Genomic DNA, 57671 nt, shown 5'->3' with positions numbered 1-57671 from the left:
CAGGTGGCTGGGGAAGTGCGCGGGCTGTTCCTGGGTGACGCGGATGGCCGGGAGGCCCGCCCCGCGTCCGGCGAGCAGGTCGCCGACCAACGTGGGAGCCCACGACCCCACGGCCGCCACCACGGACGAGCTGCGGTGGGTGGACCCGTCGGACAGCGTCACCGTCACGTCGTCGCCGTGGTCGTCGAGCCCGGTGACCCGGGTGTCGAAGCGCAGGTCGGCGAGCCCGGTCCGCTCGGCGAGGGTCAGGAAGGCCTCGATCGCGCGGTCGGACCGGATGCGACCGGCCGTGGCGTGCGCGAGCACGTGCCCCTCGAACGCGATCCCCGGCCAGCGCGCGGCGGCGTCGTCTGGGCTGAGGGTCTCGTGGGGGATGCCGGCGTCCGTCAGTGCGGCGGCGATGGCGTCGACGACCTCGGCGCGGCCGTGGTCGACGGCTCCGGTGCGGACGATGAGCTCCTCGCCCGCAGCGCCCTCGAGCGCTTCCCACAGCACCAGGGCGCGGGAGGTCAGGGCGACGTACTCGGGGTCGGCGTAGCCCTGCCGGAAGATCCGGGTGGCGCCGTGCGACGAGCCGTTGTGGTGTCCGCGCTCGTGCTGTTCGACGAGCAGGACGCGCTCGCCGCGTCGGGTGAGGGCGTACGCGGTGGCGGCGCCGACGACCCCGCCGCCGATCACGACGTGCGTCGGGGCCCGGTCGCTCAGCGCGTCGCTCACGACACTGCTCCTGCACGTCGGGCGTCGGCTTCGCGCCGCGCCGGCATCATCGCGACCACCTCGGCCTCGGTCGGGGCCGCCGCCGGGAACCGCGCCGGGGCGTAGCGGCTCGCATCGCCGAGGGTGGTGGTGCCCGTGACGCTCAGTTCCGCCGCGATCCGCCCGAGCCCCGGACCGTGCGTGACGCCGGACTCGTTGTCGCCGCCCGCCACCACCAGCCCGCGCAGCTCGGGGACCGCGCCGACGATGAAGTTCCGGTCGGCGGTCATCGAGACGACGCCCTGCGTGGGGGTCTCGTCGACCCCGAGCACGCTCGCGGCAGCAGGGAGCAGCCGGGCGACGATCGGGCGCAGGTACGTGCGCATGGCGTCGAGCAGGTCCGTGCGCACGGGGCGGCGGGCGGGCTCGTCGCGCCGGTCCGCGCCACCGACGTGCAGCGGCTCGTACCCGGGGCCCGCACCGTACGTCAGGCCGCCGCGGTGCTCGCGGATCCACAGGCCGTGCAGCTCTGGCAGCATCAGGGTCGGCAGGGACCCCGGCAGCCCGAACGGCGTCGTCACGAGGCGGCTGGCGACCACCCGGACCGTCGGCAGCTCGCGCCCGAAGGGTGCGAGCAGCGCGTTCGTCCAGCTGCCGGCGGCGAGCACGACCCGATCGGCGCTGATGACCTCGCCACCGGCGGTCCGGACGCCCGTGACGGAGCCGTCACGGGCCTCCAGTCCGGCCACCGGCGTGTGCTCGCGGATCTCGACACCGCGTGCGCGTGCCGATGCCGTCAGGGCACGCGCGGTGTCCGGCGCGCTGATCTGGATGCCGTCGGGGTGCAGGAAGCCGGCGGTGACCGCGGCCGGGTCGAGCCCGGGCACGAGGTCGGCCGCCTCGGCGGGGGTGAGGGTGCGCGCCCCGGCCGGTCGGAGCGGGTGCTGCTCGAACGGCGGCAGGTGGTCGGCCCGGCCCTGCTCGGTGACGGTCAGCCACACGTTGCCGTTCTGCCGGTACCCGGTCGGGCCGTGACCGGCGCCGGCGAGGTCGCGGTAGAAGTCGATGCCGTACTGCTCGACGTCGCGTTCGGACTCGTTCCAGTACCAGGCGTAGCCGGCTGCCCACTGGCCCACGAACCCGGCACCCGCGGTGGTGGTGCCGCCGGCGACCGTCCCACTGTCGAGGAGCAGGACGCGCTGCCCGAGCCCGGCGAGGTGCCATGCAGCACTCAGCCCGATGATGCCGGCACCGACGACGACCACGGGGGACTCGGGGGAGGACATGGAGCGAGCGTAGTGTCCCGAGGTCGCCGACAGGTGTCGTTCATGACGCCGTGTGACGCGGTGCAGAACGGCGGCCGTCGCCCCGGTCGATCAGCGGTCGAACGCGCCGAGCACCGCCGATGCCGACCGAGCCACCAGGGCGTCGTCGTAGGCGGCGTCGGGGTCGTTCCGCGTGGTCAACACGGAGAGCACGATCGGGTCGCCGTCGGGCGGGGTCACCCGTGCGACGTCGTTCCGGATCCCGCCCGCGCCGCCGGACTTGTCCACCACGACCCAGCCGTCGGGCGCACCGGCGCGGATCAGGGCGTCGCCGGTCGCGTTGCCGCCCATCCAGCCGACCAGCAGCGCGGTGTCGGCGCTGTTCAGGGTGCTGCCGTCGAGCACGGTCGCCAGGGCCGCGGTGAACGCCGCCGGGGTGGTGGTGTCCTCGGTGCTGCCCGGCTCGATGGTGTTGAGGTCCGGCTCGCCGTGGACTACCTCGGTCGTGGTGTCGCCGAGCTCGGCCAGCGCGGCGTCGAGACTGCTCGGACCGCCGATGCGCGTGAGCACGAGGTTCAGGGCCGTGTTGTCGCTCATCCGGACGGCCGCCTCGGCGAGCTGCGCGGACGTCAGCCCGTCGGCGACGTGCTGCTCGGTGACGGGCGAGTACCCCGCGGCCGCGACGTCCGCGGCCGTCCAGTGCACGACCTCGTCGCGGGCGTCCGTGGGGACCGAGCGCAGGAACTGTGCCGCGGCGAACACCTTGATCGTGGAGGCGTAGCCGAACCGACGGTCGCCGTTGTACGCGACGGTCGCACCCGTGACGGTGTCGGTCGCGACGACGCCGACCGTGGCGTCGTACTCCCGCTCGAGGGCCGCCAGTGCTCGGCGGACCGCGGCGGTGGTCGCGGCGTCCACCCGGGGCGCCGCCGTCCCCGTCGCCGGGGTGCTCGTCGGCGTGCTCGTGGCCCGTCCGGTCGACGTGGCCGAGGCGGTCGGTGCACCGGGGCCGCCACCGGAGCACCCGGCGAGGACGAGCACGGCGACGGTGCCGCCGACGACCAGGGGGAGAGCACGGCGCATGGGAGCACCCTGCCGCGCGACCCTGGTCAGCGGCCGGGAACCACCGTCCCGGCCCGCGCCACGGCGACCGGAGTGCCGACGCCCCGTTCGCGTGCGAGGTCGATCAGCCGGGCCGCGACGGCGAGGTCCTGCGCGCCGAGACCGACCGAGTCGAACACGGTGATCTCGTCGTCCGCGGTCCGGCCGGGTGCACGCCCGGCGACCACCTCGCCGAGTTCGGCGGGGTGGAGGTCCGGCGGGAGCGCCCCCTCGACGACGGCCTCGAGCAGGTCCCCGGACTTCGTCCAGGCGGTCGCCCGGCTGTCGACGACGACCGTGCCGCGTGCCATCGCCGCACCGTCGAGCTCCCGGTGGGTCGGGCGGGGACGGGCCCCGACCGCGTTCACGTGCTGGCCGGCGTGCAACCAGGCACCGCGGACGATCGGGTCGACCGAGGGCGTCAGGGTGCAGAGCACGTCGGCTTCCTCGACCACGCGCCGAGCCTCCGGCACGATCACGCACCGCCGGGCGACGTCCGGTCCGACGGCTTCGAGGAACCGCGTGACCGTGCCCGACGAGCGGGACCAGACGACGATCCGCTCGAACGGTCGCGTGGCCTCGAACGCACGGACGTGTTCGACGGCGAGGTTGCCCGCGCCGAGGATCCCGAGGGTCCGGCTACCCGGGCGGGCGAGGTGCTTCGTCGCGACGACGGTGGTCGCCGCGGTCCGTGCCCGGGTGATCGTCATGCCGTCGAGCACGGCGATGCACTCGCCGGTGACCGACGAGGAGACCAGGATCGTGGACCGCTGCGTCGGCAGTCCCCGCGCAGCGTTGTCGGGGACGTCGGCCATCAGCTTGACGGCGACGAGGCCGAGCCGGTCGGAGCGCACGGCCATCGGCAGGAAGAGCGCGTCGTCGGCGCCGGTCAGGGCGACCGGCGCCGGCTGCTGCACCGCGCCGGTCCCGAGGTCGGCGTGGATCGCTTCCACGGCCCCGACGACGTCGACGGCGTCGATGAGGCCGGCGACGTCGGCGGCGCCGAGGACGACGGTCACGACGCGCGGACGGCGGTCGGTGCGCCGAGCAGTTCCTCGAGCGACGGGGTGTGGGTCGTGAGGCCACCGTCGAACAGGATGCGCATCCAGCGGTCGGAGGCATCGCGGTCGACGACCGCGGAGTCCCAGACGCCCCCGGCAGCCATCTCGTCGGCGGCCCGTCGCAGCAGGGCGGCGTCCTTCTCCGGCCACCGGGCGGCGAGCACGGTCGCGATCTCGGCGTCGGCGTCGCCCGCGGTGATCTTGGCCATCGCGGCGGCGATGCCGTCCATGAACCGGTCGACCCGGTCGCCGAGTTCGTCGATGCGGTCCGTACGCGTGTAGTAGACGCTGTTCGGCATCACGCCACCGGCGTCGAGGTGCCGGAAGACGATCGTGCCCCCGCCGGCGGCGACGAGTTCCTGGGCGGAGACGAGGTCGAGGATGATCGCGTCACCGAGCCCGCCCTGGTACAGCTCGACGAGCATCGCGGTCGACAGGTCGCGGACGAAGCGGGTCGCCGCGACGTCGAACCCGGCCTCGCGGACGAGCCCGGCCGTGAACTCGTACGGGGCGCTGCCGCCGGCGCCGGGGGCCAGGACGACCTTGCCGGCGAGCCAGTCGAGCGTGATCGGGGCGGTCTCGTCGCGGGCGACGATGGTCATCGGGAACCCGTGGTTGAGCTGTCCCACGACCGACAGCTTCCGCGGGGTCCCGGCGTACATCGCGGGGACCCAGAGACCGCCGAGGGCGAGGTCGGCCTCGTGCGAGTCGATGTCGTCGAGGACGCCGGTCCACGGGTCGCAGGCCTTCGCAGTGACGGACAGGCCGCGCTCGGCGAACAGACCGCCGACGTCGGCGACGTACTCGGGCAGGTAGTTGAGGCCGTTCGCGGTCGCCGAGATCTTCAGGGTGTCCATGGTGTGCTCCGATCGTGGGGTGGTGGGCCGGGGTGTCCGGCCCACCGGGGTGGTGCGGTTGGTGCGGGTGGTCAGGTGGGTCAGGCGGCGGTGGTCGAGAGGGCGTTCTCGTTGACGTCCTCGAGCGACCGGCCACGGGTCTCCGGGGCGAAGCGTGACGCGACCACGAGGATCGCGTACATGACGGCGGCGAGTCCGAAGACGCCGGCGAAGGCCCACGAGCCGTACAGCGCGATCGCGGCGAACGGCATGACCGCTCCGGCGATGTTGCCGATGCCGTTGACGATCGAGGCGCCGGAGGCACGGATCGCGGTCGGGTAGACCTCGGCGGTCCACGCCGCGAGGGTGGTGTTCGTCAGCATCGTGAAGAACTGGAACAGGGCGCCGAGCACCAGGATCGCGGCGGTGTCGTTGCCGAAGGCCGCGAACGCCAGGGCGGTGAGGCAGCCGAGGATGCCCGCGACCGTGATGAGGGGCCGTCGTCCGACGCGGTTGGCGAGGAGCGCCGCTGCCGTGCACCCGAGGAGCGATCCGATGTTCATGATCATCGTGTAGAGCAGGCTCTGCGACACGGTGTACCCACGCTCGACGAGCAGGGTCGGCATCAGGAAGTTCAGCGTGACCTGCACACCGAAGGCCATCCACGAGGCGACGCCGATGGCGATCGTCCGGCGGAGCACCAGCTTGTGGAACACCGCTGCTGGTGACGAGTGCAGAGCGACCGGGGGCAGGTCGGCCGGCGTCAGGCGCACCGGGGGAGCGGCGTCGGCGGGCGGGGTGAGCGTGTTCGAGGCGAGGACCGCGAGCGAACGGTTCGCTTCGTCGACCCGGCCCTTCGACAGCAGCCAGCGAGGCGTCTCGGGCAGCTTGCGGCGGTACAGGACGACGAACAGGGCGGGGATCGCCAGGATCACGAACGTCCAGCGCCAGACGTGGTCGTCGCCGCCGAGCGGGACGGCAAGTGGCCCGAGCAGCAGCAGGAACAGGCCGTAGGAGATGAAGTTGCCGATGCCGCCGGCGCCGACGTTGATGGTGGCGATGAGGCCGCCGCGGTACTTGGTGGCCACCATCTCGGACAGCATCGCGATGCCGATCATGAACTCGCCGCCGACGCCGATCCCGACGATGAACCGGCTGACGAGCAGCATGTCGAAGTTGAAGGAGACGGCGCTGAGGAGGCCGCCGAGCGTGTAGACGAGCAGGTTGAGCCCGAGCGAGAACCGCCGACCGTACTTGTCGGCGAGCCAGCCGGCCAGGAACCGGCCGACCAGGCCACCCAGGACGGTGGCGGTGTTGATCGTGGAGAGCTGGACGTCGCCGATGGCGAGCGAGGCCTTGATGTTGGTGGCCATCGCGCCGATGGAGTTCTGTTCGAGCGTGTCGAAGAACTCCCCGGCGAGGATGAGCATGAGGACCCAGAACTGGGCCCGGGTGAAGCCGATCGAGTCGAGGGCGGATCCGACGCCGCCGGAGGACGGGGTGGCGGAAGCGGTTCGGGTTGGTGCGGTGGAGCGGGTTACAGCAGTCATTCGTAACTCCAGCGGGGGAAGAGTGAGGTGGGTGCACCGTGTGGTCACTCTTTTGTATACGAAAAGCTGTTTCGGGCTGGTTTCCGGCGGACTACGTTCTCGTTTTGTATACGTTCCTACGGGTTCAGGGCCCGGTAGATCGCCTCGTCGCGGCGCAGGTGCTCGTCCATCAGCAGTCCCGCTTGCACCGAGGCGCCGCGGAGGATCGCACCGGCGACGGCGGTGTGGTCGTCGCTGCTCGACGCGACCTCCTCCTGTGTGACGCGCTCGAAGGCCCAGGCCGTCTGGTGGATGAGGTGGTCGATCATCGTCTCGAGCCGGCCGTTCCCCGAGGCCCGCGCCACCAGCCCGTGGAACGCGAACCGCGGCGACTGCGCGGCCTCGACCTCTTGGTCGGACCGTTCCTCGTGGCCGACGGCGCGGAGCAGGTCGGCGCACTCGCCACCCTGGCGACGAGCGGCGAGCTCGGCAGCCAGTACCTCGAGCCCGCGGCGGATCTGCATGAGCTCGATGACCACCTCGGTCGAGGAGTCGGCGACCCGGACGCCCTTGAACTTCTCGGACTCGACGAAGCCCTCGGTCTCCAGCTGCCGGAGGGCCTCGCGCACCGGGACCCGCGAGACGCCGAAGCGCTCGGCGAGGACGTCTTCCTTCAACCGGGAGCCACGTGCGAGCGTGCCGGCGATGATCTCGGCCCTGATCGCCTTGAGGACAGATGCCGGCTTGGACTCCACAGCACGATGCTAGTTGGAGCGAGTGACGGGAATCGAACCCGCGCTACCAGCTTGGGAAGCTGGAGTTCTACCATTGAACTACACTCGCGCGCCCCGCAGAACGGGACTCGGCAAGCCTAGCGGATTCTCGCCTGGAAGCCAGCCGCCCGCGCACCGTACGCCTCCTGCCGGGCGTGTGTCGTGCCTCCCGAGTCTCCGCTGTGAGCACGCCAGCCTGACGGACAGGTGTCGTCCTCGTGTGTACCGTCCAGGGAGTTCCAGCGCCGAAGAACCCGAGGAGGACCGGATGGTCAGGCATCCCCTCATCGACGACGTGGTCGGTCCCGCCATCGTGGTCGAGTCCGCCTCGCCGGTCGTGTGGCTGACCGACGCGCTCGCCTCACTGCTCCGTCGGTCGGCGGACGCCGGCCGCACGGTCGTGCTGCGGACCGGACGGGAATCCGCGATCACCCCGGCCCTCCGGCACGCGCTCGGGGCGTACGGTGCCGCGTGGGCCGTCGCGGACTTCGACGGCACGCTCCGGGACGGCCGGACGGGCGTCGCCGCCTCGGGCATCGAGGACTTCGTGCACCGTGGTCCCGAACTCGTCGGCACACCGTCGCCCGAGCACCCCGTCTCGGCGGACTCCGTCCGCCAGATCAGCATCGACCTGACCCTCCGCCACCACGCCGAGCGCGCCGTGGACATGGGATCCGCGATCGAGGCCCTGTGCCACACCGTTGGGACCTGCCCCACCCGCTGGGGCACCGCCGAACCACTCACCGTGCCGTGGGACCGCTGGGTCGTCACGCAGTACGCCAAGCACGAGGCGCCCGGGGTGTCGACGTCGTACGCCGTGGGCGAGGGCTTCTCCGCCACCATGACCGCTCACCTGGTCGGTGGTGTCGTCGTCGAGACGATGTCCGCCGTGCTCACCGTGCCCGAGGAGAACACCGACCCGGAGCTCGCGAACCGCCTGTTCGACGCCGTCCAGCAGGTCGCTGACCAGGTGGTGCCGGTCTTCGGTGTGGTCATGCAGCGCCGCGGAGACGCCGACCACCTGGTCCGCGCGGTGTCGCACGGCGAGCCGTCGCCGCTCGCCGTCGTCGTCGGGCCCGAAGCATCCGAGTTCCTCGACCGTGACGGGGTCTGGCCACCGCCGCGCACCACGACGGCGACGTTCGGCACCCGGTCCGGGGCCGACGGCGACCGGAGCGAGGACGGCGACACGGACAGCGCCGACGGCGGCATGATCGTCCGCTTCGAGGACGGCTGGGAGGCCCTCGAGTCCTTCCTCGACCGCATCGACGAGGACCGCTTCCTGCAGCTCGTCGGCGGAGCACCGCTCGATCCCGCCCACGACGAGGGCACGCTCGACGGGCACGTGCGGGACGCCCGGGTGACGGGCGGTCACGGTGCCCCGTGACGTCACCATGCTCTGCCGTCGCCCGGTCGAGACGCGGGAGGTCGCCGAGGCGTTGCTCCTGCACGACGAGTCCTGGGGTGTCCGCGCCCTCGACGACGGCCCGATGCTGCAGGTCTGCCGCGACGCCACCCACCCGGTGATCACGGTGCTCGGGGTGCGGCGGGTGGACTCGTTCGACGAGGTCGAGCGGATCCTGCCGGACGCCCCCACGATCGCGACGCCGCTGTGGTGGGTGGACACCGTCACCCCCGCTGGCTCCGACGGCGAGTCGGGGATCTCGGCGGCGCTCGAGGCCGCACTGGACCTCGACGCGGTCTGCATAGTCCACGGCGACTGACGGAGCGGGTCGTCGCGGGGATCGGCCAGGCCGTGCCCCCAGTTGTGGTGAGAACTCAGGTTTCGAGACCCGCGAGTACCCAAGGCCGCTCTACGGTGTGAGGACCCGAGCCGACGAGCCGGGCGAGCACGCTCCTCGTCGGCACCCTTCTCACTGAACAGGGCTCCAGTGCGTACACACCACCAGGGGCGCGCCGTCGCGCGCGCTCGCAAGATCCTCACCGGCGTCGTCGTCGCCGGACTCGCGGGCATCGCGCTCGTCGGGGTCGGCGCGACCACCGCGTCCGCCGCGGCCCCCGCGCAGACCACCTTCGTGAACGAGGGGTTCACCGGCGCGAGCGCCGGCAACGCCTACATCCTGCCGTCGACGCAGTCCGGTGCCGCGAACGTCGCGTGCCTGACGGCGAAGCCGTCCGCCGGCTCCTCGAACACCGGCTCGGTCCCGACCTGCGCGGGTGCCACGGACGCCGACGGCAGCGGAGCGCTCCGCCTGACCGGTGCGGTGAACAACCAGGCCGGTGGCCTGGGCGCGAAGCAGTCCGTGCCGATCACCAAGGGCATCGACGCGGTCTTCGACAGCTACCAGTACAACGGCTCCTCGGCCGACGGCATCGTCTTCTACCTCGCCGCCACCGATCCGTACAACCCGACCGTGCCGGCGAAGATCGGCTACCTGGGCGGTTCGCTCGGGTACAGCGCGAGCACCACGAACACCGCGCAGGGCCTGTCCCACGCGTACCTCGGCATCGGCCTCGACCGCTACGGCAACTTCGGCAACCGCCAGTTCGGCGGCACGGGGTGCGCGTCCGACCAGGCGACGAACGGCACCCTCACGCCGAACGCCGTCACGGTCCGTGGCCCCGGCGACGGCGGCACCGGCTACTGCGTGCAGTCCCGCACCGTGGTCAACGGCTCGCTCAACAAGACCGGCGTCACGAACCGCGACCAGGCCAAGGTCCCCGTCGAGATCGTGATCAACCCGACGGCATCGACGCTCGCGGCGCAGGAGAACACCGCGGTGTCCGTCCCCGCCGGCCAGTACGCGGTCGTCTTCACGTCCATCGGCGGCACGCAGCAGATCGTCCGGGGCGCTCTGCCGAAGCTGACCGCCGGCAACGCCGCGAACGTCGATCCGTCGTGGGTCGACCCCGCCACCGGCTACCCCTACAAGCTCACCTACGGCTGGGTCGCGGGCACCGGCGGACAGAACGACATCCACGAGGTCAACTACCTCCGCACCACGACGGCCGCCGGTCCGGTGCCGGTGCTGACCGCCAGCACGGGAGGCACGGCCACCGTCGCGCACGCCGGTTCCGGCGCGTACACGGTCACCCCCACCGTCTCGGCCGACGGTGGCTCCGAGTCGCAGCTCGTGCGTACCACCACCACGTTCCCGGCGGGCGTCACGCCCGACGTCTCCGGCGTGACCGGTGCGGGCTGGACCTGCCAGCCGCCCGTCGGGCAGGTCGTCACGTGCGACCAGGCCGTCGACGCCGCGTCCCCCCTGGCCGCTGGCACCGAGCTGCCGACCCTCTCCATCCCGTACTCGGTCACCGGCGCAGCGCGCACCGCGACGATCTCCACCGTCCTGGCGTCGACCGACGCCGAGGCGGTCACCGTGACCCGCGCCCTGACCGTCGAGCAGCAGGGCACGACGCTCACGGTCGCCGACGCCACCGCGACCGTCGGTGACACCGCCACGCTGACCGCGAAGGTCGGCTCCTCCGTGGAGTCCGGCGCCACCGCACCCACGGGCTCCGTGGTCTTCACCGACACCGAGTCCGGCGCCGAGCTCTGCACGGCGAAGATCGTCGACGGCGCTGCCTCGTGCGACGTCCCGACCTCGAAGGTCGGTACGACCGGGGTCACCGCCTCGTACCGGGGAGACGCCGACCACACCGGTGCCACCGGCACCGCGGCGCTCACCGTGACCAAGGTCCCCACCGAGGTCACGGTCCAGTCGACCCCGACGTCCGCCGCCTACGGCGAACGGATCACGCTCGACGTGACCGGCCTGGGCTCCGGTTCGGAGACGGTCGCCGCGCCGACCGGCTCGGTCGAGTACCGCGAGGGCTCCACCGTCCTGTGCACGGCGACGCTCCCCGACACGAGCTGCGTGGCCGAGGGTCTCGGCGCCGGCGCGCACACGGTGACCGCCGTCTACTCCGGCGACGCGCTGCACGCCGACTCGACCTCGGTCGCAGTGGACCTGACCGTCCGCAAGGCCACGGCGACCATCGGTACCCAGCCCGGTACCGGCGGTGGCGACCCGAGCGAGGGCGGTGACCCGAGCGACGGCGGCGAGCCGACCGCACCCGACACCACGGTGACGGTCACGCACGGCGAGACCACCACGCTCGCCACCCCGAACGTGCCCGAGGACGCCACCGGCACCATCGAGTACGTCACCGACGACGGCACCGTCCTGTGCACCGCGACGCTGCCCGAGACCACGTGCGCGATCCCGTCCGACCTGCCGGGTGGCACGTACACCGTGCACCCCCGCTACAGCGGCGACGACAACTACGAGGCCGCCGACGGTGCGCCGTTCGAGCTGGTCGTCACCGCGCAGTCGACGGAGCTCGTGGCGAGCACCGACGCGACGGCTCCGGTCGTCGGCTCGAAGGTCCGCCTGACCGCGTCCGGCCTGCCCACCGGCGCCACCGGCACCGTGACCTTCACGGCCGCGGACGGGACCGTCCTGTGCTCCGTCACCCTGCCCGAGACGAGCTGCGAGACCGACGCCCTGCCGGTCGGCACGAACACGGTCACTGCCGCCTACAGCGGTGACGCGTCGTTCGCGGCGTCGAGCAGCGCGCTCGTGATCGTCGTCGCGGCGCTCCCCGTCGTCGAGCCGACGCCGGGGCCCACGGACGAGCCGACCGCGCCGTCGACCTCGGCGCCCGCTCCGGCACCGTCCGCCTCGGCTGATCCGTCGGCGACGGCGGCACCGGTCGTCCCGTCGGCATCGGCCACCGCGTCCGCCACGCCCGCACCGACCGCCACCGGTGCGCTTGCGTTCACGGGCTCGCCCGTCGCCGTCGGCACCGCCGTGGCACTGGCGGCGGCACTGCTCATCGCGGGCCTGGCACTTCTGATGGTCCGTCGCACCCGTACCGCTCGCGGCGCGATCGCCGACACCACCGCGGAGTAACGGACTGCACGACGCGGACGGCGCCCCGGGCAACTGCCCGGGGCGCCGTCCGCGTTCGAGGAAGGTGCGTCGCGCGACCGTCAGTCGCGGCGCGCGCTGTCCGACGCGTTGATCGCGGCCAGGCGTTCGTTGTACGCCTTCAGGTCGGCGTCACCGTCGCGTTCGGCCTTGCGGTCGAGCCGCTTCGCGTCACGCTTGTCCGTCCGGATCCAGTTCCGCACCACGAGCAACGCCACGAAGACCATGGGCAGCTCGGAGGCGCCCCAGGCGATGCCGCCGCCGGTGTGCTGGTCGTCGAGCAACGCCGCGTCGTTCGTCTGGCCGAGGGCGTGGAACCAGTCGATCGCGAACACCGACTGCGAGGTCATCACGGCGACCCCGAAGAACGCGTGGAAGGCCAGCGTCGCGAGCAGCGCGATGATCAGGATCGGGTACGGCGGACGCTTCGGCCCCGGGTCGACGCCGACGAACACCCAGAAGAACAGGTAGCCACTCAACACGAAGTGGACGACCATCGCCACGTGCCACTCGTGCGACTGCATCGCCGCCTGGTACGCCGGCGTGAAGTAGAACACCACGAGCGACCCGGCGAAGATGACACCGGCGACGGCGGGCTTGCCCATGAACTGCATGTACCGCGAGTGCACGAAGAGCATGAGCCACTCGCGGGCCCCGCGGGAGCCGTCGTTCCGGACCGGCAGGGTGCGCATGGCCAGGAGCACCGGACCACCGAGCACGAGCGGCAGCGGCACGAACATCATGAGCAGCATGTGCTGGACCATGTGCGACGAGAAGTGGATCATGCCGTACACGGCTGGGCCGGCCGAGGTGGTCCAGATGAACAGGGCGCAGCCGATGACCCACGCGATGGTGCGCCCGACGGGCCACTTGTCGCCGCGCTTCCGGAGCTTCCGCACGGCGAGCAGGTACCAGACGGCCCCGACGACGGCGAGCCCGAGCCACACCCAGTCGATGTGCCACTGGGTCAGGTACGTCTGCATCGTCTGCGCCGGCGGGAACGGGAACCCGATCAGGCCGGAGCGGGTGTCCTCCCCCGTCTCGGGCGTCTGCGGGATCGGCGGCTGGGAGCGTGACACGGCGACCGAGACGCCGATCGCGACGGCCATGAAGACGATCTCGGCCAGCGCGAACCGGGTGAACCGGCGACGGTCGAGCGGCGCGCGGAGCAGCCCGGGCACGAGCTTGCGGCGCTGCACGACGCCGGCGATCCCGAGCAGCACGAGGATGGTCGCCTTGACCGTGATGAGTGCCCCGTAGGGCGTCGTGACGAGGTCGAGCGGACCGGTCAGCCGCAGCGAGGCGTTGACGATGCCGGAGAACGCGACGGCACCGAACGACCAGCCGGCCAACGTCGAGTAGCGGGAGACCACCCGTCCGGTCGCGCCCTTCGTGCGGGTGCGCAGCAGCACCACGGCGACGAGCCCACCGGCCCAGACGCACACCCCGATCAGGTGGATCGCGAGCGAGTTCACCGCGTTGGCGTGCTCGAGCGAGCCGGCGGCGTGGCCGGACAGCGCCAGGGGGAGCAGCGCGAAGAGGCCGAACACCGTGGCGACGGCGAGCGTCGTGACCCGGGTGGCGAACGCGGCGATCACGGTCGCGATGAGGATCGCCGCCGCCGAGACCACGAGCGCCTGACCGATCTCGACCTGGAACGCGAACAGCATGAAGTTGCGGGCGAACACCGGACTGGTGAGCGGGACGCCGAGGGTGTTGGCGCCGGTCAGCACGACGGTGACGGCAGCCGCGAGGAACCAGACCGATCCCGTCGCCGCCGCCCAGCGCGTGGCGCGGTGCTGCACGCTCGAGAGTGCCCGGTGGTCCTTCTTCTGCGCCGGCAGCGCAAACGCGGCGACGATGAGCAGGCCGACCGTCAGGGCCGCCATGGTGTCGTGCACCACGCGGGCGATCGGCAGGCCGTACTCGACGACGTCACCGGCGGACACCAGCTGCTGGTTCGCGGTGAACGCTCCGGTGATCGTCAGCCCGAGGAGCGAGCACGCGACGGCGAGCGGGATCGCGACGACCAGCACGGTCGCGACGGTGGACGTGCGTGCGGTGACGGGCGCGGATTCCGGCGCCGGGCCTCCGGGCTGGGTTGCGGGGGACGTGACGGTCATCAACCTTGTTCCAGGGACGCGTGCGTCCGCGAGACCGCGGACCCTCCATGGTAGGCGGGTCGGTCTGGAGGAGCGGTGTCAGTCCGCAGCGCGCGCTGCGGCCCGCCTCAGGCTCGCGCCGACGACCCCTGCAGGTCGCGGATCCGGCCCAGCTCGTCGAAGTCGACCGTGATGGTCCCGTCCGCCAACGTCAGCGTGCGCCCGTCCCAGGGGACACCGCGGAGCGACGCCCAGCTCCCCACGGCGCGGCGGTGGTCGCGCACCTCGGTCGTCTGCAGGCCCTCACTGAAGACCCGCACCATCCGGGGGACCGTCGGCGGCACGAACAGGACGTCCTCGAACAGGACCCACAGCCGGGAACCCCCACCGACGTGGCCGCCGAAGCCGAACCACGAACCGGTCGCCAGCCGTGCCGCGATCGACATGTCCCACGCGAACTCGTACCCGGCGTCTGCGGCGTCGGCCTGCCGGTGCTCGCCGAACGGGACCTCGCCCTGCACGAGTTCCGGGACACCGAGCCGTTCGCCCAGCGCGCGGGTGGCGTTCGCGGCGGCGAGCACCGACGCGGGGTACTGCGACGGGTTCGCCCAGCCCCAGAGCCAGCTGCGCGGCCCCGGTGCGGCCGAGCCCAGGAGCTGGATGCGGAACTCACCTGGGTGCGGCCCGACGAACTGCAGGGTGCCGGCGGCGAGGTCGACGTTCCAGCGTTCGTGGTCGTCGTACCGGTCGGCGAGCTGCAGCTGCGCCTCCCAGGCCAGGAAGACCCCGTCGCTGACCAGATCGTCCATCCCCCGTGAGCGCGCCATGGGGGAACCCTACGCCGGGCGGTGTTCCCAGATCCCCTCGCTGCCGACGCCCACGAACCCGACGGCCTCGTTCACGTCGAGCATCGGGCGGTTCTCCTCCGCGTTGAACGTGATGATCGACGGTCGGCCCGGGAAGCGCCGCTCCAGCTCCTCGATCCCGACCACCTTGAGCAGCCACCCGAGCCGGTGGCCGCGGTGCTCCCGCAGCACCAGGGTGTCCCACTGCATCGCGGCGCGCGCGGAGTCGTCCGGCACCGCCACCTGCGTGAAGCCGGCCAGGATCCCGCTCGGGACGTGCTCGACCGCGACGGTGAGCATGGTGCGCGGTGCCCGGGCGAGCTCGTCCTCGTGGGCGCGCAGTCGTTCGGGGGTCCAGACGTCCTCGGGTTCGTCCATGTCGCCGGACGGCGCATCGGTGCTCATCCGGGTCTCGAGCAGCGCGATGCCCTCGAGCCACTCATCGGGGGTCCGGCCCGTCCAGGCGTGCACCGCGTAGTCCGGTCCGGCAGCGGCCGACGCCCGGTCGTGCAGCTCGCGCACGACGGAGTGGTCGGCGGGCAGTGGCAGCCGGCTGATCCGGTTCACCTGCCCGAACCGCCAGCCGCGGCGGGTCAGGAACCGGACCCCCGCTTCGTCCTCGGGCACGGCACCGAATCCCGTCGGCGCCTGCACGTACCCGGGTCCGGACGCCGGACCCACCTGGCGGGACACGGCGTACGTCTTGCACTGCGTGCGTCCCTCGGCTCGGGCGATGCCCTCGAGGTGGTCGGCGAGCAGTGTCCCGACCCCGCGACGCACGTGCTCGGGCGCGACACCGACGGCCAGCCAGCAGTTGCTCGTGCCCGGTTCCTGCTTGGTGTCGTACGACCCGGCGGCGACCGTCGCGCCGGTCTCGTCGCGCACCGCGAACAGGCGGCTCGGAGCTCCTGGCTCGTGGCACATCGGCAGGTACTCGTCCGGTACCCACACGAGTTCACGGAGTCCGTGCACCGCGACCTCGGCGGCGTCGGACACAGCGAGCCATTCGCGGAACGCCTGCACGGTCCCCGGGTCGTCGTCCATCGTGGCGGGGACCACGAGTTCGTGGACGGTGTACGCGGTCATGTCGGTTCCTCCCGGCGGTGCGACGCCGCCCGGCCTCGGACAGCCTCGCAGCATATCGGCGGGGGTCCGCTGCCGCTAGGCTGCACGGCGTGCTGCTCTCCGATCGCGACATCACCGCCCAGCTCGCCGAGGGCCGGATCGGTCTCGACCCCCACGACGCCTCGCTCGTCCAGCCGTCGAGCATCGACGTCCGGCTCGACAAGTTCTTCCGGCTGTTCGACAACCACAAGTACCCGCACATCGACCCGGCGGTCGACCAGCCCGACCTGACCCGGCTGGTCGAGACCGACCCGGACGAAGCGTTCGTGCTGCACCCCGGCGAGTTCGTGCTCGGCTCGACGTACGAGGTCGTCACGCTGCCCGACGACATCGCCGCGCGGCTCGAGGGCAAGAGCTCGCTCGGCCGCCTCGGGCTGCTGACCCACTCGACCGCCGGGTTCATCGACCCCGGGTTCTCCGGGCACGTCACGCTCGAGCTCTCGAACGTCGCGACGCTGCCGATCAAGCTCTGGCCCGGCATGAAGATCGGGCAGCTCTGCTTCTTCCAGCTGTCCAGTCCCGCCGACAAGCCGTACGGCTCGGCCGAGTACCAGTCGCGGTACCAGGGCCAGCGCGGCCCGACGCCGTCGCGCTCGGCGCAGAACTTCCACCGCGCGGACGTCTCAGCGCGCCCCTGACCGCGGTTCGCCCGACCCGGAACGACTCCACCGACGTCGCACGACATCGATGTCGTCGTAACGGGTCAAGGACTCGCGTCATCCAGCGGACGAAATGTCGCATTCTGTGTATCGTTGCAGCATGTCCGCAGTCCCTCCACGTTCGGCGCCGACGGTGTCGGCGGCCGCGCTCATCCGCGATGCCCGAGAACGCGCCGAACTCACGCAGGTGCAGCTCGCCCGGCGGGCCGGTGTCACGCAGAGCGTCATCAGCACGTACGAGAACGGCCGGCGCGAACCCTCGCTCGCCGCGCTCCAGCGCATGCTCCGGGCCGCGGGCTTCACCACGTCGATCGACCTGCTGCCGGTCGAGGACCCGCCACCCCTGCGCGAACGCGTCGCCGCCGCACGGCAGGACCTGATCACCGTCGTCGAACGGTTCGGCGGTCGGAACCCGCGCTTGTTCGGCAGCGTCGCCCGCGGTGAGGACGGCCCGGGCAGCGACGTCGACCTGATGATCGACGTCGACGCGGGGCTCGGCATCTTCGCGCTGATGCGGATCCAGGACGCCGCCGAACGGCTGCTCGGCGTGCGCGTCGACGTCGTGGACGCCGCCGGCATGAGCCCCGAGGTCGTCCGCCGCGCGGTGCCGCTGTGAGCCAGGACCCGACGACGCACCGCCTGGTCCGGGACCGACTCGACGACGTCATCGGTGCGTGCGAGGCGATCCGGCGCTACGTGGGGGACGCGCGCCTGCCGGAGGACCTGGTGCACGACGCGGTCCGGATGCGCCTGGTCGAGATCGGCGAGGCGGTCCGCGTCCTGCCGAGCACCGTCACCGCGAGCGAGCCGGACATCCCGTGGTCGCGGGTGTCCGACCTCGGCGAACGCCTGACCCGGCGCTACTTCGACACCACCCGCGCGGTGGTGTTCGGCACCGCCCACACCGACGTGCCGCACCTGGCGGAGGCGGCGCGTCGGTTGCGCGCGACCCGGTCCTGACCCGGCGGGTCGCGCGGGCACCGGACGTGCGTGCACGGCGGACGGGAGGCACGGATCACGACGTGCCCCGGGCCTCCCGTCCGACCGTGGCCGGCCCCAGGACGACGCAGGACGGCCCCGTCTCGCCGAAGCGAGACGGGGCCGTCCGTGGTGCTGGGGAGATCAGCCCTTCTTGGCGAGCTCCTCGAGGGTGTCGTTGCCCTTGTAGGCCTCGACGGCGTTGTCCTTGGTGACCAGGACCGGCGTGAGCTCGATCGCGGGGACCGTCTTCTTGCCGTTGTAGTTGTTCGTCTTGTCCATCTTCGTGTCGGGCTTGTCGCCCTTCGACAGCGTGGAGACGAGGTCGACGGCCGCCTGGGCCTCCTTCGACGTGTCCTTGAAGATCGTCGAGTACTGCGTGCCCTTCATGATGAGCGGGATGGACGCGGTCTCCGAGTCCTGGCCCGTCACGACGGGGTTGTCCTTGCCGGCGGCCTTGGTCGCGGTGAGGATCGCACGGGCAAGGGTGTCGTTCGGCGACAGGACGCCGTCGAGCTCGGTGTCACCCGTGTAGTACTGCGAGAGCAGGTCGGTCATGCGCGACTGGGCCTTCTGCGCGAGCCAGCCCTGCGTGACGACCTTCTGGAACGTCGTCTGGCCGGAGACGACCTTGATCGTGCCGTCGTCGATCTTCGGCTGCAGGACGTCCATCGCACCGTTGAAGAACACGGTCGCGTTGGCGTCGTCCGGCGAACCGGCGAAGAGCTCGACGTTGTACGGCTTGTCGCCCTTCTTCTCCTCGAGGCCCTTGAGCAGCGCCTCGGCCTGGAGCTGGCCGACCTTGAAGTTGTTGAACGCCACGTAGTAGTCGACGTTCTTCGTGTTCAGGATGTTGCGGTCCCAGGCGATGACGACGGCGCCACGGTCCTTGGCGGACTTGACCTGCGCGGTCAGCTGCGAACCGTCGGCGGCACCGATGATGACGGCCTTGGCGCCCTTGGTGATCATGCCCGAGATCTGCGACTGCTGGTCCGGAACGGGGTTGCCGGCGTTGGCGTACTGGATGTCGGCCTTGAAGCCGGCGTCCTCGATGGACTTCTTGAAGGCTGCACCCGCGAGGACCCAGTTCTGCGAGGTCTTGGCCGGCAGGGCGACGCCGATGAGGTCGCCCTTCTTGATGCTGCTGGTGCTGCCGGCGTCGTCGGACGAGCCGCGTGCCGAGCAGCCGCTGAGGGCCAGGCCCGCGACGAGTGCCAGACCGATGCCAGCGATGAGCTTCTTGCGCATGAGATTGCTTTCTCTTCGTTGAGGTGGTGGTGCTGTGAGGGGAAGGGTTGGACTAGGGGAGGGTGATCTTGTCCGGCTGGTCCTCGATGGACCGCGGCTGCTGGGCGGCCACCGTGTTCTGCTCGGTGTCCTTCCGCTGGAACTGCCGCAGCATGCCGCCGATCAGGGACGGACGACCCTGCGACTTCGAGTAGACGTCGAAGGCGACGGCCACGAGGAGGACCAGACCGCGGATGATCTGCACCTGGTTGGACTCGAGGCCCATGAGCTGCAGACCGTTCGACAGCAGCGCCATCACGAGACCACCGATGATCGAGCCCGAGATCGTGCCGACGCCACCGGCGACCGCAGCACCACCGACGAACACGGCGGCGATCGCGTCGAGCTCCCAGCCGGTGCCGTCCGCGGGGCCCGAGGCGCCGGAGTAGGCGACGAACACCATGCCCGCGATCGCGGCGAGGATCGACATGTTCATCATGACGAAGAAGTTGACCCGTCGCGCCGAGACGCCGGACAGGACGGCGGCGTTGGCGTTGCCACCGACGGCGTAGACCTGGCGACCGAAGATCGTGTTCTTCGTGACGAAGCCGTAGATGATGGTCAGGACACCGAGGATGATCGCGACGATCGGGACCGAGGTGCCGACCGGGCCGGCGCCGAACAGGTACGTGGCGACGAGCGTGACGGCGACCAGGATGCCGGTGCGGACGATCGAGACCCACAGCGGCGGGACCTCGGCCTGCATCTTCCGACGGCGGGCACGGCCACGGGCCTCGATGATGATGAGCGCGAGGATCGTGACGAGGCCGATGAGGAGCGTGCCGTTGCTGAAGCCGAAGTCGGGGCCGAAGTCACCGAGGAAGCCGGCACCGATCGGGGTGAAGGCGTCCGGGACGGGGACCGACGTCGAGTTGCCGATGATCTGGTTCACACCACGGAAGATGAGCTGACCGGCCAGCGTCACGATGAAGGCCGGGACCTTCACGAACGCGACCCAGAAGCCCTGCCACGCACCGATCAGGGCACCGCACGCGAGACCCAGGATGATGGCGGCCCACACCGGGAAGTCCCACACGGCCATGGACTGCGCCACGACGATGCCGACGACCGCTGCGACGGACCCCACCGACAGGTCGATGTGCCCCGCGATGATGACCATGACCATGCCGAGCGCCAGGATCAGGATGTACGAGTACTGCAGGAACAGGTTGATGACGTTGGTCGGCTCGAGGATGAGCCCGTTCGTCGTGACCGAGAAGAAGACCAACAGCACGATGAGGGCGATGATCATGCCGTACTGGCCGATGCTGTTGCCCTTGCCGAAGAGCAGTTTCAGGTTGTTCATGAGGCGGTGGCGCCCTTCCGCGCGGAGGTCATGCTGCGCATGAGCGATTCGGGATCGGCCTGGTCGGCCGGGAGGTCAGCGGTGATCTGACCCTCGAAGATGGTGTAGATCCGGTCGGAGAGACCGAGGAGTTCGGGGAGCTCGGACGAGATGAGGATGATGCCCTTCCCCTCGGCCGCGAGCTGCTGGATGATGCCGTAGATCTCGAACTTCGCGCCCACGTCGATGCCGCGGGTGGGTTCGTCGAGGATCAGGATGTCCGGGTCGGTGAACATCCACTTGGACAGGACGACCTTCTGCTGGTTGCCACCGGACAGCTTGCCGACGTTGTCCTCGACGCTCGGCACCTTGGTGCGGAGCATCTTGCGGTACTTCTCGGCGACGGAGTACTCCTCGAGCGAGTCGACGACGCCGACCTTCGAGATCTTCTTCAGGTCGGCGGCGACCGTCGAACGCTTCACCGTGTCGAGCAGGTTCAGGCCGAGCGCCTTGCGGTCCTCGGAGACGTAGCCGAGGCCGTTCTCGATCGCCTGCTGGACGTTCGTGACCTTGATCTCGCGGCCGTCCTTGATGATCTGGCCGTCGAGCCAGGTGCCGTACGAGCGACCGAACAGGCTCATCGCGAGCTCGGTGCGTCCGGCGCCCATCAGGCCCGCGAAGCCGACGATCTCACCGCGGCGGACGTAGAAGTTCGAGCCCTTGCAGACCAGACGTGACGAGTCGAGCGGGTGCTGCACGGTCCAGTTGCGGACCTCGAAGAAGGTCTCGCCGATCTTCGGAGTGCGATCCGGGAACCGGCTCTCGAGCGAACGGCCGACCATGCCGCGGATGATGCGGTCCTCGTTGACGCCGTCCGCCTTGACGTTGAGCGTCTCGATGGCCTTGCCGTCGCGGATGATCGTGATCTCGTCGGCGATCTGCTCGATCTCGTTGAGCTTGTGGCTGATGATGATGCTCGCGATGCCCTTGGCCTTCAGCCCGACGATCAGGTCGAGCAGGTGCTGCGAGTCGTTCTCGTTGAGCGCGGCGGTCGGCTCGTCGAGGATGAGGAGCTTGACGTCCTTGTGCAGGGCCTTCGCGATCTCGACGAGCTGCTGCTTGCCGACACCGAGGTTCTTGATCTGCGTGTCCGGGTCGTCGGCCAGGCCCACGCGGGCGAGCAGGTCCTGCGCACGGAGCTGCGCGGCGGTCCAGTCGATGCGCCCGAAGCGGCCGGGCTCGTTGCCGAGGAACAGGTTCTCGGTGATCGAGAGCTCCGGGATGAGCGCCAGCTCCTGGTGGATGATGACGATGCCGGCCTGCTCGGACTGCTTGATGTTCGAGAAGCGGACTTCTTCGCCCTCGTAGACGATCTCGCCGCTGTAGGTGCCGTAGGGGTAGACGCCCGAGAGGACCTTCATCAGGGTCGACTTGCCGGCGCCGTTCTCGCCGCAGATCGCGTGGATCTCGCCGGCGCGGACGCTGAGGGAGACGTCGGAGAGCGCCTTCACACCAGGGAACTCCTTGGTGATCGAGCGCATCTCGAGGATGGTCTCGGGTGCGGTGATCGACCGGGTCTCGAGGCCGGTGTCGATCGGGGTTGACGCCACAGTGCATCTCCTTCTGCCGCTGCGATGCGGCAGTTCTTCGGGTGGTTCTGCTGCGGCAGCGAATGGGCGCAGGTGGCCTGCGTGGACTTCGTTGTCGCGTCCGGTGTCCTGCTCGTGTGACGCTCATGTGAACGGTCACATCGGCTGGACGGAGGTAATTTACGCACAGCCCCGGTGCGGCTGTCAATTCGGATTGGTCGCGTTTCCGTAACGGCCTGCGTGATCTGGCGGAAGCAGGCCGATCACGTCCCCCGCGTTGGGGTGATCGTGCGGAGTCCCGCACGTTCCACCGGTCGGGTCAGCGGCTGCGCGGGGCTCCCGTGGACGCACGCACGACGAGCTGCGGGACGATGTCGATCGGCCGCAGGAGCTCGTCCTCGCCTGGCAGGAGCAGGTCGACGCAGCGGCGTCCGAGTTCGGCGAAGTCGACCTGCACCGTGGTGAGCGGCGGCCAGTAGTGCTTCGCCTCGGGGATGTCGTCGTAGCCGACCACCGACAGGTCGCCCGGCACGTCGAGCCCGTAGGAGCGCGCTGCGTGCATGACGCCCAGGGCCATCTGGTCGTTCGAGCAGAACACCGCGGTGCAGTCCCGCCACCGCAGGAGTTCACGGCCGGCGTGGTAACCGAAGTCCGCCGTCCAGTCGCCCAGGATCGGCGGGACGACGGACATGTCGCGATCCGACATGGCGCGCAGGAAGCCCTGCATGCGGGCGTCGGCCTCGATCCAGTCCTGCGGGCCGGCGATGTGCCGGATGTACTCGTGGCCCAGGTCGAGCAGGTGCTCGGTCGCGAGTCTCGCGCCCTCCATCTGGTCGACCCACAGGGCCGTCGGGTCCTCGCCGACACTGGCCCGCATCGTGACGTACGGCGTGCGGATGCCGAGTTCCTCGATCAGGTCGAACACCCGCTGCTGGGGTGCGATGACGACGATGCCCTCGACGTCGAGGTCGAGCAGGTGCCCGAGCCCCTCGCGCACGGCGGTGTCGGTCGCCTCGGCGATGTTCGCCGTCGTCACCGAGTACCCGCGGAGCATGGCCGCGTCCTCGATCGCCTGCAGCGCGACCGCCGGGCCGTAGTGGGCGCGGCGAGCGGTGAGGACGCCGATCGTGTGGGTCCGGCTCGTCACCAGGGCCCGCGCCGCACGGTTCGGCCGGTACTGCAGCTGCTCCATCGCCGCCAGGACCTTGTCGCGCGTGGCGTCGCGGATGGCGTCGGAGTTGTTCAGCACCCGCGAGACGGTCTGGTGGGAGACGCCCGCGATCCGTGCGACGTCACGGATGCTGGGCGAACGCGGTTGCTGTGCCCGCGATGACGCCATTGCTGCTCGTTTCCGCCCGGGTCCGTGGCACATCGATGTGCACGTTCACATTCCGGGCCAGATCATTATGCACTGCCGTGCGCTGCACGCCAGCCCGACGCCGTCGGCCGTGGCCTCCGGTGCGTGCAAACAGCGCGCCGGGGGAGCGGCAGCAGTTGCCTCAGCCCCGAGCCGTGCGGCGCCGGACCACCAGGGCACCGCCGAGCAGGACCGCCAGGACGGCGAGGCCACCGAGCGGCAAGAGCGCCCCGGACGCCCCGGTGAAGGCGAGCGACCTGATCGGCCCGGCCGGGTCCGACGGGGCCGACCCCGGCGGGACGGCCGCACCGGCGGGCGGTGCGGGTTGCGCGGTCGGCGACGCCGTGGGAGACGCGCTCGGCACGGGAGTCGGTGTCGGTGCGGCTGCGGGCAGCGCCACCTCGGCCGCGGCCCGGACCGACGGTGCCTCGCCGAGCGCCGTGGTCGGCGTCGCGACGACCGACACGGGAACGGTCCCGGCGGCGTCCGGCAGGGGGACGTCGACGGTGACCTCCGCGTCGGCGCCCGGCTCGAGGTCGGGCGCGGCGACCGGCTGGGCGCCGGGGACCGTCACCGTGACGTCGGTCAAGGGCACGGTCCCGGGGTTGTCGACCTCGACGACGACGTGTGCGTCCGGGCCGTCGACGGTCGTGTCCGTGACCACGACGGCGACCTGCGGTCGGTCGACGCCGACCTCGGCGGTCGCAGTGCCGGAACGGACGGTCGTGCTCGTGCCGGTCACCACGGCATCGGCGGTCGCGGTGTTCGTGACGACCCCGGCGGTGACGTCGTCGTCCGTGAGGGGGGTCGTCGCGCCGCTCCGGCACGTGGTCCGCTCACCGGCGGCCAGGGCGGTGGCCGCACAGGTGACCGGGCCGAGGGTCGGGTCGTCGACGGACAGGTCGGAGAGCGGGACGCGGCCGGTGTTCTCCGCCGTGAGGATCCACGCGACCCGGTCGCCGGCGTCGACGAGGCGGTCGCCGTCCACGTCCGTGGCGGTGCCCTGCTTCGTCAGGGTGAGCCCCGTGGGCAGGGCCGTGTTCGTGATCGTGCAGGCCACCGCGTCGCCGACGCCGACCGCGACGGAGACGGATGCCCCGACCCCGGTGCCGGCCGGCAGGTCCGCCGCCGCCGCACCGTTCCGGGTGCAGGACCACGACGGGTCGCCGTAGCGGGCGACGTCGGTCGTGCCGAGCGGTGTCTCGGAGAAGGTCAGGGGCGTGCCGTCCGCGGGGACGAGCAGGGTGACCTCGCCCGTGGAGGCGCTGCTCGAGCCCGTCGTGTCGGCTGCGGCGACCGGCCGGCCGGCCGCGTCGACAACCGTTGCGCGGAAGGCGTCGCCGCCGAACCCGCCGACGATCTGCTTCGTCAGGGAGACCCGGGACACGAGCACGCCGAAGGCGACGCCCTCGCGGCCGCCGCGGCTCGCCATCGTCTGGCTGAAGGTCGACGGCTCGCGGGTCGCCACGATCGCCGTGCCGGTCGGGGTTCCGCCGTTCCCCGTGCAGGTCACGGTCGTGGTGCCGATGCCGGTGAAGCCGCCGCCGCACGCGGTCCCGCGCTCGTCGACGCCGTCCGGGCGCACCGTCAACGACGTGATCGGCGCATCCGACGTCCACGTGATCGACTCGCGTGCGGCCGTCTCCTCGGCGTCGGCGCCGACGAGCGACCACCCGGTGACCGGGGTGCCGGTGGCGTCGGTCACCCGGACGTCGGCCAGGGTCGCCGTGGTGGTGGTGGCGGCGGCCTGCTGGTACAGCGCCGGCCGGACGGCGGGGTCGATGCCCGTGTAGTGCCCGCGGTTGCCGAGCCACGACCCGACGTAGGTCGGCAGGCGGACCGGTGCGACCGCTCCGCCGGTCACCGTCACGGTCGCCGCCAGCCGGTACCCGCCGGGGAGCTGCAGGTCGAGTTCCTGGCCCTCGGGTGTGCCGGCGACGGCCTGGTCGAGCGAGCTCAGGTCGAGCCAGCAGAGGGTGTCCGCGTACGTCCCGGTGCCGGGGTCCGCGAAGTCGCAGCCGGGTGCGGCCGGAGCGGCGGCCGCCGTGCTGGTGGGCATCGCGGCCGCGACGAGTGCGGTCACGGTTGCGAGCACGGCAACGACGCCGCGGATCCGACTGGTCCTCATGGCGATGACGATAACCACGGGCCGGGCGGTGTGTCCGGATCGTCAGAGCCAGTTGCGCTTGCGGAAGATCGCCCAGAGCACGCCCATCAGCGCGAGCATGCCGAGGATCGCGACCGGGTAGCCGTACCGCCAGTGCAGCTCCGGCATGTGGTCGAAGTTCATCCCGTAGACGCCGGCGATCAACCCGGGCGCGAACAGGATCGCCGCCCACGAGGAGATCTTCTTGACCTCCTCGCCCTGCCGGTGTGCCGCGCGGGCGAGCTGCCGGCTCTCCTCGCCCTGGGCCAGGCTGGCGCTGGTCATCCGGCGCATGGCCTCGTTCTGCTCCTGCGACACCAGGGTCGCGTGCAGCGTCAGGGCGTTCTCGAGCAAGGACCGGAACGAGTCGACCCGCTCGGTCACGCGCAGGGCGTGGTCCAGCACGTTCCGCAGGCGGTGCTGCACCTCGTCGTCGACGCCGTACTTGTCGGCCCCGCGCAGCAGGCCCTTCACCATCGCCGGCACCGGCTTCGTGGCGCGCTGGAACGAGAGCACCTCGCTGAGCAGCTGGTAGATCCGCTTCGAGACACCCGGGTCCACCTGTCCGGCGAAGAGCTGGTCCTCGATGGCGTCGATCCCGTCCTGCAGGACCTCGACGACCGGCGCGTAGCCGTCCACGACCTCGTCGAGCACCGCGGCGGTCACGGCCTCCGACCCCAGCGCCAGGAACTCGGGGTCGGCCTCGACCTGCGCGCGGAGCGCCGCGAGGTCGGGGCGCTCGGCGTGCCGGACGCTCACCACGAACCGGTCGCCGACGAACAGGTGCACCTCGCCGAACTCGACGGTGCCCTCGGACTGGTCGAACCAGGCCGGCCGGAGCACCAGGAACAGGGTGTCGCCGTAGCGCTCGAGCTTCGCGCGCTGGTGTCCCTTGCGGGCGTCCTCGACGGCGTTCTCGTGCAGGTCGAACTCGGTCGCGACGGCGTCGAGTTCCTTCGGGTCGGGGCGGAGCAGCCCGATCCACGCCAGGTCGCAGCGGGGGACCTGGTGGCGGGCGCCGAGCGCCAGGGTCGACGGCGACTGGACGCGACGTCCTTCGACGTAGATCGCGTTGTCGATCATTGCCATGCGCGTGCTCCTCGTGGTCGGGGAGCAGGCAGACGCGATACCGCGGCGGACCGCGGCGGGCGGAGGAGATCTAGGACACGGGCGCGGCGGCGAGGGGGAGGGGCTGCCGGCCCGCGCGAGGATGGTCACCCGACATCGCGCCTCACCTGCCCTTCTCGTCTGCGTCGTTCGTTGGTCCTGCGGCGGCGCGCAGGGCGCTGCCGACGGTCGAGCGTACGCCCGCCGGCGCGCCCCGACAACCCGACGGTCGACGGGTGCGCGTGCGCCCGGGTCAGCGAGTGATGTGCAGACCCGCGGCTTCGAGTTCGGTCAGCTGCCAGCCCAGCCACGGGCTCCAGCCGAACGGTGCACCGGCGACGGCGGCCCGCAGGGAGTCCTCGGAAACCCACGCGTACTCGGCGACCTCGTCGTCCGCGGGGGCGGGCAGGTCGTCGGTGACGGCGCGGAACACCGGGCAGACCTCGTTCTCGACGATGCCCGAGGCGTCGACGGCGCGGTACCGGAAGTCGGGCAGCACGAGTTCGACGTCGCGCACGGTAATGCCGAGTTCGCGCGAGGCACGGCGGGCGATGGCGTCCTCGAAGGACTCGTCGGGGCCGGGGTGCCCGCAGAACGTGTTCGTCCAGACACCGGGCCACGTCTTCTTCGACAGGGCGCGACGGGTCACCAGCACGTCCCCGTCGGTGTTCCGGACGTGGCACGAGAAGGCCAGGTGGAGGGGCGTGTGGTCTGTGTGCACCGTGAACTTGTCCGCTGTGCCGATCGGGGTACGGTCGTCGGCCAGCAGGACCACGGTTTCCGGGAAAGCGCTCATCTGCACCGATAGGTTAGGCCAATGAGCGAGGAAGCGGCCACCGTGGCGCACATCGACCTCGCGCTCGTCGACGACTGTCTCGAGCGCTTCTTCGTCGTGTCCTCGGCTCGTGCCGCGCGCTACGGCCGTCCGTCCGAGGAACTCTGGCGGGTGCTCCGCAAGGCGAGCATGGGCGGCAAGCGCTTCCGGCCCCGCATGGTCCTGACCGCGTACCTCGGCCTCGGCGGGGACGACGTGCACGCCGCTGCACACGTCGCCGCCGCCTACGAGCTCCTGCACACCGCGCTCGTGGTGCACGACGACGTCATCGACCGTGACTGGGCCCGCCGCGGCCAGCCGAACGTCGCCGGGTCCTACCGCGACGCCGGCACGACCGGCGGTCTGCCGCTCCCCACCGCCGAGCACCGGGGCATGAGCGCCGCCGTGATCGCGGGTGACCTCGCGCTCTCCGGCGCACCGCGGTTCATCGAGTCCGCGGGGGTGACGGGGGAGCGCCGTGGTCGCCTGCTGGAGCTGCTGGACGAAGCCGTGTTCGCCAGTGCCGCCGGCGAGATGACCGACGTCGACCTGGCCCTCGGCGTGATGCCGACGGTGGACGAGGTCCTGGCGATGGAGCGTGCGAAGACCAGCGTGTACTCGTTCGAGGCGCCGCTGCAGTCCGGGGCCGTGCTCGCCGGCGCGCCCGAGACCGTCGTCACCGCGCTCGGCGCCTTCGGCCGCGAGATCGGCATCGCCTACCAGATCGTCGACGACCTGCTCGGGGTGTTCGGCGACGAGACCACCACCGGCAAGAGCGTGCTGGGGGACCTGCGCGAGGGCAAGCGGACCATGCTCATCGCGTACGCGGCGACGACGGACTGCTGGCCGGACATCGCTCCCTACCTGGGCGACCCGGACCTGACCGAGGAGCGCGCTGCCGAACTCCGTGCAACCCTGGTCACCTGCGGCGCCCGTGCCGCAGCCGAGTCCCGGATCGCCGACCACGTCGCACTCGCCCGTGCCGAGCTCTCCGGACTGCCGTACGACCTCGCCGACCGCCTGGAGGGCCTCGTGACCGAACTCGTGGAGCGCGCCCGGTGACGACCGAGACCACCCGGACCGGCAGCGCGCCGTCCGGTCGGCTGCCCCTGTACGACGCCACGGCCGAGGCTGCGTCGAGCGTCGTCATCGACCGCTACTCGACGTCGTTCGGTCTGGCGAGCCGGTTGCTCGCCAAGGACGCCCGCGAGCACATCCGGAACGTCTACGCGCTGGTGCGGGTCGCCGATGAGGTCGTCGACGGTCCCGCGACCGAGGCGGGTCTCGACCCCGACCTGGCTCGGACGGTCCTCGACGAGCTCGAGGCCGACACCGAGCGAGCGATCGCCCTCGGCTTCTCGGTGAACCCCGTCGTGCACGCGTTCGCCCGGACCGCGCGGGTCACGGGCTTCGGCGCGGAGCTCACGAAGCCGTTCTTCGCGTCGATGCGGATGGACCTGGAGCGCACCGAGCACGACGACGCCTCGTTCGACGCCTACGTGTACGGCTCGGCCGAGGTCGTGGGGCTGATGTGCCTGCGGGCCTTCGTCCACCGCGCCGGCCGACCGACCTTCGACCAGGCAGAACTGGTCGCGGGGGCCCGTGCGCTCGGCGCCGCGTTCCAGAAGGTGAACTTCCTGCGGGACCTGCACGCCGACTTCGAGGTGCTCGGTCGCTCCTACTTCCCGGGGGTCGACATCCGTTCGTTCGACGAGGCCACGAAGGACCGGCTGGTCGCCGACGTGCAGGCCGACCTCGACCACGCGGCCCGGACGATCCGCCTGCTGCCGTCCGACGCGCGCAATGCCGTCGGGCTCGCGCACGCCCTGTTCCAGGAACTCAACGACCGCATCGCGCGCACGCCGGCGACGCGTCTGGTGACGACGCGCGTGCGCGTCCCGAACCCGGTCAAGGCCCGCCTGGCCGCACAGGTGCTCGCCGGACGCGCCCCCGTGCGGTCGAAGGCGGCCACCCGTCAGCCAGGAGGCTCGTCATGACCCCGCCCCGCGCCTCCCGTCCGGAGGCCGCCGCCTCCACCACCCGGCGCAAGGTGCCGGCGCGGCGCGCCGTCGTCATCGGCGGCGGCATCAGCGGACTGGCGTCCGCCGCGCTGCTCGCGCGGGACGGCTTCGCCGTGACCGTGCTCGAGCAGCGCTCGCAGCTCGGCGGCCGTGCCGGTTCGTGGGAGCGTGACGGCTTCCGGTTCGACACCGGGCCGTCGTGGTACCTCATGCCCGAGGTGTTCGACCACTTCTTCCAGCTGCTCGGCACCTCGGCCGACGCCGAACTCGACCTGGTGAAGCTCGACCCCGGGTACCGCGTGTACAGCGAGGGCAACGACGAGCCGATCGACCTGCGGGCCGACGCCGAGGCGAACATCGCGCTGTTCGAGTCCGTCGAGCCCGGAGCCGGCAAGCGCATCCGGAAGTACCTCGCCTCGGCCGAGGACACCTACGCGATGGCGATCCGGCGGTTCCTGTACACGACGTTCCAGGACCTCACGAAGCTCGCCGCGCCCGACGTGCTCCGTCGTCTGCCGAAGCTCGCGCGACTCCTGCTGCAGCCGCTGTCGTCCCGTGCCGCCTCGGCGGTCAAGGACCGGCGACTCTGGCAGATCCTCGGCTACCCGGCGGTGTTCCTGGGCACGAGCCCGTACGCCGCTCCGAGCATGTACCACCTGATGAGCCACCTCGACCTCGCCGACGGGGTGCTCTACCCGAAGGGCGGCATCACCGAGGTGATCGCGGCGGTCGAACGGGTGGCCCGCGCCGAGGGCGCGAAGATCATCGCCGGTGCGAAGGTCGAGCGGATCGTCGTCGAGGACGGCGTCGCCACCGGCGTCGTCCACCGCGACCGCGACGGCGTGCAGCACACCGCCCCGGCCGACCTGGTCGTGAGCGCCGCCGACCTGCAGCACACCGAGATGCAGCTGCTCGACCGCGAGCACCGCACCCACGGCGCCGAGCACTGGAAGACCCGCGACCCCGGGCCGAGCGCCGTGCTCGTCTACCTCGGCATCGACGGACCGACGCCCGGCCTGCTGCACCACACGCTCGTCTTCACCGAGGACTGGAAGGCGAACTTCGGCGCGATCTTCGGCAAGGACCGGCACGTGCCGGACCCCGCGTCGATCTACGTCTGCGCGCCCTCGGAGACCGACCCGTCCGTCGCGCCCCGCGGCTCGAGCAACCTGTTCATCCTGGTGCCGCTGCCCGCCGACCTGTCCATCGGCAAGGGCGGGATCGACGGCGCCGGCGACTTCGAGGTCGAGCAGATCGCCGACCGCGCCATCGACGTCGTCGCCGAGCGTTCGGGCGTCCCCGACCTGCGGGACCGCATCCGGGTCCGTCGGACGATCGGTCCGCGCGACTTCGCCGACGACCTCAACGCGTGGAACGGGTCGATGCTCGGCCCCGCGCACACGCTCAAGCAGAGCGCGTTCTTCCGTGAGAAGAACGCGTCCGCCAAGGTCGAGGGGCTGTACTACGCCGGGGCGTCCACGATCCCGGGCATCGGCTTGCCGATGTGCCTGATCAGCGCCGAGGTCCTGCTCAAGCGCATCCACGGGGACACGAGCACCGAACCGCTGCCCACCCCGCTCGGCACCCCGCGGAACCGGGCCGGCACCGTCTGATGCCCGGGCTGTACCTCGCCGGCCTGGTCGTCTCGCTGGTCGGGATGACCGTGCTCGACGCCCGCTTCCGGCTGTTCTTCTGGCGGGCACCGTGGCGTGCTGCGGCCGTGATGGTCGTCGGCGTCGCCTTCTTCATGGTGTGGGACGTCGCCGGTGTCGCGTTCGGCATCTTCTTCATCGGCCCGCAGAACCTGCTGACCGGGGTGCTCCTGGCGCCCGAGGTGCCACTCGAGGAACTCTTCTTCCTGCTGCTGCTCTGCTACTCGACGATGGACCTGGTCGGGTTCGTCCGGCCCGTCGTACAGCGCGCGACCGATCGGCGGCGCGCGTGAACGGCACCGGGGCGTACGCGCTCCTCGCCCTGCCGTTCTTCGGCGTCACGGCCGTCGTGGCCGTGCTCGCCGGAGTAGTCGCCGCTCGCCGGGCCCGAGCGGCGGGCCGGCGGCCTGCGGTCGGGCGCCGGGTCGCGGTGCTCACGTCGGTGATCGCGGGCATCGCCCTGCTCGTGATGACGATCGTGTTCGACAACGTCATCGTGACCCTGCGCATCGTCGCCTACGACCCCTCGCTCATCAGCGGGGCGAAGATCGGCGCGATCCCGGTCGAGGACCTCGCCTACGCGATGGCGGCGATCGTGCTGCTGCCCAGCCTGTGGGTCCTGTTCGACCGGACCGGCGCGCGCCCCGCGCCCGACCCGACCACCGCACCACCGGAGGACACGAAGTGAACGCCAGCACCGCCTCCAGGCCGTCGACCCTGCGCGCCCTGTTCGTGTCGTCCCGACCGATCAGCTGGGTGAACACCGCCTACCCGTTCGGTGCCGCCTACCTGCTCGGCAGTGGGGTCGGGGTCGAGGGCGGCGGCGGGTTCTCGCTCGTCGCGTTCCTGGTCGGCGTCGTGTACTTCCTGGTGCCCTACAACCTGGCGATGTACGGCATCAACGACGTCTTCGACTACGAGTCCGACCTGCGCAACCCGCGCAAGGGCGGCGTCGAGGGTGCCCTGCTCGACAAGAGCGTCCACCGCACCACCCTCTGGGCCGTCGTCGTCACGAACGTGCCGTTCCTGGTCGCGCTGGTCGTGCTCGGCGCGGTGAGCGGGAACGGGCCGTGGTCGTGGCTCGTCCTGGCGATCAGCGTGTTCGCGGTCATCGCGTACTCGGCGCCGGGGCTGCGGTTCAAGGAGAAGCCGTTCCTCGACTCCCTCACGTCGTCGACGCACTTCGTCTCGCCCGCGATCTACGGCCTCGCGCTCGCCGGCCCGCACTGGACCGGTGAGCTCGTCGCCGTGTGCATCGCGTTCTTCCTGTGGGGTGTGGCCTCGCACGCGTTCGGCGCCGTGCAGGACGTCCTCGCCGACCGGGCCGGCGGCATCGGCTCCGTCGCGACCGTCATCGGTGCGCGGGCGACCGTGCGCCTCGCGTTCGTCGCGTACCTGGTCGCCGGCGTCGCGCTGCTGTTCTCGGCGTTCCCCGGGCCGATCGCCGCCGTCGTCGTGATCCCGTACGCGCTCAACGTGCTGCCGTGGTGGAACATCACGGACCAGGGGGCCGAGGCCGCGAACGCCGGGTGGAAGCGGTTCCTCTGGATCAACTACCTGGCGGGGTTCATCGTGACGATGGCCCTCATCGCCTACGCCTTCACGCACTGAGCGCTCCCGCCCGCCCGCCGCGCCCGCCCGCCGCGCCCGCCCGCCCCGCCCGCCCCGCCCGCCCCGCCCGCTCCGCTCCGGGTTCCGAAATCTCGGCATCTCGGCGCCGCGGAACGCGTTCCGTGGAACCTCGGCGCCACGCGCACGGCGAGTCGTGGAACCTCGGCGCGGCACGCACCTCGGTGCCGCACGCACCTCGGCGCCACGCGCACGGCGAGCCGTGCAACCTCGCCGCCGCCGCACGCAGCCCTGACAGACTGGACGGACGCGCCACGGGAGTCGTGACGCGGCAGCCACGAAGGAGTGCACGCATGACGGTCCGGATCATCCACGTCGGTCTCGGAGGGTGGGGCGGCAACTGGGCCCGCACCGCCATCCCAGAGGTAGCCGAAGTAGAGGTGGTCGGGCTCGTCGACCCGGTGCCGGCGACGCTGACCGCCGTGCAGCAGGACCTCGGGCTGCCGGAGTCCGCCGCGTTCGCGTCCCTGACCGAGGCGCTCGCCGGGGTCGACGCCGACGCCGTCGTCATCACCGCGCCCGCCGTCACGCACGTGCCGCTCGCGCTCGAGGCCCTGGACGCCGGCAAGCACGTCCTGGTCGAGAAGCCGTTCGCCAACACCACGGACGAGGCCGTCACCGCCGTGCGCCGTGCCGAGGAACTCGGCCTCGTGCTGCAGGTCAGCCAGAACTACCGCTGGTACCCGGCACCGCGCGCCGTCCAGGACCTGCTCGCTGCGGGCACCGTGGGCGAGCTGTCGGCGATCAACATCGACTTCCGGCAGTGGGACAACGACCTGGCGTTCGAGGAGCACCCGCACTACAAGTTCCCCCACGCCATGATCAACGACATGGCCATCCACCACTTCGACCTGCTCCGGATGGTCACCGGGCAGGAGGCCGTCCGGGTCTTCGCCAAGGCGACCTTCCCGTCGTACAGCAAGTACCAGGACGAAGCCATCGCCTCGATGATCATCGAGCTCGACGGCGGCCTGGTGGTCAGCTACCGCGGCAGCTGGCTGAGCCGTGGGCCCCGTACGGCGTGGGCCGGCGAGTGGAGCATCCAGGGCGAGGACGGCGAGCTCTGGTTCACCAGCCGCGACGGCGCGCCGAACGCGATCGACGGCGACGTCGTCACCCTCCGCCGGACCCAGGACGACGAGGCCGAGCCCGTCGAGCTGCCCGTGCTCGAGCACACCGACCGCCAGGGTGGACTGCAGGCCTTCGCACGCTCGGTCGAGGGTGGTCCCGCACCGGCGACGAGCGGCCGCGACAACCTGCGCAGCCTCGCGCTGATGGAGGCCGCCACCCGCTCGGCGGCCAGCGGCCAGCCAGAGGACGTCGTCGTCCCGTCCTGAGCGCACCGGCTGACGGACGGGAGGCGCGTGGCGGCCCCGCACCGGGCCTCCCGTCCGCCGTGGGGTCGCGCCCACTGCCGCGAAAGCGACGGTCTGCTGCGGAACGTTCGCGGCGGACTGTCGCTCTCGCGACACGGCCCGCGTGACCGCGTCGCGGCCATCTGGGCGCGCCCCCGGCGCGGACGTGTAGAAACTGGGGAATGGCCAAGGACAGTCTCCCCGAGCTCGAACTCGCGAACGTCCGCACGCGTGAGCGCATGACCGACACCGTCACCGAACTCAAGCGCCGTGCGAACCTCCCCGCGCGGGCACGTCTCGCCGCTGCGAAGACCCGCCAGCGCTGGCACCGCGACCCGACCCCGCTCGTCGCGATGGGCATCACCGGGCTGACCGGTGTCGCGGCGATCGTCCTCGGCATCGCGCTGCGGAACCGCCCTGCTGGGCACCTGGCCGCGCCGCCGGCGAGTTCGGCCTTCACCGCGCTGCTGCCCTTCGGCGCGCGCGGCGACGCCCCCTCCGCCAAGGAGCAGGCGCAGTCCGGCCGCAAGGGCCGCAAGGCCCGCGCGAAGGCTGCCGAGGAGGCGCTCGAACGCGATCCGGCGCACAAGGCCCGGGTCAAGCAGCAGGTCGGCATCAGCGCGGTGCAGCGACGAGCGAACAAGAACCGCAAGGCAGCGGTGAAGCGGTCGAAGCAGGCCCTGAAGGCGCGGGGGTAGTCCGATGGCACAGGAACAGCAGAAGCCGGACCCGGACGACTCCCGGAAGCCGGACAACCCCACCGACCTCACGAAGCCGACGCTCGTCTACACGCTCAAGAAGACGTTGCGCGAGTTCTCGAGCGACCAGTGCACCGACCTCGCAGCGGGCCTGACGTACTACACGGTCCTCGCGCTGTTCCCCGGACTGCTCGCGATCGTCTCGATCCTCGGTCTCGTGTCGAACCCGTCGGACACCATCACGTCGCTGCTGGACGTCGTCCGCAACGTCGGCGGCGGCCAGGTCGCGGACCTGCTCCAGGACCCGATCGAGGGACTCGTCCGCTCGCCCGCCGCCCCGGTCACGTTCATCGTCGGTCTCGTCGGTGCCCTCTGGTCGGCCTCCGGCTACGTCGGCGCCTTCGGCCGGGCGATGAACCGGATCTACAACGTCCGCGAGGGGCGTCCGATCTGGAAGCTCCGCCCGACGATGCTCGGCGTGACGCTCGCGACCGTCATCCTGCTCGTCCTCGGACTGCTGACGCTCGTCTCCGGTCCGCTCGCCCGCAGCTTCGGTGACGTCATCGGCCTCGGGGACGTCGCTGCGACGGTGCTCCTCATCGTGCAGTGGCCGATCCTGCTGATCATCGCGATCGTCGTGGTCGCGGTGCTCTACTACTGGTCGCCGAACGTCAAGCAGCCGAAGTTCACCTGGGTCAGCGGCGGGTCGATCCTGGCGCTCCTCATCTGGATCATCGCGAGCGTCGGCTTCGGCTTCTACGTCGGGAACTTCTCGAACTACAACGCCACCTACGGCTCCCTCGGTGGGGTCATCGTGTTCCTGCTGTGGATCTGGATCACGAACAACGCGCTGCTCTTCGGCGCCGAGTTCGACGCCGAGATCGAGCGCGGCCGCGAGCTGCAGGCGGGCATCCGGGCAGAGGAGGACATCCAGCTCCCCGAGCGCGACACCCGTCAGATCGAGAAGCAGGACGAGAAGCGCGCGCAGGACGTCCTCGAGGGGATCCGGATCCGGCAGGGCGCCGACGGCGACTGACCCCCGGAGGCGTTCCTCCGGGCGGAGGCGTTACGGTGCGAGGCGTGCCCGACTTCCTCGAGGGACTGCCGTTCCGGTGGCTCGTCCTCGCGCTCTTCGCGATCGTGTTCTGCCGCGCGCAGGCCACGTACTGGGTGGCGCGACTCGCGGTGACGGGGGCGTCCCGCTCCCGTTGGGGCGGCTGGCTGCACTCGCCAGCGGTCCGCCGTGGTTCGACGCTCCTCGAGCGCTGGGGACTGCCCGTGGTGACGGTGAGCTTCGTGGTCGTCGGTCTGCAGACGGTGATGAACGCCGCCGCTGGCCTGGCTCGGGTGGCGTGGTGGCGGTACACGATGGCCATGGTGCCGGGCTGCGTCGCGTGGGCCTTCCTCTACGCGACCGTCGGGCTCGCGGTGTTCTGGGCGGTGGTCGCTGCACTCGCCGGTTCGCCGTGGGGCATCGCGGCGGTGGCCGTCCTGGTGGTCGCGGCGGTCGTCGCGGTGACGGTTCTCCACAGATCGCGGAAGCGGACGGGAGGCCGGCCCGGCTTCCGTAGGCTGGCCTCCGTGACGACTTCCCTGACTGCAGATCGTCCGGTCGCCCTGGTGACCGGTGCCACGCGCGGCATCGGCCGCGCGATCGCCACCGACCTCGGCCGCACCCACCACGTGCTCGTGGGTGGCCGGTCCGCCGACGCGGTGGACGCCCTCGTCGCGGAGCTGCCGAGCGCGGCGCCGTTCGTCGGTGACCTGGGCGCGGGCGAGTTCCCCGCGCTGCCCGAGCGGCTCGACGTGCTCGTGCACTCGGCCGGCGTCGAGCAGGGCACGACCGTCGCCGACACCCCGCGTGCCGTGTGGGAGCAGGTCTTCGCGACGAACGTGTTCGCCGTCGCCGAGCTCACCCGGCTGGCGCTGCCCGCACTCCGGACGGCGCGGGGCATCGTCGTGCCGATCAACAGCGGTTCCGGGTTCCACTCCGGCCCCGGTGGTGGCGTGTACGCGGCGTCGAAGTTCGCACTGCGGGCCTTCGCCGATGCCCTGCGCGAAGAGGAGCGGGCGAACGGCGTGCGGGTGTCGAGCGTCCACCCCGGACGGACCGACTCGGACATGCAGCGGCAGCTCGTGGCGAAGCTCGGGGAGTCCTACGACACCGACTACTACCTGGCTCCCGAGGACGTGGCCGCCGCGGTCCGCGCCGTCGTCGACCTGCCCGAGCGCGGTACCGTCGAGTCGCTCGCGATCCGACCGACCCGACGGCGCTGACCGCGGGCTACGACAGCTCGATGCGCGCGTCGAGCTCCAGGCGCTCCAGGAACGTCTCGTCGTGGCTGACCACGACGAGCGCCCCGCGGTAGGCCCGCAACGCGTCGACGAGCTGGTCGACGCTGCTCAGGTCGAGGTCGTTCGTCGGTTCGTCGAGCACCAGCAGCTGCGGCGGCGGGTCAGCGAGCACCAGGGCCGCGAGCGCCACTCGGAACCGTTCCCCGCCGGACAGCGCCCCGGCCGGCCGGTCGACGGTGTCGCCGCGGACCAGGAACTTCGCGAGCCGGTTCCGCACCTCGGCGACGGCGACGTGCGGGGCGTCCCGGCGCACGTTCTCGAGCACCGTCGCGGTGTCGTCGAGGGTGTCCTTCCGCTGCGGCAGGTAGGCGATCCGCTCGACGTGGGCGACGGCACCGGTGCCGGGCAGCGGGTGCTCCCGGGCCTCCGGCGCTCCGACGAGCTGTTCGAGCAGGGTGGACTTCCCGACGCCGTTGTCCCCGGTGACCGCGATCCGCTCCGGTCCCTGCACGATCACGTCCCGCCCGCGCACCGTGACGGTTGCGATCTGCCGAGACGCGGGAACGTGCGGGTCGGGCAGCGTCACGTGGATGGACTCGTCGTCACGGAGCCGGAGCTGTGCCTCCCGCTTCGCCTCGAGGGCAGCGGCCTCGTCGTCGGCGTACCCGACGCGGAGCCGGCCGGCGGTCTGCTCTCCCTTCTTCCGCATCTCGTTCGCGTAGCCCTTCGGCATGTTCTCGACCGCTTTCACCCCGGCGCGAGCCCGGCGCGCGATCTTCGTCTCGGCCTCGATGCGCTGCCGCTTCTCGGTGCGGTGCCGCTGCTCGGCGACGCGGACCTCGCGCTCGACGGCCGCCTGCTGCACGGCCAGGTGCTCCTCGAACGCGCTGAACGTCCCACCGAACACGGTCATCGACCCGGACCGCAGCTCCACCGTCTCGTCGACGTGTTCGAGGAGCTTCCGGTCGTGGCTGACCACCACGAGGGTCCCGCGCCAGTCGTCGACCAGGTCGAGCAGGAGCCCGCGTGCCCGCCGGTCGAGGTTGTTCGTCGGCTCGTCCAGGAACGCGATCGGCCGGCCGCGCAACCGCACCCCGGCGACGGCGACGAGCACGGACTGCCCGCCCGACAGCGTCGACACCGGGCGTTCCAGATCGGCGCCGTCGAGCCCGACGCTCGCGATCGCTGCGGCAGCCCGCTCCTCGAGGTCCCAGTCGTCGCCGACCGCCTCGAAGTGCTCGGGCGACGCGTCACCGGACAGCACGGCCCGGAGCGCGGTGAGTGTCGACCGGATGCCGAGCAGGTCGGCGACGGCGTCGTCCCTCCCGGTCGCGATGCGTTGCGGCAGGTGGTCGACGGGACCCGACGTCGAGATGGTGCCCGACGTGGGGTGGAGCCGGCCGGTGGCGAGCCGGACCAGCGTGGACTTGCCGGCCCCGTTCCTCCCGACCAGGCCGGTCCGGCCCCGCCCGAAGGCGGCGGTGAGGTGGTCGAGCGCGACGGTGCCGTCGGGCCAGGCGAACGTGACGTCGTGCAGGACGACGGATGGACTGCTGGGCATGGGGATGCCTCCCGGTGTCGATGCTGGGCGCACGACACCGAACCCACCGCTCCAGCGGTGGAGCGCCCGACGGAGGGCGCGCGATCACGGTGTCAGCGCGTGGGCTGAGCAGAACCGGTGATCGACAGCAATCCGTCTTCTTCCGTCGGGGACCCCCGTGACCGCCATCCGCGCCGCCGGTCGGTCTCCCGCCCCGGGGCCTCGCGATGACGACGAGGTGCCACCCACGGTAATCCCGGCCACGGGGACGCGCAAGGGATGACAGGCTGGGGGCATGCCGGAGAACCTGTTGCCGAACCCCTCGACGAACCCCGAGACCCTGCTGCCCGCTGAACCCGAGGTGACCGCGGCGCTCGCCGCCGACGCTCCCGTCGCCAGCGTGGTGGTGTCGCACCCCTCGTCGAGCCTGGCGTGGGCTCTGCTCGCCGACGAGGCGTGGGCGCGCGGCGCGACCCTGGAGTCCTACGCCTACGCCCGTGTCGGGTACCACCGTGGGCTCGACGCCCTGCGCAAGGCCGGGTGGCGCGGTGTCGGTCCGGTGCCGTGGTCGCACGAACCGAACCGTGGCGTCCTGCGGGCGCTGTTCGCCCTGCGCCGTGCGGCCGAGGCGATCGAGGAGCCCGGCGAGGCCGAGCGCCTGACCGACTTCCTCGACGCGAGCGACCCCGAGGCCCTGCGCGCCCTGTCCGCCGGCGCGTAGCGCGGTCGCGGCGCACGGTGCGGCCGACGATTCGCGCCCCGTGGCGGTCGTCGCGCCCCGAAGAGTCGGGGCGCGACGACGGCAACGGGGCGCGGACGAGTCGGACGCAGCCCGCCCCGCCCTACGCCAGCAGCACGCTCCAACTGAACGCCTGCGGCCAGAGCTGGTGCTCCGGCAGCACGTCGAGGCCGCACGCCCGGCTGCCGAGCCCGTGCTGGGCCGCGTCGAGGTACAGGTACAGGTGGTCCGACGTCGGCAGCTCGTACGGGTGCTCGGCGCGGTCGATCTGCTGCGCGGTCCACGGCGTCAGGGTGAACCCCGCACGGTGCGACCCCACGGTGGACACCGTGAACGGGCCGACCGACAGCGACCGCAGCGACGGCCGGTGCCCGGTCTCCTGCGGCCTGGAGTACTCCACCCCGAGCGACCGCACCGGCGCGGTGAACCGGCCGACCCGGGCAGCGTGCGACGAGTCGGCGTACGACTCCAGCGGTCCGGTCCCGAACCACGTCGCGTCCTCGTCCGCGAGCGAGGCGGGCAGGTCGAACCGCACGCCGATCCGCGGCCAGGTGACGTCCCACGCGCCGAACGGCACCGCGTCGGTCTGCAGCACCAGCCCCTCGGCGGTCAGGGTCCAGCGGTGCGTGACGTCGAGGCCCCAGCCGCTGTTCGCCGCCGCCACGCGGACCCGCTGTTCCAGGCCGGAGTCGGTCCGTGACACGGATACCAGCCGGTGCGTCAGCCGGTCCAGCCCTCGCTCCCGCCAGCGCGTGGCCGACGGGGGAGCGTCCGGGTCGCCGACGCCGTGCGTCAGTACCGGGTCCGCCGTCTCGTAGCCGCCCTGCGAGGCCAGTCGGTCGTTGTCGGTCGGGGCGCGCCAGAGTTCCAGGCGAGGGCCCGCGACCTCGTGTCCCTTCCAGGACACCAGGGCGCCGCGGTCCGAGAACGTCCCGTCGCCGAGACGGTCGCCGTCCCACCCCTGCCGGGAGGCCCGTGGTGCGTCCGCGACGCGGCTCGCGACGAGCCGCTGGGTGCGTGCGACCACGTGGCCGGTGTCGGCCCATGCAGTCGGGCCCGCCAGTTCGGCGGTCAGGTCGAGCCAGAGCTCGTCGCCGGGGGCGAGTTCGGCCGTGGCCGCGTCGAGCACTTCGGTCGGCACCGGGACGGTCGCCGACTCGCGGGCCGCCACCACGCCGGCGGCGAACCGACCGGACGCCTCGACGACGCCGTTGCGCGACAGGGTCCAGCAGAACCGCAACCCGGCGGTCGATGCCGAGTGGTACCGGTTCTCGACCAGGATCGTGGTGTCCGAGACCGCCAGGCGGACCGGGGCGACGACGGCCGCGAACTCGGCGAGCCCTGGTGTCGGGCTGTTGTCGGGCAGCACCAGGCCGTCCATCACGAAGTTGCCGTCGTGCACGACCTCGCCGAAGTCGCCGCCGTAGGCGTAGTAGTCCTCGCCGGTGGGAGTCGTCGCGAGCAGACCGTGGTCCCGCCACTCCCACACGAACCCGCCGTGCAGGCGCGGGTACCGGTCGACCAGGGCCTCGTACTCGGCGATCTGCCCGGGGCCGTTGCCCATGGCGTGCACGTACTCGCAGTGGATGAACGGCTTCGAGCGCTGCCGTGCCGCCTCGGCCGGGCCGCAGCCGAGCAGGGGCGTCGGGGTGCCGCCGCCGATGGACTCGGTCTCCTGCAGCGTCGGGTACATCCGCGAGTACACGTCGGTGTACTCGCCCGTGTAGTCGCCCTCGTAGTGCACGGGGCGCTCGGCGTCGCGGTCGTGCACCCACTGCGACATCGCGGCGAGGTTCCGGCCGGTGCCGGACTCGTTGCCGAGCGACCACATCACGATGGACGGGTGGTTCTTGTCCCGCTCGACGGTGCGTGCGACGCGGTCGAGGTAGGCCTCGGCCCAGTCCGGGTCGTCGGAGGGGTTGCCGACCCAGCCGGTGAAGATGAACCCGTGGGTCTCGAGGTCGGTCTCGAGGAGCACCCAGAAGCCGAGCTCGTCGGCCAGGTCGAGCACGCGGGGGTGCGGCGGGTAGTGCGAGGTCCGGATCGCGTTGACGTTGTTGCGCTTCATGAGCGCCATGTCCGCGCGGGCGTGCTCCTCGTCGAAGACGCGGCCGCGCACGGGGTGGGTCTCGTGCCGGTTCACGCCGTGGAACACCACGCGCTCGCCGTTGACCAGGAACCGGTCGCCCTCGATCGACACGGTGCGGAAGCCGAGCCGCAACGAGACGGTCTCGCCGCCGGCGGTACCGCCGGCGTCGGTGCCGGTCGACACCGTCGCGTCGTAGAGCTTCGGCAGTTCCGCGCTCCACGGCTCGACGCCCTCGACCGCGATCGGGGTGACGTCGTCCGCCGTCGCCCAGGTCACGTCGACACCCAGGTCGGGCACCGCGAACCGCACCGGGAACACGGCGTCGAGCGTCGGGAACGTGATCGTCCCGCTGCCGGTCGCCGGCCGACCGGACGCCGCGGTCCCGGCCGTCGCGGCGCTCCCGAGGGTCGGGATCCACCCGGCGCGGACGAACACGTCGTCGATCGGTGCCGTGGGACGGGCGAGCAGCGTGACGTCGCGGAAGATGCCCGGCAGCCACCACTGGTCCTGGTCCTCGAGGTACGAGGCCGCCGACCACTGGTGCACCCGGACGGCCAGGTCGTTCGACCCCGGTCGCAGCAGCTCGGTGACGTCGAACTCGGTCGCCAGGCGGGACCCGGTCGACCAGCCCACGAGCGTGCCGTTCAGCCAGACCCGGAAGTGCGACTCGACCCCGTCGAAGCGCAGCAGCACACGGCCGGCCGCCGCGAACGACGCCGGCAGCTCGAACGAGCGGCGGTGGTCACCGGTGGGGTTCTCGTCCGGCGGGTGCGGCGGGTCGATCGGGAACGGGTACTGCAGGTTCGTGTAGCTCGGCGACCCGTGGCCGTGCAGCACCCAGTGCGACGGCACCGGCAGCTCGCCCCAGGCGGGGTCGTCGTCCACGACGTCGTCGGTGGCGAACGCGTCCGACACCGACGCGACCGGCGACCACCGGAAGCGCCAGTCGCCGTTCAGCGACAGCGAGGGTGCGTCGGTGTGGAGCGCGGCCCGTGGCGGGAGCCGTGACGCCGAACCCGGCGAGGTCGAGTGGAGGTCGTCGAGTGCGGAGATGGTCAACCCTTGACCGATCCTTCCGTGAGGCCCCCGCGCCAGAAGCGCTGCAGGACGATGATGGCGATGACGAGCGGGATGACCGAGACGAGCACCCCGCCGGTGGTGAGCTGGTAGAACTCCGGCAGGCGGTCGACCTGCGAGCGCCAGTTGTTCAACCCCAGTGTGATCGGGTACAGCTTCTGGTCTGCCAGCATGATGAGCGGCAGGAAGAAGTTGTTCCAGATGCCGACGACCTGGAACAGGAACACGGTCACCAGGGCCGGGGTCATCTGGCGGAGCACCACGGTGTGGAAGATCCGGAGCTCGCTCGCACCGTCGATGCGTGCCTGCTCGAGGAGCGTGGTGTCCACCGACGCGGCGGCGTACACCCGGCACAGGAACAGCCCGAACGGGGAGACGAGGCTCGGGATGAGCACGCTCCAGTAGGTGTCGGTCAGGCCCAGCGTCGAGAACAGCAGGAACAGCGGCAGCGCCGTCGCGGTCCCCGGCACGAGCACGCCGCCGAGGATCGTGCCGAACACGAACTGCCGGCCCTTGAAGTCGTACTTCGCCAGGGCGTACCCGCCGGCCGCGGCGAAGTAGGTCGCCAGGACCGCACCGACGCCGGAGTACAGGATGCTGTTCGCGATCCAGCGGACGAAGATGCCGCCGTCGTACGTGAACACCTGCTGCAGGTTGCTCCACAGGGCGAACTCGCCGCCGAACCAGAACCCGTTCGTCGAGAACAGTGCCCCGGTGGTCTTCGTCGCGGCGATGACGACCCAGTACAGCGGGACGAGGAAGTACAGCGCGACGATGACGAGGATGCCCGTCACCACGATCTGCGAGCGCGGGGACCGGTCGAGCTTGCGGCGCTGGTGCGCCGAGATCGACGTGGTGTCGACCGGTACGGCCGTCTTGGCGGTCGCCGGCGCTTTGATGGCTTCGCTGGTCATGCGTCCGCCCCCTTCGTTCCGTTCTGCAGACCGGACCTTGCCTGGAGGCCCGGTGCGGCTTGGGAAGTACCCGTGCTGCCCGCCGCAGCGCGCGTCTGGAGCGCGGTGCGGGCCTCCAGGCCGTCACGCTTGGCACGCTTGCGCCGGTCGCGTTCGTCCTTCGGCGCGCGGTTCGTCAACGCGAGGAACGCGAACGACAGGATGAACGCGGCCAGCGCGATGATGACCGCCTGCGCACTCGCGACGCCGTACTCGTTGAACGCGAACGCGTTCGTGTAGGCGGCGTAGTTCGGCGTGTACTCGGTGTCGATCGCCGGGGCGACCGTGGACAGGATCTGCGGCTCCGCGAAGAGCTGCAGCGTCCCGATGATCGAGAAGACCGTGGTGAGCACCAGGGCCGGCGCGATGAGCGGGATCTGGATCCGCCACGCGACCTGGAACGGGCCGGCGCCGTCCATCTTCGCGGCCTCGTAGACCTCGCCGGGGATCGACTTCAGCTGGGCCACGATGATGAGCATGTTGTAGCCGGTGTAGGTCCACGTGACGATGTTCGCGATCGACCACAGCACGCTGTTCGCGCCGAGGAAGTCCGGCTGCAGCCCCATCGACTGCAGCAGCGACACGATCGGCGACAGACCGGGCACGTACAGGAACGACCACAGGATCGTCGCGATGACGCCGGGGACGCCGTACGGCATGAAGTAGATCGCCCGGAAGAACCCCGGCCAGCGGGCGCTCGCCGACTCGAGCAGCAGCGCGAGGATCGTGCAGGCGATGATCATCACCGGGACCTGCACGATGCCGAAGAGCAGCATGCGGCCGATCGAGGCGACGAAGCCGGAGTCCTGCAGCGCGATCGCGTAGTTGTCGAAGCCGGCGAAGCGTCCGACGACGCCGTCCTCGCCGAACAGCCCCTCGCGGTCGACGGTCGTGAACGACTGGAACAGGGCGCTGATGATCGGGATGATGAACGTCAGCAGGAACAGGGCCAGGAACGGCGCGAGCAGGATCCACGGCGCACGCTTCTGCGCACTCGTGGCCTTCGTGCTCGTCCGGAAGGCGGGTCGCGTGCTGGTCTGCTGGCTCATCGTGCCGTCCTGACGCTGAGGCCCTTGTCCTTGAAGGACTGGACGATCTCCCGCTGTGCGAGTTCCACCGCGTCGGAGAGCTTGAGGCCGGAGGTGAGCTTCCGGCGGAACTGGTTCTGCAGGCTCGTGAAGGCCGACTGGGTCACGGGGGACCACGACCAGTCGATGTTCTGCTCCTTCGACGCCGGCACGAAGACGTCCTCGTTGTAGTTCTGGCCGGAGAACCACTTGCTCGGCTTCTCGCGCTGCGCACCGATGTAGTCGACCGCGGGCGACCACCCGATGCCGCAGTACTTGATCATCGCGTCGATGCCCTCCTTCGAGGTCGTCATCCACGTGATGAACTCGAGCGCCTCCTTCGGGTGCTTCGCGTTCGCCAGGACCGCCGCCGTCGAGCCGCCGATCGCGCTCGACCCGAAGCCGTCGGAGCCCCACTTCTGCATCGGGGCGACCTTCCACTTGCCCTCGCCGCCCTGCACCGACTCGATCAGGGCGTCACCCCAGCTCGCGCTCGTGACGGCGGCGATCTTGCCGCTGGCGGCCGAGGCGTACCAGCCGGGGGAATACGCGCCGGCAGAGGTGTCGACGAGCTTGTCGTCGATGACCCCGTCGAAGAAGTCCGCGACCATCAGGGTCTTGTCGTCGGTCATGTCGACGACCCACTCGTCACCGTCGACCTTGAACCAGCGGGCACCGGCCTGCTGCGCGTACGCGGCGAACGGCGACGCGTCGGACACCGGGAACACCTCGAGGTAGTTCTGCTTGCCGGTCCCCCGGACCTTCTCGGCCAGGTCGCGCCACTCGTCCCACGTCGTCGGGGGTTCGCCGCCGGCCTGCTCGAGGATCGCCGTCTGGTAGTAGAACCCCATCGGCCCGGTGTCCTGCGGGATGCCGTAGATGCCGTCCACGAACGACACCTGCGCCCACGCGGCCTCGTCGTACTTCGACTCGAAGTCCTTCGCGCCGTACCGGGCGAGGTCGACGAGGCCGTTGGCGAGCATGAACTCGGGGATCTGCCGGAGCTCGACCTGGCCGATGTCCGGGCCGCCGCCGGCCGCGAGCGCGGAGTACATCTTCTGGTACCCGCCGCTGTTGCCGCCGGGGATCCAGTTCGCCGACACCTGGATGTTCGGGTGCGTCTTGTTCCAGACGTCGCAGACCTTCTGCAGGTCCTTCAACCAGGCCCAGTAGGTGAGCTGGACGGTCTCGCCCGACGCGGCGGCCGGCACGAGGGCGGCCTTGTTCACGTTGGTGGAACCGGGGACCGCGCAGCCGGCGAGCAGCCCTGCCGCCGCCGTGCCGATGCCGAAGCCCAGGAGTTGTCGTCGGGAGATGGGTCGTGGTCGTGGCGTCATTGCCGTACTCCGGTTCGTCGTCGATTCGGGGTCGTGATCAGGAAACCACAAAACCGAGCGTCGTTGCAGTTTCGCGCCTGGGTGTTCGCTCCCGACTGTGGACGCCCGCCGGCGGCGAGGTGGAGTGTGGTCGCACGTGAGAGCGCCGGAGCTCATCGGCTCCGGCAACCGTCCGAGAGGAGCTGCCATGACGTCGACCAACGCGACGAGCGAACTGCACCGGATCCTGGGAGAGCGACTGGAGGGCGGCGGCACCTGGGCCTGGGCCTACGCCGACGTCTCCGGCAACGTCGAGGATCCCCGACGGCAGGCGGCGCTCAAGCTCCGCGGCGTCGAGGAAGGACTCCGCGCGCAGGGTGCATCCGACGAGGTCGTCGACGCCGTCGCCGGTGAGTTCGAGCAGGAGCCCGGCGTCCCCTCGCCCGTGAACCGCTACGTGCTCGTGCACGACGGCGAGGTCGTGCTGAGCGAGGTCCTACCCGGGCAGCTGCACGGACCGGAGTCCGTCGGCGTCGGAGCCGTGCCGGACCTCGTGCCGCTCGTCGCCCACCGCCCCGTCGACCTGCCCTTCCTCGTGGTGCACGCCGGCAAGGAGGGTGGGGCGTTCCGCGCCTACCGCCTCGGACACGCCCCGGTCGCCGGGGCCGCGGCCGAACAGCAGGTCGAGGGCCGGAACGACACCCTGCACTACGCCAAGGCAGGCACCGGGTGGAAGCAGCCGCATTGGCAGCAGCACACCGAGGAGATCTGGAAGCAGAACTCGTCGGAGACCGCGGCCGCCGTCGACGAGACCGTGCGGACGATCCGCCCCGGGCTCGTCGTCGTCGCCGGTGACGTCACCGCCCGCGAGCTGCTGGTGAAGGCGTTCTCGGCGGAGACCCGTGCGCTCGTGTCGGTGTTCCCGGGCGACCCGCGCGCCGACGCCGGCTCGAAGCAGGCGTTCGTCGAGCACGTCGAGACCGCACTCGCCCGTGTCGTCGCCACCCGCCGCCACGACCTGGAGGACTCGCTCCGCACCCACGTCGGCCGCGGCGACAACCAGGTCGTCACCGGCCTCGGGCCCGTCGTCGAGGCGCTCCAGCAGGCGCAGGGTGCGACGGTCGCGCTCGACGCCGTGGCCATCGGCGACCGGACGCTGCTCGCGCTCGCCGGGGCACCGTGGGTCGCCACCGCACCGGAGCAGGCCGCCGGGACGCCGGTCATCGGAGCGGTACCGGCGGTGTGCGCGCTGGTGCGGGCCGCGGTGCTGACCGACGCCGGGCTCGTGCTCGTCAACGCCGCGTCGCTGCCCGGGGGAGCCCCGGCCGCCGCACTGCTGCGCTGGCCCGTCGGCCCGGTCGTCCCGGCCTAGTTCGCGGAGCCGTGCGCGCCCCGAGGTTCCGAAATCTCGGCATCTCGGGGCTCGCACCGCGGGTCGTCGGAACCTCGGCGAACCGCATGCGGCGAGTCGTGGAACCTCGGCGCCCCGACCCCGCGCAAGTCGTGGAACCTCGGCGCCCCGACCCCGCGCGGGTCGTGGGACCTCGGCGGCCCGACGCCGCGCGGTTCAGTCGTGCGACCGGTCCGCGCGCGGGACCAGCGGGAGCGCCAGCAGGGGCAGCACGGCGACGATGCCGAACGACGCCGCGAACCCGAGTGCCGTGACCAGCGCGCCGATGCCCGGGCCGACGGCGCTCGCCGCGATGAACTGCCCGGTGTTCTGCGTGCCGAGTGCCCGGCCGGACCAGAAGGGCCCGGCGGCCTCGGCGACCGAGGTGTAGGCGAGGCCGTTGTCCGCCACCGTGACGCTCGTCGCGATGACCAGGAACACGGCCCCGGCCGCCAGGTGGGTGACGTCGACCAGGGCGAGCAGGCCCATCACGGCGGCGGCGCTCACCACGACGATCCGCAGCGGTCCGACCCGCGAGCCAGCGTGGTCGCTCCACACCCCGACGAGGATCCGCCCGATCGCCCCGACGAACTGCGACGCGCCGACGAGCAGCCCGGCCGCGGGGGTCGACCAGCCCAGGCCGACGAGCCACACCAGCCCGTAGGTCGACAGCGTGAACTGCGGCACGACGAGCAGGATCGACACCGCGTGGATCCGCCACAGGAAGCCGCTCGACCGGTAGGGGTTCGCCGTCGTCTCGGCCGGGGCCGTGTGCCGGGCCGGCCGTGGCGGGTTCTGGATGCCGACGGCGCAGAGCACCGCGAGCACGACGCACAGGACGATCGGCAGGACGAGGGCCGCGCGGATCCCCGACCCCTCGGCGAGCTGCGGGACCGTGACGGCCGCGAGCGTGACCCCGAGCGGCTGCGACATCTGCCGGATCCCCATGGCCAGCCCGCGCCGCTCCTTCGGGAACCACCCGACGACGACCCGGCCGCTCGCCGCGTTCGTCGAGGCGCTCGTCATGCCGGCCGCCAGGAACGCCAGCCCGAGCAGGACCGGGTCACCCGCGGCGAGCCAGGCGCCGACCACCGCGAGGGTCGTCAGGACCAGCCCGCCGGCGATCACGATCCGTTCCCCGAACCGGTCGGTGATCGCGCCCCAGGCGATGAGCGTCAGGACCATGCCGAACGTCGGTGCGGCGGCGAGGACCCCCGCCACGGTGAGGGACGTGCCGTTCGCGTGCAGGTACGGGATGAGCAGTGCCGGAGCCGTCACCACGAGCGTGCCGGCGGCCTGCGCGGCGACCCCGAGCGCGAGCATCGTCCACGCTCGGGGGCCGATCGTGCCGGAGGTCCGGGGCGCGGCGGTCGCGGTCGGGGTGGGAGTTCGCATGCGTGTCGCATCGTTTCGCGTCGAAAGCAATTGGTATACCACAACGGTATACCATTCCCACGGTGTCCCCGCTAGAGTTGGTGGCCGTGACCGAGACGACCGATGCAACCCCGGTGTCGCAGACGGCCCAGCTCTACGACAACCTCCGCGCGGCGATCCTGACGCTCGACATCGCGCCGGGGGAGCGCATCTCGGAGCGCGGTCTCGAAGCACGGTTCCACGCCTCGCGGACCCCCGTCCGTGCCGCGCTGTCGCGGCTCGAGCGCGAGGGACTCATCCTGCACGAGGGGCGCTCGTGGACGGTCACCCCGATCGACCTCGACGAGATCGCCTCGCTCGCCGAACTCCGCGGCGTGCTCGAACCCGCCGCCGCCCGACTCGCGGTCGAGCGGGCGAGTGCCGAACAGCTCGCCGAGGTCCGCGGGCACCTCGACACCCTGCGTCCGACGCCCGACCAGCAGGCCGGCATCCGGATGGGATCGACGTTCCACCTCGACCTGGCCGCGCTCGGCGGCAACCGGTTCATCACCGACGCGATCGCCGACGCCCTGACCCGTCTCGAGCGCACCCGGTGGATCGAGGTGCGCACGCCCGAGGCCCGCGATGCCGCGTGGGACGAGCACAGCGCGATCATCGACGCCGTGCGTGACGGTGACGCCGACCGCGCAGCCGACCTCGTCGCCGCGCACGTCGCCGGCACGAACGACCGGTTGCTCGGCTGGATCGCGCAGGAACGCCGCCGCCTGCGCGGTGCTGGCATGACGATCGTCGGCGCGACCGAGCGCTGACGGCACGCACGTGTCGTGACGCGGTCCGTGCCGTGGACGCGGGCGTCTCGAGACGCGGCCCGACAGGAGCTGCCGAGCCGCGCCTCCTGGCCGTGGCCTGGTCGACGCCGGACGCGACCCGTTACGGGCGGTCCGGGCGTTCCTCTGCCGCGTCGAGCTGGTCGAACGTCGAGCCGCCGCTGCCGTCGGTGCGGTCGAGCAGCGCGTCGCGCACCTCGGCCTCGTCGTGGCTCGCGCGGTTGGCCAACTTGCTTCCGGATCGTGTCGCCTGTGACATGTCGGTGTCCTTCCCCTGTGTGTGGGCATCGTGGTGAGCGCGGGCATCCTGCCCGCCGGTGCGCTTCCTCACGGGACGTACTGAGGTCGCAACAGTGTGACGCGCTCGCTTCCGTCGCCGCAAGGCCCCTACGTCACATGTGGAAAAGTGCCGGGGAGGAGCATGCCTAGGATGGTGCGGCCGCGCCGCAACGGTGCGACCCAGCGGACGTCGGACGGGAGGCACGGCTTGGCTGCACCGCGCACCGCACCTCCCACGGTCTACGACGTGGCCAGTGCCGCGAACGTCTCGATCGCGACCGTCTCGCGCGTGCTCCGCACGCCGGACGCCGTCCGCGAGGGCACCCGGGACCGCGTCCAGGCGGCGATCCGCAGCCTCGGCTACGTCCCCTCCGGCAACGCCCGCGCCCTCGCCGGCAAGCGCACCGGCGTCGTCGGACTGCTGCTGCCCGGGTTCGACGTGGTGCCCGACGAGCGGCCGGACCTCGTCACCGACGGCGGCGTCCGCGTGGTCGACGACCGGCGGCACGTGACGCAGCCGTTCTCGTCCAACCTGTACTTCGACGAGGTCCTGCGCGGCGCCGAGACCGAGGCCTGGCAGCGCGGCCTCGCGCTCATGGTCGCCGCCGGTCGGGGGTCGTCGCGCGACGTGATCGTCAACGACGTCGCCGGCCGGGTGGACGGCCTCGCGGTGCTCGCACAGACCGTCCCGGACGACCTGCTCGAGCACGTCGCCCGTCGGATCCCGGTCGTGGTGCTCGCCGACGACCGGCGGTCGCACGGCTTCGACTCGGTCAGCGTCGACAACACGGCCGGCATGCGCACGCTCGCGTCGCACGTGATCGGGCGGCTCGGCATCCGGTCGCTCGCGTACGTCGCGGGTCCGATCGACTCACCGGACGACATGGAGCGCTCGACGGGCTTCCGGTCGGCGTTGGCGGACCACGGGGTGCCGGCGTCGTCGGTCCGGGTGGTGCACGGCGACTTCGGCCGGGCGCGGGCGCGGGAACTGGCGGAGACGTTGCTGGCCGCCGACGTACCCCGGGCCGTCGTCTGCTCGAACGACCAGTCGGCGCTCGGGGTGCTCGACGCCGCCGCCGCACGGGGTCTCCGCGTTCCCGAGGACGTCGTCGTCACCGGGTTCGACGGCATCGACGCCGGGCGGTTCTCGTCACCGCGGCTCACGACGGTGCACCAGCCGATGGGTGAGCTCGGGCGTGCAGCGGTGCGGGCGATCGTCGACCGGCTGGACCGCCGCGAGGGGCCGCCGCGTGCCGTCCGGCTGCCGGTCGAGGTGCTGCTGCGCGAGAGCTGCCCGCCGGCGCTGTAGGGCGCGCTGGGTCCGCACCGTGCCGCCTTGCTCATCCCGTGCGACGTTGCTTGCCTGGTGCCAGCCTGCAGCGGCGCACGGAGCGGGCAACCTCGCACCGGTTGGGGGAACGGGCACCGTGCGGCGCCCGCAACCTCGCACCCGCCGACCGAGCGCGCACCGTGCCGCCCCGGCACGGAACCCCGGTGTTGCGCTGCGCGATGTAAGCGCATACATTGACCCAGTACCGATTCGACACGGAGGTCGACCGAGCAATGACGCTTCCCCCACAGCGCAACGGCGCCCGACGACGCGGACGACTCGTCGCGGCGATCGCCGGGCTCGCAGCAGTGGCCCTCATAGCCACGGGCTGCAGCATCCAGGTCCGGTCCGAACCCGATCCCACGATCGGCAAGGACACGATGCTCATCAACGCGGACCGCGGCAACCCGCTGTTCGACCGCAACTTCAACCCGTACATCGCGAACGCCCGCACGGCCTCCAAGTGGATGTACGAGCCGCTCATCGAGATCAACCCGCTCGACGGCAAGGGCACCCCGTGGCTGGCCAGCAAGTGGAGCCAGCCCGACGCGAAGACGATCGACATGACGATCCGCCAGGGCGTCGAGTGGTCCGACGGCTCGCCGTTCTCGGCGAAGGACGTCGTCTTCACCTTCGACCTGCTCAAGAAGTTCCCGGCGATGGACGTCAAGGGCGCCTGGCAGCACATCAAGAGCATCGAGCAGGACGGCGACCAGGTCGTCTTCCACCTCAAGAGCGAGGACGTCCCGAGCCTCAACATCATCGGTGCGACGTACATCCTCGGCGAGCAGCACTGGGGCGGGGTGAAGGACCCGACCACGTGGCGGGACCCGAACCCGGTCGGCACCGGTCCGTTCGTCCTCGGCAACTACACCGACCAGCAGTACTCGATGAACAAGAACCCGACGTACTGGCAAGCCGACAAGATCGCCATCAAGCACCTCATCCTGCCGGCGACGAACACGCAGCTCGACACCGTCACCCGCGGCTACGACTGGGCGTACTCGTTCATCTCCGACGTCAAGGGCACCTGGGGCGCCGCGTCGAAGACGAACCAGTGGTGGTTCCCGGCCGGCGGTGTGATCGGCCTCATCCCCAACCTGACGAAGGCGCCGTACAACGACGTCAACGTCCGCAAGGGCATCTCGCTCGCGCTGAACCGTGACGACATCGCCGAGACCGCCTCCGAGGGCAACCTGTCGGCAGCGGGCCAGACCGGCCTGATCCTGCCGAACCAGGAGCAGTACCTCAACCCGGACATCCCCGACCAGGGCATGATCACGCAGGACGTCGACGCCGCGAAGCGCGAACTCGCGAAGTCCGGCTACACCGAGCAGGGCGGCAAGATCATGAAGGACGGCAAGCAGCTGTCCATCAACATCATGACCGCGAACGGCTACTCGGACTGGCTCCGCGCCGCGCAGGAGGTCCGCCGCTCCCTGACGGCCATCGGCATCAAGGTGACGATCCAGGCCCCGCAGCCCGCCGGCTACCAGCAGAACATCAACAACGGCACCTTCGACATGGCGATGGGCGGCATGGGCAACGGCGACGTCTACCAGGCGTTCAACTCCCTGCTCAGCAGCGACTTCTACCAGCCGGTGGGCAAGTCGACGGTGAACAACTACGAGCGCTACAAGAACGCCGACACCCAGAAGCTCCTCGACGAGTACAAGGCGACGACGGACCCCGCGAAGCAGCAGGCGATCCTGAACCAGCTGCAGGAGATCGTCTACAACGACCTGCCCGTCATCGGCATGTACTACGGCGGGCTCTGGGGCCTGTTCAACACCGGCAAGTTCGTCGGGTGGCCCACCGCGAAGGACCCGTACATGGCACCGCAGAACTACGACTCCGCGCCGCTGCTCATCTTCACGAAGCTCCGGCTCCGTGACAGCGCAGCCGGCAAGCAGATCCTGCAGGAGCAGAAGGCGCAGGGGGACCAGAAGTGAAGTACATCCTGCAGAAACTCGTCCTGTTCGTCCTGACCCTCTGGGCCGCGGTCACGCTGAACTTCCTGCTCCCGCGCCTGATGCCCGGCAGCCCGGCCGACGCCGCGCTCGCGAAGCTCAGCCAGAACGGTCCGGTCACCGACGCCACCAAGAAGGCCATCGAGGCCCAGCTCGGCGTCCCCACCGGCAACCTGTGGGACCAGTACGTCAGCTACCTGCACCAGGTCATCACCCTCGACTTCGGCACGAGCTACACGTTCTACCCGCAGCCCGTCGGTGACCTCGTCGCGAAGGCCCTGCCGTACACGCTGATCCTGGTCGGCGTCGTCACGATCCTCGCGTTCGTGCTCGGCACCCTCATCGGTGTCGCAGCGGCGTGGAAGCGCGGCACCTGGCTCGACTCGCTCCCCACCCTGTCGGGCTCGTTCATGTCGACGTTCCCGTACTTCTGGACCGCCCTGCTCCTGCTGTTCTTCCTCGGCTACGTGCTGCACTGGTTCCCGACGACGGGCGCCTACTCGGCGACCACGACCCCGGGGCTCAACGGAGCGTTCGCAGCCGACGCCCTGCAGCACGCGGTGCTGCCCGCGGTGACGATCCTGGTGACGAGCCTCGGCGGCTGGATCATCGGCATGCGCAACGCGATGATCAACACCCTCGGTGACGACTACGTGACGTTCGCCGAGGCCAACGGCCTCCGCGGCCGCACCGTCGCGATCCGCTACGCGGCCCGCAACGCGATCCTGCCGAACCTGACCGGCTTCGGTCTGGCACTCGGTGGCGTGGTCGGCGGTTCGGTGCTGGTCGAGCAGGTCTTCGGCTACCCCGGCATCGGCTACCTGCTGTTCAACGCCGTCATCGGCCAGGACTACCCGCTCATGCAGGCCCTCTTCCTGATGATCACCGTGTCGGTGCTCATCGCCAACTTCATCGTGGACGTCATGTACGGCGTCCTGGACCCGAGGACGCGTCGATGACCAACACCACCACTCCGGACGCCACAGTCGCAGTCCGCACGCAAGAAGAAGCAGCCCAGGCGCCGAGCAAGCTCCGCGCCGCCGCCCGCCAGTTCGGCGTGGTCTGGTCGAACTCGAAGGCCCGGATCGGCATCATCATCCTCGGGGTGTTCGTGCTGGTCGCGATCTTCGCGCCGCTCCTGGCCCCGTACGGCGCCAGCCAGAACGGGTTCGCCCGCTCCGCCGACGCGACCGCCGACCACTGGATGGGCACCACCGCCGCCGGCGAGGACGTCCTCTCCCAGATCATCTACGGCGCACGGATCTCCGTGATGGTCGGCGCGGTCGCGGGCATCCTGTCCACGCTCGTCGCCGTCGCGATCGGCCTCAGCTGGGGTTACGTCCGCGGGTGGATCGGCGAGGTCATCGGCTTCGTCGTGAACCTGTTCCTGGTCATCCCGGGTCTGCCCCTGATGATCGTCATCGCCGCGTACCTGCAGAACGGCGGGATCGCCGTCATCATCGCGGTGATCGTCGTCACCGGCTGGGCCTGGGGCGCTCGCGTCCTGCGGAGCCAGACGCAGTCCCTGCGCGGCCGCGACTTCGTGACGGCGGCGCAGTTCTCCGGTGACGGTGCGACCCGCATCGTGTTCCGCGAGATCCTGCCGAACATGACCTCGCTCATCGTCGGCTCGTTCTTCGGGGCGGCCACGAGCGCGATCCTGGCCGAGGCCGGCCTCGAGTTCCTCGGGCTCGGCGACTCGTCGATCGTCAGCTGGGGCACGATCCTCTACTGGGCGCAGAACTCGAACGCGCTGCTCACCGGCCAGTGGATCCTGCTCTTCGCCCCCGGCCTCTGCATCGCGCTGCTCGCGATGAGCCTCACCCTGATCAACTTCGGCGTCGACGCCGTCTCCAACCCGCGGCTGCGCGAGGGCGCGCGTCGTCCCAAGGGAGCCAAGAATGCCTGAATCCACCCTGGAGGCCCGTGCCGGGTCCGCCCCGCAGGCTGCGGACGTCCTGCTCGACGTCCGCGACCTGTCGGTCGTCTACGAGTCGGCCGGCCAGACGGCCGTCCAGGCGGTCGACCACGTGTCGTTCCAGCTTCGGAAGGGCGAGTTCGTCGGCCTGGTCGGCGAGTCCGGTTCGGGCAAGTCGACGCTCGGCTACGCGCTGACACGGCTGCAGAAGCCGCCGGCGCGCACGAACGGCGGCAGCATCGTCTTCAACGGCCACGACATCCGCGACCTCGACGAGGAAGCACTCCGCCAGCAGCGCCAGGGCGGTTTCGCCATGGTGCTGCAGTCCGGAATGAACGCACTGAACCCGGTGCGCACCGTCCGGAACCACTTCATCGACATCTTCAAGGCGCACGGCCACGTGTCGCGCGACCGCTGGGACGCCCGGATGAAGGAGCTCATCGAGAAGGTGAAGCTGCCGACGTCGATGCTCGCCCGGTTCCCGGGGGAGCTCTCCGGCGGCATGCGGCAGCGCGTCTCGATCGCCCTGGCGTTGTCGCTCGAACCGCAGCTCATGGTGTTCGACGAGCCGACCACGGCGCTCGACGTGCTCGTGCAGCACGCCGTCATGGACACGATCATCGAGCTGCAGCAGTCCGAGGGCTTCACGGCCATCCTGATCAGCCACGACCTCGGCATCGTGCTCGAGGCCACCGAGCGCGTGCTCGTGATGCACGAGGGCCGCATCGTCGAGGACGGCGGCTCGAAGGAGCTCCTGCGCAACCCGCAGGACGAGTACACGCAGATGCTGCTCTCGCACTACGCCGACCCACGGGCCGAGGTCGTGTCCCTGCCCGGGTTCCCGGACCGGTCGCAGCGCGCGACGTCGGGCGAGAAGCGGCAGGAGGCGACGTCGTCGTTCAGCACCGTCGGCTCGCGTGAGCGCTCGGCGGCGAAGAACCCGATCGTCGTCTCGAACATCGTGAAGACGTACCCGGCTCCGCGCCGCGGCGAGCAGCCCGTGCAGGCGGTGCGCGACGTGTCGTTCACCCTCGAGCCGGGGCAGTCGCTCGCCCTGGTCGGCCAGTCCGGATCCGGCAAGTCGACGATCGCGAAGCTGCTGACCGGGGTCGAGAAGCCGACGACCGGTACCGTCCGGTTCGGCGACCTCGATGTCGCGCGGCTGGGCAAGCGCGGTCTGCGCGACCTCCGGTCCGAGGTGCAGATGGTCTTCCAGGACCCGTACGCGGCGCTCAACCCACTGCACACCGTGGAGTACACGCTGTCCCGCCCGATCGCGAACTACACGGACCTGACGGGCAAGGACGCGCGGCACCGCGTGCTCGAGCTCCTCGAGACCGTGGGGCTGACCCCGGTCGAGCAGTTCGCGCAGAAGCTCCCGCACCAGCTCTCCGGCGGACAGCGGCAGCGCGTCGTCATCGCCAGGGCACTCGCATCCGACCCGCAGGTGATCATCGCCGACGAGCCGGTCTCGATGCTCGACGTGACCCTGCGCGCCGGCGTGCTCGCCCTGCTCGAGGACCTGCGCGAGCAGTGGGGCGTCTCGCTCCTCTACATCACGCACGACCTGCTCAGCGCACGGCTCATCACCGACGACATCATGGTGCTCCACGAGGGCGCCGTGGTCGAGCGCGGGCACACGGCGGAGGTGCTGCAGAACCCGCAGGACCCGTACACGATCGCCCTCCTCGACGCCGTGCCGAACCCCCGTCGGGCACTGGCGGAGGGGCGGCTGTGACCACGCTCCACGACTTCCCGGCGGTGCCGGCGTTCGGCCACCTGCCGACGCCGGACGGCGTGGACGTCGTCGGGATCGACCTGCCGGTCGGACGGCTCACCGCGTACCGGATCGTCCCGTCCGGCCCCTCGAAGGGCACGGTCCTCATCGTCCCGGGCTACACCGGCTCGAAGGAGGACTGGCGGACGTTCCTGCCGATCCTCCGCGACGCCGGGTGGTCGGCGGTGGCGATCAGTCGCCGCGGACAGGCGGACTCGGCGGCACCGGACGACCGCACGGCCTACTCGCTCGAGCACGAGGCCGCGGACGTCGTCCGCGTCGCCGGACTGCTCGACGACGGGGCACCGGTCCACCTCATCGGCCACTCGCTCGGCGGTGTGATCGTCCGCGCCGCGGCGATCGCGTCCCCGACGTCGTTCCGCGACGTGACGATGTTCTGCTCCGGCCCGCACGGCTGGCAGTACCGGAAGGCCGCCGAGAAGTCCATCGTCGCCGACACGTGCTCCAGCCGCGCGCTGTTCGACGCGCAGAACCCGCTCTGGGCCGGCCGGCCCGACGCGGAGCTGCCCGACGACGTCCGGATGGTCCGCGAACGATTCGACCACACGAGCGTGCTCAGCGTGCTCGCCGGTGCGGCGATCCTCGAGGACCGCGCCGACACCACCGACACCCTGCGTGCGACCGGGCTGCCGGTCCTCGTCGCGCACGGCGTCTGGGACGGCGCATGGCCGATCCCGTGGCAGGCGGACATGGCCGAGCGGCTCGGCGCCGAGTACGCCGTCATCGCCGAGAGCTACCACGGCCCCCAGGTCGAGAACCCGCTCGGGACGGTCGCCGTCTTCGACACGTTCATGAGCAAGCACTGACACGAACGCCCACTGAAAGGACCCCGTCATCACCACGCTCGACTTCCCGAAGGGCTTCCTCTGGGGCGCCGCCACCGCTGCGCACCAGATCGAGGGCA

The 57671-nt window shown here is 71.2% G+C and carries 49 protein-coding genes, 1 tRNA gene and 1 pseudogene (2 of these 51 running past the window's edge); 26 read left to right on the top strand and 25 right to left on the bottom strand.

Annotated features, from left to right (window positions below):
• From EDF63_RS01570 to EDF63_RS01535, 8 genes are all read right to left on the bottom strand, one after another.
• Nucleotides 1–717, bottom strand: the 5' portion of a protein-coding gene (locus EDF63_RS01570) for an FAD-dependent oxidoreductase (RefSeq protein WP_260232930.1). It extends 420 nt beyond the left edge of the window; only the first 717 of its 1137 coding nucleotides appear in the window; the start codon lies at nucleotides 715–717; the stop codon falls past the left edge of the window.
• Nucleotides 714–1982 carry an FAD-binding oxidoreductase gene (locus EDF63_RS01565; RefSeq protein ID WP_123310603.1) on the bottom strand — a complete coding sequence of 423 codons (1269 nt, stop codon included), beginning with the start codon at nucleotides 1980–1982 and terminating at the stop codon, nucleotides 714–716. The genes EDF63_RS01570 and EDF63_RS01565 overlap by 4 nt, the downstream gene beginning before the upstream one ends.
• A 90-nt stretch (nucleotides 1983–2072) precedes the next feature.
• Nucleotides 2073–3044, bottom strand: a complete 972-nt coding sequence (gene bla / locus EDF63_RS01560; protein WP_123310601.1) for a class A beta-lactamase — start codon at nucleotides 3042–3044, stop codon at nucleotides 2073–2075.
• A gap of 26 nt (nucleotides 3045–3070) precedes the next feature.
• Nucleotides 3071–4081 (bottom strand): ornithine cyclodeaminase family protein, encoded by a 1011-nt coding sequence (locus tag EDF63_RS01555; protein ID WP_123310598.1) that lies wholly within the window; start codon nucleotides 4079–4081, stop codon nucleotides 3071–3073.
• Nucleotides 4078–4980, bottom strand: coding sequence for an ABC transporter substrate-binding protein (locus EDF63_RS01550; protein WP_123310596.1), 903 nt, complete (start codon nucleotides 4978–4980; stop codon nucleotides 4078–4080). Before EDF63_RS01550 ends, EDF63_RS01555 begins: the two co-directional genes overlap by 4 nt.
• Before the next feature lie 80 nt (nucleotides 4981–5060).
• Entirely contained in the window at nucleotides 5061–6509 is a 1449-nt protein-coding gene (locus EDF63_RS01545; protein WP_260232929.1) for an MFS transporter, read from the bottom strand.
• A 116-nt stretch (nucleotides 6510–6625) separates the two neighbouring features.
• A complete protein-coding gene (locus EDF63_RS01540) occupies nucleotides 6626–7243 on the bottom strand; it encodes a GntR family transcriptional regulator (RefSeq protein ID WP_123310594.1) in 618 nt (205 codons plus the stop codon).
• Between the two features lie 14 nt (nucleotides 7244–7257).
• Nucleotides 7258–7331, bottom strand: a tRNA-Gly gene (locus EDF63_RS01535).
• A 198-nt stretch (nucleotides 7332–7529) separates the two neighbouring features.
• Here EDF63_RS01535 and EDF63_RS01530 point away from each other — a divergent pair.
• The 3 genes from EDF63_RS01530 to EDF63_RS01520 all read left to right on the top strand — a co-directional run bounded on the left by EDF63_RS01530 (nucleotide 7530) and on the right by EDF63_RS01520 (nucleotide 12138).
• Entirely contained in the window at nucleotides 7530–8648 is a 1119-nt protein-coding gene (locus EDF63_RS01530; RefSeq protein WP_123310592.1) for a DUF6177 family protein, read from the top strand.
• Nucleotides 8638–8985, top strand: coding sequence for a hypothetical protein (locus tag EDF63_RS01525; protein ID WP_123310590.1), 348 nt, complete (start codon nucleotides 8638–8640; stop codon nucleotides 8983–8985). The genes EDF63_RS01530 and EDF63_RS01525 overlap by 11 nt, the downstream gene beginning before the upstream one ends.
• Before the next feature lie 168 nt (nucleotides 8986–9153).
• Nucleotides 9154–12138, top strand: a complete 2985-nt coding sequence (locus tag EDF63_RS01520; protein WP_123310588.1) for an Ig-like domain repeat protein — start codon at nucleotides 9154–9156, stop codon at nucleotides 12136–12138.
• An 80-nt stretch (nucleotides 12139–12218) separates the two neighbouring features.
• Here the strand turns inward: EDF63_RS01520 and EDF63_RS01515 are convergent, their stop codons facing one another.
• From EDF63_RS01515 to EDF63_RS01505, 3 genes are all read right to left on the bottom strand, one after another.
• Nucleotides 12219–14279: a cytochrome c oxidase assembly protein gene (locus tag EDF63_RS01515; RefSeq protein ID WP_123310586.1), complete on the bottom strand. Its 2061-nt coding sequence runs from the start codon at nucleotides 14277–14279 to the stop codon at nucleotides 12219–12221.
• A 107-nt stretch (nucleotides 14280–14386) separates the two neighbouring features.
• A complete protein-coding gene (locus tag EDF63_RS01510; protein ID WP_148061691.1) occupies nucleotides 14387–15085 on the bottom strand; it encodes a DUF6882 domain-containing protein in 699 nt (232 codons plus the stop codon).
• Nucleotides 15086–15094: 9 nt separating this feature from the next.
• Nucleotides 15095–16189, bottom strand: a complete 1095-nt coding sequence (locus EDF63_RS01505) for a GNAT family N-acetyltransferase (protein WP_185021239.1) — start codon at nucleotides 16187–16189, stop codon at nucleotides 15095–15097.
• Between the two features lie 89 nt (nucleotides 16190–16278).
• Here EDF63_RS01505 and dcd point away from each other — a divergent pair, with 89 nt between their 5' ends.
• The 3 genes from dcd to EDF63_RS01490 all read left to right on the top strand — a co-directional run bounded on the left by dcd (nucleotide 16279) and on the right by EDF63_RS01490 (nucleotide 17847).
• Nucleotides 16279–16866 (top strand): dCTP deaminase, encoded by a 588-nt coding sequence (gene dcd / locus EDF63_RS01500; protein ID WP_111085408.1) that lies wholly within the window; start codon nucleotides 16279–16281, stop codon nucleotides 16864–16866.
• 121 nt (nucleotides 16867–16987) lie between these two features.
• Complete coding sequence (locus EDF63_RS01495) at nucleotides 16988–17503, top strand: helix-turn-helix domain-containing protein (RefSeq protein WP_185021238.1); 516 nt, start codon at nucleotides 16988–16990, stop codon at nucleotides 17501–17503.
• Entirely contained in the window at nucleotides 17500–17847 is a 348-nt protein-coding gene (locus EDF63_RS01490) for a DUF86 domain-containing protein (protein ID WP_123310579.1), read from the top strand. The genes EDF63_RS01495 and EDF63_RS01490 overlap by 4 nt, the downstream gene beginning before the upstream one ends.
• A 162-nt stretch (nucleotides 17848–18009) precedes the next feature.
• Here the strand turns inward: EDF63_RS01490 and EDF63_RS01485 are convergent, their stop codons facing one another.
• From EDF63_RS01485 to idi, 7 genes are all read right to left on the bottom strand, one after another.
• A complete protein-coding gene (locus EDF63_RS01485) occupies nucleotides 18010–19113 on the bottom strand; it encodes a sugar-binding protein (RefSeq protein ID WP_123310577.1) in 1104 nt (367 codons plus the stop codon).
• Between the two features lie 52 nt (nucleotides 19114–19165).
• Nucleotides 19166–20458: a multiple monosaccharide ABC transporter permease gene (mmsB, locus tag EDF63_RS01480; RefSeq protein WP_123310575.1), complete on the bottom strand. Its 1293-nt coding sequence runs from the start codon at nucleotides 20456–20458 to the stop codon at nucleotides 19166–19168.
• On the bottom strand, nucleotides 20455–21978 hold the full coding sequence (gene mmsA / locus EDF63_RS01475) for a multiple monosaccharide ABC transporter ATP-binding protein (RefSeq protein WP_123312156.1): 1524 nt from the start codon (nucleotides 21976–21978) through the stop codon (nucleotides 20455–20457). Before mmsA ends, mmsB begins: the two co-directional genes overlap by 4 nt.
• A 367-nt stretch (nucleotides 21979–22345) precedes the next feature.
• Nucleotides 22346–23365 (bottom strand): LacI family DNA-binding transcriptional regulator, encoded by a 1020-nt coding sequence (locus EDF63_RS01470; protein ID WP_123310573.1) that lies wholly within the window; start codon nucleotides 23363–23365, stop codon nucleotides 22346–22348.
• 160 nt (nucleotides 23366–23525) lie between these two features.
• Nucleotides 23526–25511: a CshA/CshB family fibrillar adhesin-related protein gene (locus EDF63_RS01465; protein ID WP_123310571.1), complete on the bottom strand. Its 1986-nt coding sequence runs from the start codon at nucleotides 25509–25511 to the stop codon at nucleotides 23526–23528.
• 42 nt (nucleotides 25512–25553) lie between these two features.
• Entirely contained in the window at nucleotides 25554–26618 is a 1065-nt protein-coding gene (locus tag EDF63_RS01460) for a magnesium and cobalt transport protein CorA (protein WP_123310569.1), read from the bottom strand.
• A 271-nt stretch (nucleotides 26619–26889) separates the two neighbouring features.
• Nucleotides 26890–27432: an isopentenyl-diphosphate Delta-isomerase gene (gene idi, locus EDF63_RS01455; RefSeq protein WP_111085474.1), complete on the bottom strand. Its 543-nt coding sequence runs from the start codon at nucleotides 27430–27432 to the stop codon at nucleotides 26890–26892.
• A 21-nt stretch (nucleotides 27433–27453) separates the two neighbouring features.
• On the opposite strand from idi, the gene EDF63_RS01450 reads away from it, so the two are divergent.
• From EDF63_RS01450 to EDF63_RS01400, 10 genes are all read left to right on the top strand, one after another.
• A complete protein-coding gene (locus tag EDF63_RS01450; protein WP_123310567.1) occupies nucleotides 27454–28512 on the top strand; it encodes a polyprenyl synthetase family protein in 1059 nt (352 codons plus the stop codon).
• Nucleotides 28509–29447 carry a phytoene/squalene synthase family protein gene (locus tag EDF63_RS18545; protein ID WP_260232926.1) on the top strand — a complete coding sequence of 313 codons (939 nt, stop codon included), beginning with the start codon at nucleotides 28509–28511 and terminating at the stop codon, nucleotides 29445–29447. Before EDF63_RS01450 ends, EDF63_RS18545 begins: the two co-directional genes overlap by 4 nt.
• Nucleotides 29444–31084 carry a phytoene desaturase family protein gene (gene crtI, locus EDF63_RS18540; RefSeq protein WP_260232925.1) on the top strand — a complete coding sequence of 547 codons (1641 nt, stop codon included), beginning with the start codon at nucleotides 29444–29446 and terminating at the stop codon, nucleotides 31082–31084. The genes EDF63_RS18545 and crtI overlap by 4 nt, the downstream gene beginning before the upstream one ends.
• Complete coding sequence (locus tag EDF63_RS01440) at nucleotides 31084–31416, top strand: lycopene cyclase domain-containing protein (RefSeq protein ID WP_123310565.1); 333 nt, start codon at nucleotides 31084–31086, stop codon at nucleotides 31414–31416. The genes crtI and EDF63_RS01440 overlap by 1 nt, the downstream gene beginning before the upstream one ends.
• Nucleotides 31413–31811: a lycopene cyclase domain-containing protein gene (locus EDF63_RS01435; RefSeq protein ID WP_185021237.1), complete on the top strand. Its 399-nt coding sequence runs from the start codon at nucleotides 31413–31415 to the stop codon at nucleotides 31809–31811. Before EDF63_RS01440 ends, EDF63_RS01435 begins: the two co-directional genes overlap by 4 nt.
• Nucleotides 31808–32734: a prenyltransferase gene (locus tag EDF63_RS01430; protein ID WP_123310561.1), complete on the top strand. Its 927-nt coding sequence runs from the start codon at nucleotides 31808–31810 to the stop codon at nucleotides 32732–32734. The genes EDF63_RS01435 and EDF63_RS01430 overlap by 4 nt, the downstream gene beginning before the upstream one ends.
• 311 nt (nucleotides 32735–33045) lie before the next feature.
• Complete coding sequence (locus tag EDF63_RS01420; protein WP_123310559.1) at nucleotides 33046–34089, top strand: Gfo/Idh/MocA family protein; 1044 nt, start codon at nucleotides 33046–33048, stop codon at nucleotides 34087–34089.
• Nucleotides 34090–34289: 200 nt separating this feature from the next.
• On the top strand, nucleotides 34290–34805 hold the full coding sequence (locus EDF63_RS01415; protein WP_123310557.1) for a hypothetical protein: 516 nt from the start codon (nucleotides 34290–34292) through the stop codon (nucleotides 34803–34805).
• A gap of 4 nt (nucleotides 34806–34809) precedes the next feature.
• Nucleotides 34810–35841 carry a YihY/virulence factor BrkB family protein gene (locus tag EDF63_RS01410; RefSeq protein ID WP_123310554.1) on the top strand — a complete coding sequence of 344 codons (1032 nt, stop codon included), beginning with the start codon at nucleotides 34810–34812 and terminating at the stop codon, nucleotides 35839–35841.
• Between the two features lie 536 nt (nucleotides 35842–36377).
• Nucleotides 36378–37082: an SDR family oxidoreductase gene (locus EDF63_RS01400; protein WP_395871496.1), complete on the top strand. Its 705-nt coding sequence runs from the start codon at nucleotides 36378–36380 to the stop codon at nucleotides 37080–37082.
• A 7-nt stretch (nucleotides 37083–37089) separates the two neighbouring features.
• Here the strand turns inward: EDF63_RS01400 and EDF63_RS01395 are convergent, their stop codons facing one another.
• On the bottom strand, nucleotides 37090–38661 hold the full coding sequence (locus EDF63_RS01395) for an ABC-F family ATP-binding cassette domain-containing protein (RefSeq protein WP_123310552.1): 1572 nt from the start codon (nucleotides 38659–38661) through the stop codon (nucleotides 37090–37092).
• 274 nt (nucleotides 38662–38935) lie between these two features.
• Between EDF63_RS01395 and EDF63_RS01390 the strand changes: the two genes are divergently transcribed.
• On the top strand, nucleotides 38936–39361 hold the full coding sequence (locus EDF63_RS01390; protein WP_123310550.1) for a DUF3151 domain-containing protein: 426 nt from the start codon (nucleotides 38936–38938) through the stop codon (nucleotides 39359–39361).
• Nucleotides 39362–39482: 121 nt separating this feature from the next.
• Here EDF63_RS01390 and EDF63_RS01385 read toward each other — a convergent pair whose 3' ends face one another.
• The 4 genes and pseudogenes from EDF63_RS01385 to EDF63_RS01370 form a co-directional block, all read right to left on the bottom strand.
• Nucleotides 39483–42521, bottom strand: a complete 3039-nt coding sequence (locus EDF63_RS01385; protein ID WP_123312154.1) for a glycoside hydrolase family 2 TIM barrel-domain containing protein — start codon at nucleotides 42519–42521, stop codon at nucleotides 39483–39485.
• Nucleotides 42522–42523: 2 nt separating this feature from the next.
• The gene (locus EDF63_RS01380; protein ID WP_123310548.1) at nucleotides 42524–43459 is read right to left on the bottom strand and encodes a carbohydrate ABC transporter permease; all 936 of its coding nucleotides are present in this window, start codon (nucleotides 43457–43459) and stop codon (nucleotides 42524–42526) included.
• 167 nt (nucleotides 43460–43626) lie between these two features.
• Nucleotides 43627–44547, bottom strand: a pseudogene (locus tag EDF63_RS01375) (carbohydrate ABC transporter permease); the annotation flags it as partial.
• Nucleotides 44544–45902, bottom strand: a complete 1359-nt coding sequence (locus EDF63_RS01370; protein WP_123310544.1) for a sugar ABC transporter substrate-binding protein — start codon at nucleotides 45900–45902, stop codon at nucleotides 44544–44546. The pseudogene EDF63_RS01375 and the gene EDF63_RS01370, both read right to left, overlap by 4 nt.
• A 187-nt stretch (nucleotides 45903–46089) precedes the next feature.
• Here EDF63_RS01370 and EDF63_RS01365 point away from each other — a divergent pair, with 187 nt between their 5' ends.
• Complete coding sequence (locus tag EDF63_RS01365) at nucleotides 46090–47253, top strand: hypothetical protein (RefSeq protein WP_123310542.1); 1164 nt, start codon at nucleotides 46090–46092, stop codon at nucleotides 47251–47253.
• 195 nt (nucleotides 47254–47448) lie between these two features.
• On the opposite strand, the gene EDF63_RS01360 is transcribed toward EDF63_RS01365, so the two are convergent.
• The gene (locus EDF63_RS01360; protein ID WP_123310540.1) at nucleotides 47449–48666 is read right to left on the bottom strand and encodes an MFS transporter; all 1218 of its coding nucleotides are present in this window, start codon (nucleotides 48664–48666) and stop codon (nucleotides 47449–47451) included.
• A gap of 86 nt (nucleotides 48667–48752) precedes the next feature.
• Here EDF63_RS01360 and EDF63_RS01355 point away from each other — a divergent pair, with 86 nt between their 5' ends.
• Complete coding sequence (locus EDF63_RS01355; RefSeq protein WP_260232923.1) at nucleotides 48753–49454, top strand: GntR family transcriptional regulator; 702 nt, start codon at nucleotides 48753–48755, stop codon at nucleotides 49452–49454.
• A 121-nt stretch (nucleotides 49455–49575) separates the two neighbouring features.
• On the opposite strand, the gene EDF63_RS18535 is transcribed toward EDF63_RS01355, so the two are convergent.
• The gene (locus EDF63_RS18535; RefSeq protein WP_185021236.1) at nucleotides 49576–49731 is read right to left on the bottom strand and encodes a hypothetical protein; all 156 of its coding nucleotides are present in this window, start codon (nucleotides 49729–49731) and stop codon (nucleotides 49576–49578) included.
• A gap of 267 nt (nucleotides 49732–49998) precedes the next feature.
• Between EDF63_RS18535 and EDF63_RS01350 the strand changes: the two genes are divergently transcribed.
• The 7 genes from EDF63_RS01350 to EDF63_RS01320 form a co-directional block, all read left to right on the top strand.
• Nucleotides 49999–51060: a LacI family DNA-binding transcriptional regulator gene (locus EDF63_RS01350; protein ID WP_260232922.1), complete on the top strand. Its 1062-nt coding sequence runs from the start codon at nucleotides 49999–50001 to the stop codon at nucleotides 51058–51060.
• A 254-nt stretch (nucleotides 51061–51314) separates the two neighbouring features.
• Complete coding sequence (locus EDF63_RS01345) at nucleotides 51315–53033, top strand: ABC transporter substrate-binding protein (protein WP_260232921.1); 1719 nt, start codon at nucleotides 51315–51317, stop codon at nucleotides 53031–53033.
• Entirely contained in the window at nucleotides 53030–54010 is a 981-nt protein-coding gene (locus tag EDF63_RS01340) for an ABC transporter permease (protein WP_123310534.1), read from the top strand. Before EDF63_RS01345 ends, EDF63_RS01340 begins: the two co-directional genes overlap by 4 nt.
• On the top strand, nucleotides 54007–54960 hold the full coding sequence (locus EDF63_RS01335; protein WP_123310532.1) for an ABC transporter permease: 954 nt from the start codon (nucleotides 54007–54009) through the stop codon (nucleotides 54958–54960). Before EDF63_RS01340 ends, EDF63_RS01335 begins: the two co-directional genes overlap by 4 nt.
• Complete coding sequence (locus tag EDF63_RS01330) at nucleotides 54953–56707, top strand: ABC transporter ATP-binding protein (RefSeq protein WP_123310530.1); 1755 nt, start codon at nucleotides 54953–54955, stop codon at nucleotides 56705–56707. The genes EDF63_RS01335 and EDF63_RS01330 overlap by 8 nt, the downstream gene beginning before the upstream one ends.
• Nucleotides 56704–57573, top strand: coding sequence for an alpha/beta fold hydrolase (locus EDF63_RS01325; RefSeq protein WP_123310527.1), 870 nt, complete (start codon nucleotides 56704–56706; stop codon nucleotides 57571–57573). Before EDF63_RS01330 ends, EDF63_RS01325 begins: the two co-directional genes overlap by 4 nt.
• Nucleotides 57574–57601: 28 nt before the next feature.
• Nucleotides 57602–57671 carry the beginning of a family 1 glycosylhydrolase gene (locus tag EDF63_RS01320; protein WP_123310525.1) on the top strand. Its footprint extends 1121 nt past the window's final position, so the window shows 70 of its 1191 coding nt (coding positions 1–70); it begins with the start codon at nucleotides 57602–57604; the stop codon falls past the right edge of the window.

Source organism: Curtobacterium sp. JUb34, assembly GCF_003755065.1.
In the GTDB taxonomy this organism is placed as follows: Bacteria; Actinomycetota; Actinomycetes; order Actinomycetales; family Microbacteriaceae; genus Curtobacterium.
The sequence above is the reverse complement of the archived record's forward strand: the minus strand, read 5'-3'. Positions and strand labels throughout refer to the sequence as shown.

Bases quoted from the DNA above. Each gene is read 5' to 3' on its own strand.
- EDF63_RS01465 (WP_123310571.1), bottom strand. From the start codon at position 25,511: ATGAGGACCAGTCGGATCCGCGGCGTCGTTGCCGTGCTCGCAACCGTG.
- idi (WP_111085474.1), bottom strand. From the start codon at position 27,432: ATGAGCGCTTTCCCGGAAACCGTGGTCCTGCTGGCCGACGACCGTACC.
- EDF63_RS01420 (WP_123310559.1), top strand. From the start codon at position 33,046: ATGACGGTCCGGATCATCCACGTCGGTCTCGGAGGGTGGGGCGGCAAC.
- mmsB (WP_123310575.1), bottom strand. From the start codon at position 20,458: ATGAACAACCTGAAACTGCTCTTCGGCAAGGGCAACAGCATCGGCCAG.
- EDF63_RS01450 (WP_123310567.1), top strand. From the start codon at position 27,454: ATGAGCGAGGAAGCGGCCACCGTGGCGCACATCGACCTCGCGCTCGTC.
- EDF63_RS01440 (WP_123310565.1), top strand. From the start codon at position 31,084: ATGCCCGGGCTGTACCTCGCCGGCCTGGTCGTCTCGCTGGTCGGGATG.
- EDF63_RS01370 (WP_123310544.1), bottom strand. From the start codon at position 45,902: ATGACGCCACGACCACGACCCATCTCCCGACGACAACTCCTGGGCTTC.
- EDF63_RS01335 (WP_123310532.1), top strand. From the start codon at position 54,007: ATGACCAACACCACCACTCCGGACGCCACAGTCGCAGTCCGCACGCAA.
- mmsA (WP_123312156.1), bottom strand. From the start codon at position 21,978: ATGCGCTCGATCACCAAGGAGTTCCCTGGTGTGAAGGCGCTCTCCGAC.
- EDF63_RS01505 (WP_185021239.1), bottom strand. From the start codon at position 16,189: ATGACCGCGTACACCGTCCACGAACTCGTGGTCCCCGCCACGATGGAC.
- EDF63_RS01515 (WP_123310586.1), bottom strand. From the start codon at position 14,279: ATGACCGTCACGTCCCCCGCAACCCAGCCCGGAGGCCCGGCGCCGGAA.
- EDF63_RS01365 (WP_123310542.1), top strand. From the start codon at position 46,090: ATGACGTCGACCAACGCGACGAGCGAACTGCACCGGATCCTGGGAGAG.
- EDF63_RS01390 (WP_123310550.1), top strand. From the start codon at position 38,936: ATGCCGGAGAACCTGTTGCCGAACCCCTCGACGAACCCCGAGACCCTG.
- EDF63_RS01510 (WP_148061691.1), bottom strand. From the start codon at position 15,085: ATGGCGCGCTCACGGGGGATGGACGATCTGGTCAGCGACGGGGTCTTC.
- EDF63_RS01565 (WP_123310603.1), bottom strand. From the start codon at position 1,982: ATGTCCTCCCCCGAGTCCCCCGTGGTCGTCGTCGGTGCCGGCATCATC.
- EDF63_RS01410 (WP_123310554.1), top strand. From the start codon at position 34,810: ATGGCACAGGAACAGCAGAAGCCGGACCCGGACGACTCCCGGAAGCCG.
- EDF63_RS01495 (WP_185021238.1), top strand. From the start codon at position 16,988: ATGTCCGCAGTCCCTCCACGTTCGGCGCCGACGGTGTCGGCGGCCGCG.
- bla (WP_123310601.1), bottom strand. From the start codon at position 3,044: ATGCGCCGTGCTCTCCCCCTGGTCGTCGGCGGCACCGTCGCCGTGCTC.
- EDF63_RS18535 (WP_185021236.1), bottom strand. From the start codon at position 49,731: ATGTCACAGGCGACACGATCCGGAAGCAAGTTGGCCAACCGCGCGAGC.
- EDF63_RS01530 (WP_123310592.1), top strand. From the start codon at position 7,530: ATGGTCAGGCATCCCCTCATCGACGACGTGGTCGGTCCCGCCATCGTG.
- EDF63_RS01470 (WP_123310573.1), bottom strand. From the start codon at position 23,365: ATGGCGTCATCGCGGGCACAGCAACCGCGTTCGCCCAGCATCCGTGAC.
- EDF63_RS01460 (WP_123310569.1), bottom strand. From the start codon at position 26,618: ATGGCAATGATCGACAACGCGATCTACGTCGAAGGACGTCGCGTCCAG.
- EDF63_RS01550 (WP_123310596.1), bottom strand. From the start codon at position 4,980: ATGGACACCCTGAAGATCTCGGCGACCGCGAACGGCCTCAACTACCTG.
- EDF63_RS01360 (WP_123310540.1), bottom strand. From the start codon at position 48,666: ATGCGAACTCCCACCCCGACCGCGACCGCCGCGCCCCGGACCTCCGGC.
- EDF63_RS01345 (WP_260232921.1), top strand. From the start codon at position 51,315: ATGACGCTTCCCCCACAGCGCAACGGCGCCCGACGACGCGGACGACTC.
- EDF63_RS01330 (WP_123310530.1), top strand. From the start codon at position 54,953: ATGCCTGAATCCACCCTGGAGGCCCGTGCCGGGTCCGCCCCGCAGGCT.
- crtI (WP_260232925.1), top strand. From the start codon at position 29,444: ATGACCCCGCCCCGCGCCTCCCGTCCGGAGGCCGCCGCCTCCACCACC.
- EDF63_RS01485 (WP_123310577.1), bottom strand. From the start codon at position 19,113: ATGCGCAAGAAGCTCATCGCTGGCATCGGTCTGGCACTCGTCGCGGGC.
- EDF63_RS01545 (WP_260232929.1), bottom strand. From the start codon at position 6,509: ATGACTGCTGTAACCCGCTCCACCGCACCAACCCGAACCGCTTCCGCC.
- EDF63_RS01395 (WP_123310552.1), bottom strand. From the start codon at position 38,661: ATGCCCAGCAGTCCATCCGTCGTCCTGCACGACGTCACGTTCGCCTGG.
- EDF63_RS01415 (WP_123310557.1), top strand. From the start codon at position 34,290: ATGGCCAAGGACAGTCTCCCCGAGCTCGAACTCGCGAACGTCCGCACG.
- EDF63_RS01380 (WP_123310548.1), bottom strand. From the start codon at position 43,459: ATGACCAGCGAAGCCATCAAAGCGCCGGCGACCGCCAAGACGGCCGTA.